The following is a 56,678-nucleotide window of genomic DNA, read 5'->3' on the forward strand; positions in this document are numbered from 1 at the left end:
CGTCCACGCTCGCCTGGATGCCGGCCACTGTGCCGTCGGGGTCGGCGGCGGTGCCCTGGTAGGCGGGCTGGGCGTTGGCGGTCAGGGCGGCAGGGGCGGTCCCGCCGCTCACCCCGAGGCCGGGCGCCACGTTGGCAGCTGCGGCGGTGACGGTCCGGTCACCGGTGAGGGCATTGCCCGCCTCGTCCGACGGCCCGCCCGAGTAGGGGCTGAGCACGGTGACCGCCACCCGGTCGCCGCCCCGGGGCGGCAGAACCACGGTGAGCGACACGCCCTGGGCCGCCGTGCCGGCGCAGCCCACGGCGGTGACCGCCGAGAACCGGACCCCCACCACCGCCGAGAAGTCGCCCGGCTGGAGCGTGGAGCACAGCATCGGCTTGGAGAAGGTGAACCCCAGCGTGGTGCCGGCCCCCTGGGCGGCGACCGCCGCCGCCTTCGGCGCCACCGTGTCGACGGTGAGGTGCCGGGTCAGCACGGTCGAGTCCCGCCCGGCGATGTCCACGGCCTCGATCGTGAGGGTGTGTGCCCCGTCCGCCAGGGGAGCCGGCGGCTTGAAGCTCCAGGTGACGCTGCGCCCCCCGCATCCGGTGCAGGTGACGCCCGCCGGCGCGAAGGCCCCCCCGTCGATGCTGGCCTGCACCGCCACCACATTGCCGGTGTCGTCGGCTGCGGTCCCCTGGTACTGGGGTACCCGCTGGTTGGTCTTGACGCCGTCGGGCAGGCCCGCCTTGGCCCCACCGGCCAGGGCGATGGTGGGGGCCGACGTGTCGAGTGCGACCTGCATGTAGCGCGACCAGACCCGGGCCGGCAGGGTCCCGCCGCTCACCTGCGGCACACCCTCCACGTTGAGCAGGGGCTTGTTGGAATTCATGTAGCCCACCCACACGGCGGTCGCCAGGGTGGGTGTGTAGCCCACGAACCATGCATTGTCGAAGTTCTGGGCGGTGCCGGTCTTGCCGGCGGCCGGCTGGCCGATGCTGGCGGCGGTGCCGGTGCCCCGGACGATCACCTGCTGCAGGATCGAGGTCTCCTCGCTGGCAATCGAGGGCGGGAGGGCCTGGACGCCGCCGGCGGGCCCGTTGGCCAGCACGGAGGCACCCCTGGTCACCGAAGTCACCAGGGTGGGCGCGTGGTACACGCCATTGTCCGCCAGCGTGGCATAGGCGGAGGCCATCTCCAGGGGGGTCACCCCGGCGCTGCCCAGTGCGAGGGAGGGCACGGCGGGCAGGAAGGACTGGCATACCGGTGTCCCGGCCGGCCGGCACCCCACCTGGGGCGGCACCACGTCGGCCGGGGCCGGGATGCCCATCTTGTGGGCGATGTTGACCACGTTCTGCGCCCCGACCTGGAGGATCAGCTGCGCGTAGACGGTATTGACCGAGTTCACCGTGGCGTTGAGCAGGTTGATTGACCCAAAGGATTCGCCCCCAAAGTTACTCACGCACCCGGGATTCCAACCCTTCGGGCACAGCCTTGACGGTCCGTTGTAAACCGCCAGCGGTGATATCCCCTGCTCCAGTGCAGCCGCCAACACAAACGGTTTGAATGCCGATCCCGGCTGCCGGCGACCAAGCGTGGCGACGTTGAACTGGGACGCCGAGTAGTCCTTGCCCCCGACGATCGCCCGGACGTAGCCGGTGGCCGGATCGATGGCCACGAGCGAGGAATCGGGGTCGGAGGGGCTGGAGAGCACCGCCTGGATGGACGCCTGGGCGGCGGCCTGCATGGCCGGGTCCAGGGTGGTATGGATCTGCAGCCCGCCGCCGTAGACCCGCTGGGCGCCGTACTGGGCCAGCATGGAGGTCCGCAGGGCGTCCAGGAACCAGGCATAGTTGGCATTGGCCGGCACCGGGGTGGCCAGAACCGTGGCGCTCGCCCGGGCCTGGTCCGCCTCGGTGGCGCTGACCTGGTGCAGTTTCTGCATGCGGCCCAGCACCCGGAGGCGGTCGGTGTTGGCCGCTGCGGCGTTGGTGGTCGGGGCGTCGGCGTCGGGCGAGTGGATGATGCCCGCCAGTAGGGCGGCCTGCGAGAGCGTGAGCTGGGACGCCTGCTCGCCGAAGTAGGTCTCGGCCGCCGCCTGGGCGCCGTAAGCACCGTCGCCGAAGTAGGCGGTGTTCAGGTAGTCGTCCATGATCTGGTTCTTCGTGAGCTTGCGGGTGAGCTCGATGGCCACCCGGGCCTCCAGCAGCTTGCGGGTCAGCGTTGGCTTGTCGCCCACGTAGGCGTCCTTGACGTACTGCTGGGTGATCGTCGAGCCGCCCTCGACGATCCGCCCCTGCTTGAGATCGGTGACTGCGGCGCGCAGGATCGACCGCAGGTCCACCCCGGGCTCGGAGTAGAAGCGGGCGTCCTCTTCGGCCACCACCGCTTTGGGCAGATAGGGAGAGATCCGGTCGAGTGGGACCGGTTCCCGGTTGATGGCGCCGTGCCAGGTGGCGACGAGGCTGCCGTCGGCGGCGAAGACCTTGCTGGACGCCACCGAGGCGGAGGGGAGCTGCTTGGGGACCGGCACCGGGCCGAGCAGCACGTAGAGCACGATCCCGGCGGCGATGATCCCACCCAGCACCAGGAGCACCAGCAGGGCGAGGATCGTGCCCAGCAGCGGGAGGTTGGCGAGGAACGCCAGCACACTCCAGAACCAGCCGCCCGCTTCGATCCCCTGGTGCGGCAGGGGGAGCGAGCTCCACGTAGTTTCTTTTCGATACGACCAGGCCACGGAGCCTCCGGGGGAACGGTGGACCCGAGGGGTGTGCCCCTTCAGGTTGGTGCGGAGGGCGACTACCTCGGCGAGTAGCGGTCAAGCAGTTCGCTGCTCAGCCTTTTCGTTGTCCCCTGCGTTCCCCCACCTGCACGTGCGCCCGCGCGGCGCACGGTGTCCCCTTCCCGGCCAGCGGCTGGACCGGTTGACCCGGCCCGCTTCCCGAGCCCGCCCGAGCCGGTGTCTCGGCAGCAAGCGCCAGCGCCCCACAGATCATCCCAAGCGGGACCAAAGCTGTTACCCAAACCAAAGCGAGCATCTGGCGCATTGTGGGACTAAATATACCCGTCCTGGGGCGAGCCCACACCTTCGTGTGGGCGGGCGAGGGCGCGGAGAAGAGTCCTTGACCATGCCCTAACGCGCATAATATCTGCTCCGACACCACATCTCAAATATTTTCTTTTTGTGGCATCATTTATGTGCCGATAGGCAGCCCGATAAGCCCGGCTCCAACACCTAGGAATGGCGCTCCGGCTAAGGCACGACCGACCCCGGTCGCCCCGCCGGCAACCAAACCGCCGCCAGGGCCAGCACGGCGACCCGCCAGAGGTGGGTGAGCTCCAGCCCCAGGGGGAGGGGCGGCCCCCGCAGTGGCCCCGAGCGTCGCCGGCCCCGCACCGGACAGGGAGCTCTAGGCAGGGGGCTGGAGCGCAGGGCCGGGAAGTGCCGCGCCCCGCCCGCAACCATGCCACGGTCAGCACCCGGGTCCGGGGGTCAGCTGGTCCAGCGCCACGGCCCCGAGGACCTGCGTCCCGGTCATCCAGTGGTAGGTGTGCACCGCGTCGTACTGCACCAGGGGACGATGACAAAGCCTCCCCCCTGGGAGAGGGCGCCCATCTTGAAGGCCACCCACACCAGGGCCGCCAGCCAGCACTACCAACGAATTCGGCCCCGGGCACCGACCTCCACCAGGCCGAACCCCACCAGGACCAGCGCCAGCCAGGCCGGCGAGGGCGGCGGCCAATGCCCCGGCGGCGGCGTAGGTCACCCACCGGGGGCGCCCCGACCGCGGCACGGACCCTACCCGGGCCCAGCCCAAGGGACAGGACCGCAGCGGCCCGCAGGGAAACTGCCGGAATGGCGCCGCCTGCGCCCGTGGCCGCAGCGAGAAGCAGATGCGGCGAGTGGCGGGCCAGGAAGGCTGCCGACCGCGCAAGGATGACCACCGGGGCCGGGCATCGATGAAGCAGGCCCCGCCCACCACCGCGCCCGCCAGCCCCGCGAGGCGCCCGGCGCAGAAGATAGCCAGCTGGGTGGAGGCGGGACCGGGCCGCAGCCCGGCCGCGGCGACGGCGTCCTCGAATCCCGGGGCCGAGATCCAGTGGCGGCCTTCGACGCACAGGGTGCCCAGCACTGCGACGGGCGCCGGTGGCCCCCCGAAGCCGGTGATCCCGATCCGCCCCCATTCCCGGGCGATGGTGGCGAGGGGGACCTGCGGCGACGTCGGCTCGGCGGGGGGGCTCGTGGGCACGCCAGCCCAGGAGGCGTGGGCGCCGATCTCGCCGCATCCCGCTCGATCCCGATGAACCATGGCTCGATCCCCCCCCGAACAGGCCACGCGGACATGGCCGCTGCGGCTATGAAAAACCACCCGTCCGGGCTATGGCTCCGCCGGGTCTGGCGCGGGAAAATCGTCCTGCACGCGTCCGATACCCGGACACGCCGCGGAGGCGCGGCGCCAAGACGGGAGTCATATGGCATGGTGATGGTCATGGGGACCGCAGAGGTAGTACGTCCCATTCGCGTGGTGGTCGCTGACGACCACCCGATGCTCGCCCGGGCGATCCACCTCCTGCTCGACGCCCACAGTGACATCGAGGTCCTCGCCGAGGTGGGCGACGGCCAGGCGCTCCTGGATGTGGTGGATGACCTGCTGCCCGACGTCGCCCTCGTAGACCTGGAGATGCCCCTCGTGGACGGCCCTGAGGCCATCCGGCGCATCCGTGAGGCGCACCCCCACGTGCACTGCCTCGTACTGACGGTCCATGAGGAGGAGTCCTACCTGCACCAGGCCGCCCTCGCCGGGGCTGCCGGGTACCTCCTGAAGGGCGCCTCCCCCGACGAGCTCGCCGAGGGGATCCGGGCGGTGGCGCACGGCAAGGCTGCCCTCCACCCCCTGGTCACCCAGTACCTGGTCCGCCAGGTGGCGGGCGTCAGCGAGGTGAGCGACTGGGAGCACGAGCCGCTCTCGCACCGGGAGATCGATGTGCTGAGCGCGCTGGCCGACGGCCTGACCAACCGGGCAATCGCCGCGCATCTCGGCATTGGCGCTGAGACAGTAAAGACCCATCTCGCCCACATCTACACCAAGATGGGGGTGAGCGACCGGACGCAGGTGGTCGCCGTCGCCCGGCGCCGTGGCCTGCTGCCACCGCCTGGCTGAAGCCCCTCCCCCCCGCCCAGTTGCGCCTTGCTCACTTAAGCTTCAGAATGTTCTGAAACTTTGTAAGGAGGTGAGGTGTGGCCGGGACCACCGCTCCTGCCATCCGGACCGAGGGCCTCTCGAAGCGATTCGGGTCCGTCCAGGCGCTCTCCGACCTGAACCTGGAGCTGGCGCCGGGCGAGGTCCTGGGGTACCTCGGTCCGAACGGGGCGGGCAAGACCACCACGATCCGCCTCCTTCTCGGCATGATCCGGCCGACCGCGGGTTCGGCGAGCATCTTCGGTCTCGACAGCCACCGGGACACCGTGGCGGCCCACCGCCGGCTGGCCTACGTGCCGGGCGAGGCCACCCTGTGGCCGTCCCTGACCGGCGAGGAGACGCTGCACCTGCTGGGCCGGGTGCAGGGCCAGGTGGACCCCGCCTACCGGGACGCCCTCATCGCCCGGTTCGCCCTGGACCCGGCGAAGAAGGTGCGGGCCTACTCGAAGGGCAACCGCCAGAAGGTGGTGCTGATCGCCGCCCTCATGGGGCGGCCCGACCTGCTGATCCTCGACGAGCCCACCAGCGGGCTGGACCCGTTGATGGAGCAGGTGTTCCGGGAGACCGTCCGGGAGGCTAAGGAGCGGGGCCAGAGCGTGTTCTTGTCCTCCCACATCCTGAGCGAGGTGGAGGCGCTGTGCGACCGGGTCGCCATCCTGCGGGCCGGGAGGCTGGTGGAGATGGGGTCGCTGGCCGAGATGCGCCATCTCTCGGCCCGCACCATCGAGGCCGAGTTCCCCGGCCCGCCCCCGGACGTGGCTTCGGTCGCCGGCGTCTCCGGGGTGGCAGTGGAGGGCTCCCGCCTGCGCTGCCAGGTGCAGGGTGACATGGGTCCCCTGCTGTCCAGGCTCGTCGACGCCGGCGTCCGGGGCCTCACCAGCCGGGAGCCGTCGCTGGAGGAGCTGTTCCTCTCCTTCTACGGCGCGGTGGGGGCCGGTGGCTAGACCCATCGCACGCCTGGTCGGCCGCCAGGCCATCCGGGGCGTGTGGGCCTGGGCAGCCGGCTTTGCCTTCTACATCGCCGGATCGCTCTCCGGATTCGCAGCCACCTACAAGACGGCCGCCGCTCGGGAGGGCCTGGCCCGCTCGTTCGGCGCCAACGCCGGCCTGCAGGCCCTGCTCGGACCCGCCCGCCACATCGATACCGCCGCCGGCTTCACCGCCTGGCGCTCGCTCGGCATCCTCGGGGTGGCGGGGGCGGTGTGGGGGCTGCTCACGGCCACCCGGCTGCTGCGGGGCGCCGAGGAGTCGGGCCGCTGGGAGATGGTGCTGGCGGGGCCCGTGACCCGCCGGCGAGCGACCGCCCAGGCCCTCGCCGGGCTGGCTGCCGCCTGGGGCGTGCTGTTGGCGGTCACCGCGCTGCTCACCGTGGGTGACGGGCAGAGCGTCCACCCGGCCGTGGCCGTGACCGCGGGCCTGTACTTCTCGCTGGCGGTGACCACCTCGGCGGCGATGTTCCTGGCCGTCGGGGCGCTCACCAGCCAGCTGGCCCGGACCCGGCGCCGGGCAGCGGGCATCGCCGGGGCGGTCCTGGCGGCCTGCTACGGCATCCGGCTGGTGGCCGACGGCGGCAACCACCCGTGGCTGCTGTGGGCGAGCCCGCTGGGCTGGGTGGAGAAGCTGCGCCCCCTCACCGGCAGCTCGCCCTGGGCGTTCCTCCCGGTCGCGGCCCTCACCCTGGCCGCCGCCCTCGCCACGGTGCACCTGGCGGGCGCCCGCGACCTGGGCGGCGCCACCCTGGCCGAGGCGGACACCGCCCCGCCCCGCACCGGCCTGCTCGGCAATCCGGCCGGGCTCGGCGTGCGGCTGCTGCGGCCCCTTGCTCTCGGCTGGCTGGGCGCCGTGGCCGGCCTGGGCTTCATCGAGGGGGTCGTGGCCAAGGGGGCCGGCAGCCAGACGGCGGTGCTGGAGAAGGCGCTCGGGCGGTTGGGCGCACACAACAGCGGGACGCTCGACTTCCTGGCGATCTCCTTCCTCACGATCGCCACCGTGATCGCCCTGGTGGCGGCGGGCCAGGCGGTGGCCAACCGGGACGAGGAGGCCTCCGGGCGGCTCGACAACCTGCTGGCCCGCCCCCTCAGCCGGGTGTCGTGGTTGTGGCAGCGCCTCGGTCCCCAGGCCGGCCTGCTCGTGGCTCTGGGAGTGGCCAGCGGGGTGGCGACGTGGGTGGCGGCGGCCACCCAGCACAGTGGCATCGGCTTCGGGGCGCTCCTCCAGGCGGGCCTGAACACCGTGGCTCCCGCCCTGTTCCTGCTCGGTGCCGGTGCCTTCGTCCAGGCGGCCGCCCCCCGCTACGTGGCGCCCATCACCTACGGGCTCGTGGCCTACGCCTTCGTGATCGAGTTCGTCGGCGCGGTGGTGCAGCTGGGCCACTGGGCGCTGGACACCTCGATCCTGTACCACCTGGCCCCGGCGCCCGCGGCGAGCCCGGACTGGACCAGCGCCGGGGCGCTCGCCGCCCTGGGCCTCCTGGCGGCCGCAGCCGGGGCCGCCGTCCTGCACCGGCGGGACCTGGTGGGCGGGTGAAGGGGGTGGCGGTCGAAGACTGGCAGGAACGCTTCATCGAGGGCGTCGTCACCTCGGCCGACATCGGTCTGGCTCCCAGCCTGGTGCGGGTCCTGGCGTGGCTGATCGTGTGTGAGCCGCCCCACCAGAGCGCCGAGGACCTGGCGGCCACGCTCGGGCTGTCCGCCGGGGCGGTGAGCTCGGCGACCTCGATCCTGGTCCGGGGGGGCCTTGTCTCCCGCCGGCGCTTCCCCGCCGACCGCAAGTTCCACTACGAGCTGCATCCCGACGGCTGGCAGCGCCTGCTGCAGAGCCGGCTGCAGGTGCTGGCCGAGGTGCGGCAGGTCGCCGAGGCAGCGCTGGCGGGCTCGCCGGCGCCCGGCCCCCGGCTGGCAGCGATGCGGGATTTCTATGCCGGCTGTGAGGCGGCGCTGGCGCCGTTATTGGGGGGCAACGGTGGCCGGGCGGGGAAGCCTGCCGGGAGGAAGAAGCCAGCCAAGGGCAAGCGGTAAGGCCTTGCCCAGCGGCGCCGGGCCGCAAGAACTCGACTACCCCACCCTTCGGCTGCCAGCCCCATCAGTGGAAGATATGGCCGATGATATCGGCGCCGATGCCGAAGCCGGCTCCCGACACCATTGCCCGGCCAAACCCGCTGTTCATGAAGCGGCCCATGCCGCCTCCCATGCCCCCTCCCATGCCGAGGCCGCCCATCATGCCGCCCATGCCCATCCCGCCAGGCGGGTACTGCGGCGGCTCCTGGTACTGGACCGGAGGTTGCTGGTACTGGACGGGCTGCGGTTGCGGGGGCGGGGGCGGGGCAGGCTGGGCCGCTTGCATCTCCTTGAGCACGAACTCGTGGATCGACTGCAGGAGAACGGTGGCCTGGTTCTCCTCCTCCTGGACGCTGAGGGCGATCTGCTTCAGGTCGAGGATCCATTCCTTGGCGTTCTGGTCGCCGGCGTCCACCGCCGTCTGAAGCTTCTGAGCGAGGGCCTTGAGGGCATCGATGGTGTCCTCGCTTTCTTTCTGGAGCTGCTGGAAGTTCTGGTCGATGGTGTCGGGGTCCATGTTGCCTCCTCGCTTCCCGCCCGCCTCATCGTAGACATACCATGGCGGGGATGGCGGACATCAATGCCTGGAACCAGCAGCTGATGGCCACCTTCCGGGCGACCGGGGGCAAGGTGGGCGGGAACTTCGAGGACGTCCCGCTGCTGATCCTGCACACCATCGGGGCCAAGACCGGCGAGCCCCGGGAGAACCCCCTCGTCTACCAGGCTAAGGGAACCGGGTTCGTGGTGTTCGCCTCGGGCGGCGGGGCGCCCAGGGATCCCGACTGGTTCCACAACCTCCTGGCGTTCCCCGAGGCGGTGGTCGAGGTGGGCACCGAGGCGATCGACGTCGTGGCCCGGGTGGCCGAGGGTGACGAGCGGGACTACCTCTGGGACCTGCAGCGGCGCATCATCCCGGCCTTCGCCGACCAGCAGGCGGCCACCAGCCGCACCATCCCGGTGGTGGTGCTGGAGCGAGCGGCAGCCCCCTGACGGCGGTGATCCCCCGGGCGCCGTCAGCTGAACGGGGTATGCGGGCGCTCGACCGGCACGCCGTCCAGGGTCAGGTCCACCCGCTCGTTGAAGAAACAGGCCAGGCCGGCGATCTTCTGCGACTCGGGCAGGGGGGCGCGGTACATCCAGACCAGGTCGGGATGCACCTGCTCACCCACCACCACCGAGAAGTAGCTCGCCGCCCCCTTGTACGGGCAGTGGGTGACTTTGTCCGATGGCCGGAGCAGGTCCATGCGCACGTCGGTGAGCGGCAGGTAGTAGCGGGGCGGGAGGCCGGTCTCGAACAGGATCCGGGGCTGGCGGGAGTCCGCCAGGATGACCCCGTCGCGTGCGACCTGTACGTGGCGACTGCTGGCCAGGATGTCCACCCGGGAGTAGGGATCCCGGGGGTGGGTGTACACCGGCTCATCCTCCTCCAGCCACTCGTCCATGGCTCCCCAGGCCAGGCGCACGGCGCCGGAGACCTCGGGGGTGGCGAGGTAGCGCCGGGCGGCCCCGGGGGCCGTCGCCGTGGCGGTGGCGACGTCGTAGACGGTGGCATCGCCCAGCCGGGGTGACTGCTCCACCGCTCCGGTGGGCGTCAGGGTGGCCTGCACATCCCCGGCGGGCAGGTAGTAGGCCGGATAGTGGGGGTTCTCCCACACCAGCAGCGGGTGCAGCGTATCGGCCACGACCTGGCCGCCCAGGTACACCCGGACCCGCTTGAGCCCGGTCTCCACGCGCACGTGATCGGTCATCGCCCCTCCTTCGCTGACGGCCCCGCCTGTACGAGACCGACGACCTCGTCGTCGGGAACCTGTTCGAAGTCGTGATACCAGAACCCGATGGCGAGGAACCGGGCGGGGCGGTGCAGGACGACGATGGCGTCGGCCAGACCGGCGAGGCCGGCGACCACCTCGGTAGGTGCGACTGGGGCGGCGACCACCACCCGACCCGCACCTTGCGCCCGCAGAACATCGATGGCCGCCCTGACCGTGGCCCCGGTGGCGATGCCGTCGTCCACCAGGACCACGGTGCACCCGGCCACGCCGGGGGCCGGCCGGTCGCCCCGGTAGCGGCGCACCCGGCGGTCCAGTTCGGCCTGCTCCCGAGCGGTGATGGCATCCACCTCATCCGGGGTCAGCCCCAGCTCGGCCACCAGGGCATGGTTCAGCACCCGGGTCGGCCCTTCGGCGAGGGCCCCGAAGCCGAGCTCGGGCTGGCGGGGGGCGCCCAGCTTGCGAACCACCAGGACCCCGAGCTGGGCACCCAGCGCCCGGGCGACCGGGGCCGCCACCACCACCCCGCCCCGGGGCAGGCCGAGCACGATCGGATCGGTGAGGTGCAGCGCCGCCACCGCCCCCGCCAGCTGGCGGCCGGCGTCGGTGCGGTCCCGGAACGGCGCCTCAGGCAAGCGGCATCGTGCGCACCCGCCGGCCCGTCGCCCGGAACAGGGCGTTGGCGATGGCGGGTGCCACAGCCAGGATGGGGGTCTCGCCCCCACCGGCTGGGGGCACGTCCCGGCGGTCGATGAGGATGGCCTCGACGTCGCCCACGTCCGAGAACCGGGGCACCCGGTACTGGCGCAGGCTCGGGTTGCAGATCTCGCCGTCCTCGAAGGTGACCGCCTCGAACAGGGCGCCGCCCAGCCCCATGATGGCGGCCCCCTCCACCTGGCGGGCGAGGTTCTCCGGGCTGACCACCGCCCCGGCATCGAAGGCGGTGACCAGGCGGGGCACGGTAATCGCACCCTCGCCGGTGACGGCGATCTGCACCGCCGTGGCCACGTAGGCACCCTTCTCCACACCGCAGGCGATCCCCACGGGACCGTCCGGCCAGCCGATGGCCTCGGCGGCGGCGGAGAGGACGGCGGTGAGCCGGGGATCGGGCAGGTGGCGCAGGCGCAGCTCGACGGGGTCGGCGCCCAGGCGGTGGGCCAGCTCGTCGATGTGCGACTCGCGGGCGAAATGGTTGGCGGTGGCGGCCAGCGCCCGGTACGACCCCTGAGCCAGCGGCGACTGGGCGGGCTGGGAGACCAGGCGCTGGTTCGGGATGGCGTACGGGCACCCGATCCCGGGCGACCCGGCGTTGATGGTGGTGACCTCCCAGGCGGTGAGCGCGCCACCGGCGGCTGCAGTGCGGATGTCGATGACCGCCGCCGGCCGGAAATAGGACGAGGTGAACTCCTCCCGGCTGCTCCAGCGCACCTTGACCGGTCGCCCGGCAGCCCGGGCCAGGCGGGCCGCCTCGAGCGCGACGTCCGGGCGGTGCTTGCCGCCGAAGCCGGTCCCGGTGTCGGGCACGATCACCCGCACCGCCGTCTGGGGAACGCCCATCGCCTCAGCCAGGGCTTCCCGGACCGCGAAGGGGCGCTGGGTGCCCACCCAGACGGTGAGCCGGCCCCCCTCCCAGGCCGCGAGCGCCGCCCGGGTCTCCATGGGGACGTGGGCCAGGTAGGCCGTGCTGTAGGTCGCCGCCAGGGTGACGTCGGCGGTTGCCCGGGCGGCGTCCACGTCGCCGTCCTCGTGTGTGAATCCCCGGTCCCAGCCCTCGCCGGCGCTCAGGTGGGTGCGCAGGTACTCGGTGAGAGACTCGCTGACCCCACGGCCGGAGACCGAGGGCTGCCGGTCCCAGCTGGCCCGCAGCCCGTCCAGCGCCCGCCGCGCGGCCAGCCGGTCGGGGGCCGCCACCGCCACGAAGCCGTCCTCGTGCACGGCGACGACGCCGTTCATGGCATCCACGGCCGCCAGATCGACCGACGCCAGCGTCGCCCCCGCCGCCGGCGCCCGGAGCACCGCCCCGTGCAGCATCCCGGGCAGGTGCACGTCGGTGGCGAAGCGCTTCGCGCCGGTCACCACATCGACCGCCCCCACCGGGCCGGCGGCGCGGCCGGCCACCCGCCAGCTGTCCGGAGGCGTCACCCGGGGCTGGCGGGCGTGCACCACCAACCGGAGGCCCCGGACGAGGTCGCCGTAGGGCGCCTCCTCCCGCCCGGCCGCCAGGGTGCGCAGCTCCTCCCGCGCGGCTGCCGCCACCGCCTGGATGGCCGGTCCGGCCTGGGGCATCGAGAGGGACCCGAAGGTGCCCTCGTCGTAGGGGCAGAGATCGGTATCGCCCATGACCAGGCTGACGCTGGAGGGGGCGACGGCGAGTTCCTCAGCCGCCAGCAGCGTGAGGGCCGTACGCGTGCCCTGCCCCACCTCGACCTTGCCGATGAAGGCCGTGACGTGCCCGTCGCCGCCCACGTGCAGCCAGGCCCCCGGGCTCGGCGCCCACTGGCCGGGGCCGGGCGGCCGCGGGTCCAGCACCACGACGAGGCCCTCGGGGAGGACCGAGAACCACTCCCGCTCCTCACCGGCGGCAAGATCCCAGGGTGAGGCGGGACGGGGGAGGTACGGCGCGGGTGGCGCCGCGGCGGGCGTCGCCGCCTGGCCGGCCCGCTGCACCGCCTCGAGGATCCTCGGGTAGCTGCCGCACCGGCAGATGTGGCCGTTGAGGGCCTCCCGGATGGCCGCGGGGTCCGGCTGGGGCATGCGTTCGAGTAGCGCAGCCGCCTCGACCACCATGCCCGGCGTGCAGTAGCCGCACTGGAAGGCCCCGGCCTCGGCGAAGGCGCCGGCCACCGGATGCAGCGTGCCCGGCGGGCTCAGCCCCTCGGCGGTCACCACCGCCCGGCCGTCGACTTCGGCGGCGGGCGTCACGCACGAGCGGACCGGCCGGCTGTCGACCAGGACGGTGCACGCCCCGCACACCCCCTCGCCGCAGCTGTACTTGGCGCCGGTGAGGCCGAGGTGCTCGCGCAGCAGTCCCAGGAGGGACTCGTCGGGATCGACATCCAGGGTGCGCCGGACGTCATTGACGGTGAGGCGGAGCTGCCTCAGGACGTGCCTTTCTTAAAGTACCGGCCCGGATGGGTCAGCCAGTAGAAGTTCATGTCATAGCCCCAGCCGTAGGACCTCGGCGTGAACAAGCGGGGATCGGCCGGATTCCACATCCGGCTCTTCACCCGGGCCGCCGTGGGCTTGCGCCAGTCGTAGGGCATGCCGAGGAACTTGCCTTGAGGATCGGGAATAGGATCGGGAATGGGATCGGGACTGGGATCGGGAACCGGGCCATCCGCCATCGTGCTTCCAGTGTGCCACGCAAGCTGCCGGATCTGGCTGCTACTTGGCCATCCGGATCGACAGCTTGCCGAAAGCCAGGCCGACCCGGCTCAGCTCCTCGAGGTGCTGGGCCGCCAGGGAGGCGAGGGCGCGCTCCCCGGCCTCGGTGACCGACAGGCGCACCCGGCGGTGATCCTCGTCGTCCCGGTCGCGCCGGACCAGCCCGGCCCGCTCCGCCCGGTCCACCAGCTGCACGGCGCTGTGGTGGCGCAGCAGGAGGTGGTCGGCGACCTCCCCCACGGTGGGCGCGTTCCCCGCCGGGTGGCCTCGGACGGCCAGCAGCAGCTGGTGCTGGGCGGCGGTCAGCCCTCCGGCCCGGGCCCGCTCCTCGCTCCAGCGCAGGAACCGGCGCAACCCGTCCCGGAGTTCCAGCAGCTGGCGATAATCCTCGTCGGTGACGTCCCGGTGACGTTGCATACCTCGAGTGAGTATATCCTAACAAGATATGTTGAAAACCCCCTTCCGCTGGGCCGCGGGCCGCGCGGGCACGACCGAGGAAGCGGCGCGCTTCTGGCTGCTGGTCCTGGTGGTCGGCCTCATGTCGGGGCTGGCCGGCGGCCTGTACGTCGAGGCCCTGCGCGCCTTGACCCGGGTGCTCGGCCCGCAGCACTGGGCGCGCGCGACGCATCTCGTCCTGTTCGGTGTCGTGGGCGGCGCGATCGGCGTGCTGACGCTGCTGCTCGGCAACCCCGGCGACGTCGAGTTGCTGGTGGACAACATCCACATCCAAGGAGGCGCCGCCGACCTACGCAAGCTGCCGTCGCTGATCCCCATCTCCCTGCTGGGCATCGCCACCGGCAGCGCCATCGGGCCGGAGGCGCCGCTGGTGCAGACCACCGGGTCGCTGGGCAGCTGGATCGCCCGGCGGGGCAAGGTCTCGGTGATCGAGGCCCGCTCGCTCACGATCACCGGCATGGCGGCGGGGTTCACCGTGCTGTTCGGCACGCCGCTCGGCTCGGCGATCTTCGCCCTGGAGATCCTCCACCGCCGGGGCCTGCAGTACTACGAGGCCCTCGTGCCCGCCGCCCTGGGCTCCCTGTCGGGCTACGCCGTCTACGTCCTCACGACCCATCTCGGCCTCACCCCGATCTGGCACTTCCCCGAGGTGCGGGCGCTGCATGCCAGCGCCCTCGGCATCGCTGTCCTTGCCGGGGTCGCCGGGGCGGCGATCGCCTACGCCTTCAGCTACCTGACCACCTGGCTCCGCCACGGCTTCCGGCTGCTCCCGGTGGCCCTGCGCCCGGTGGCCGGGGGGCTCGCCCTGGGCGGGCTGGCGTGGATGAGCCCCTACGCCCTCACCTTCGGGGAGGGCCAGATCCAGACCCTGGTCAACGGCCGGCTCCTGGTGAGCACCCTGCTGGTGGCCACGCTGGCGAAGCTCCTGGGCTCGTCCACCATCGTGTCGTCCGGGTGGCGGGGCGGGTTCATCATCCCGCTGTTCTTCATGGGGGCGGCGCTCGGCAAGGCGGGCGCCTCCGTGCTCCATGTCGATGCCACGGTCGCCATGCTGTCCCTGATGGTGGCCGCCAACGTCGGGGTCACCAAGACCCCCTTCGGCTCGGCCCTCATCGTGGTCGAGATGGCGGGCGTGCGGATGTTCCCGCCGGTGCTGGCCGCCTCGCTCATTGCCTTCTTCCTCACCAGCCAGGTGTCGTTGATCCACACCCAGCGCGCCCGGGAGGGGGCCTTCGCCCCTGAGATCCACAGCCGCGACCCGAACCCGGGGGGCGGCGCCGACCGCTACGCCGGGCCGCCGGCTTGACCCCGTTCCGGAGGTTCACACCAGTGCCCAGGCACCGGCCGAACCGCTGAGCGGCGTGCGCACCGAGCCGGAGGGCCCGGGGAGAAGCTGAGAGGCCGGGCGCCCGGTAGGGTCAGCCCTCGATGGACAGCCCCTCGGTTCCGGCCCTGCGCCTGGAGGGCATCGCCAAGGCGTACGGCGGTCTCGAGGTGCTCCGGGAGGTGGACCTCGACCTGCCCTCCGGCACCCTGGTGCACCTCCAGGGCTCCAACGGGAGCGGCAAGAGCACCCTGCTGCGCATCGTCGCCGGCGTGACCGCGCCCAGCGCCGGGAGGGTCGCCCGCCGCCCGCCCGGGGTGGGGTACGTGCCTGAGCGCTTCCCGCCCGCACTGCGCTTCACGCCCCGCGAGTACCTGCGCCACCTGGCCCGGATCCGGGGGCGGGCCGGGGAAGGAGCCCCCGACCACCTCGTGGATCGCCTCGGTCTCAGCGGGTTCCTCGACGTCCCGATGGCCCACCTGTCCAAAGGGACGGCGCAGAAGGTCGCCGTGCTCCAGGCGCTGGCCGCCCAGCCCGGCATGCTGGTATTGGACGAGGCGTGGACCGGCCTCGAGGCCAGTGCCCGGGAGGCGCTGTCCGAGGCCGCCGTGGCCCGCCGGGACGCCGGTGGCGTGGTGGTCTTCACCGACCACCGGCACCGGGCCGCCACGCTCGTCCCCGACGCCGCCTACCTGGTGGCGGACGGCGTCCTGCACGCCGGTGCCGTCGAGGCGCCCGCGCAGGGAGACGGAGCGGGCGGCGTGCTGGTAGAGCTGGCCGGGGCGGTCGACGAGCTCTCGCCAGCGGAGCTGGGCGCCGATGTCCTCGAGCGGCACGCCACCTCCGTGGTGCTCCGGGTCGATGCCGCCCGCAGCGATGCCCTCCTGGGGGCGGCCCTCGGCCTCGGCCTGCACGTGGTGCGGGTGGAGCGGGCACCGTGATCGCGCTGTGCCGCTACCAGGTGCACGATCTCACCCGGTCGCACCGCTGGGTGGCTCCCCTGCTGGTCTACATCCTGGTGCTGGCCATGGTCTACGCCCAGCCCGCCGGCCCTGCTCCCCTGGCCTTCGGGGTGACCGCCGGGGCCCTCATACCGATCGGCGCCTGGTTGACCCGGGCGCTGCTCGGCACCGAGGACCCCATCGCCCAGCAGGTGACCGTGACCGCGGCAGGCAGCCGCGCCCGGGTGCAGGCCGCCCTGCTCGCCTCGGCCCTGGCGCTCACCGGCGTCCTCGCCGTCCTGGCGGTGCTGTGGGCGGCGGTGGCCAACCCGTCGTACACGGCCCACGGGGCGGCGGTCCTCGGCGGGCTCGGCATCCACGCCCTCTTCGGGCTGGCGGGCGTGGGCCTGGGCGCCCTGCTCAGCCCGCCCCTGGTGGTGGAGCCGGGGCCGGCGGTGCTGGGCATCGTGGGGGCCACGACCGTGAGCGTCATCCTCCGGGTGAGCCCGGCGGCCTGGGCGCTACGGGTCCTGGAGCACAACCGTCGGCATGGCTTCGCCGCCGCCATGGCGGGGCCGGTGGTCGCGCTGGGTGCCGCGGGCCTGGCCTGCGTCCTGATCGCGTTCTGGTTGGGTTCCCGGCGGCGCTGACCCGACCCCGGAAGGCATTACCCGTGCGCCACGGGGTGGTGCCAGTGGAACCGGTGGTGCTTGGACGATTCCCGCTCCGGGCGCGCCACCTGCTCCACGCCGCCCAGAGTGCCCAGTTCCTTGGCCAGCACCACGGCGCAGCCGATGAAGGTGCCGCCGATCAGGGAACCCCAGAAGGCGATGAAAACCGCCCCTGCCCCCCGGACGCCCACGCCGAACATGATGATCAGGGTGACGATGAACACCGACGGGATCCCGATCAGGGTCCCCCGGCCCAAAATGTGGGCCATCTGGACTGCGTCGTCGTCGTTGAAGCCGGAGTCCATACGGACCTCCCTCCCCGCAGACCGCCGCCCACGTTCTCAGGGGCCAATAACCACGATACGCCTCCCGGCGGCGATGTGTGCCGGCCGGCACCTCCCGCCCGGGGACTACCCGGTGAAGTCGCGCAGCTGGTTCCCGGCGCAGGGGTGGCGCAGCTTGCACATCGCCCGGCGCTCCACGTGGCGCACCCGCTCCCGGCTGAGGCCCACCAGGCTCCCCACCTGGTCCAGCGTCCGGGGTACGCCGTCGGCGATGCCGTAGCGCAGCCCGACGATCTCGCGTTCGCGGTCCGACATCCCGGCCAGGGCAGAGGCCACCCGCTCCCGGAGCATGGCCACCGCCACCACGTCGGTGGCCTCGGGGGCCTCGGTGTCCTCGATGAAATCTCCCAGCCGGGCGCTGGTCTGGTCGCCGATCGGCACGTCGAGGGAGACCGGCTCCCGGGCGGCAGCCTGCAGGCGGCGCACCTCGTCGGCCGGGATCGCCATCCAGGCGGCGACATCCTCTACGGTCGGCTGCCGGCCGAGCTGCTGCACCAGGTCGCTCTGCACCCGGCGCAGGGCGTGCACCGCGTCCACCACGTGCACCGGGAGGCGCACGGTGCGGTCCCGGTCGGCGATGGCCCGGGCGATGGCCTGGCGGATCCACCAGGTGGCATACGTCGAGAGCTTGAAGCCCCGGGTGACATCAAACTTCTCCACGCCCCGGATCAGGCCCAGGTTGCCCTCCTGCACCAGGTCGATCAGGTGCATGCCGTGGCCCCGGTAGCGCTTGGCGATCGAGACGACCAGCCGGAGGTTGGCCTCAATCATGTGGTCCTTGGCCGCCTGGCCATCGGCCCGCAGCCGGCGGCAGAGCGTGTAGGCCTCGCCCGGCCCCAGCGGCCGCTCCCCCGCCACCCCGGCCCGGCGCGCCAAAGCGCCGACCGCGGCCAGGTCGAGCCCCGCCGGGTCGGCCAGCAGTTTCTCCGCCTCGTGCCCGACGCTCATCCGGGTGGCGAGGGCGACCTCCTGCTCGGCGGTGAGCAGGGCCACCCGGCCGATCTCCCGGAGGTAGGCCTCCAGCGTGTCCTGCGACCCCGACCGCAGCGGCCCGTCCTCGGATCGGGGGTTGAGCGGGGTCCGCACGGGGCGCTCGGGCGCGTGGGCCTCGGGCTCACCCCAGCCCAGCACGTTCGAATCCTGTGGTGCAGCTCGCGACATTCCGGCCACCGAGTCCTTCCGCACTCCTCAGGCGCTCCGCCTGCGGGCAATGCTGGTTCTTTTCTCCGGCGCCCGGCAGGCCTGAACGGGGCGGGACGGGCACGAAAAAAGCCGCGGCCAGGTGGGCCTGCGGCTTCGTGGCGTCACGCCACCGGTCGTCGTGGACCGGAGCGCGCCGAGCACTGACGATGATAGCTCAGGCTGCGGCTTGTCTGCTCGATGCCGTTACGCCCGGTGCTTGGGGGCGCCGGTCTGCAGCGTCTCGGTGAGCACTTCGACCGCCCGGATGACCTCCGCCGAGACGTCGGCCATGGTCCGTCCGGAGCGCCTCGCCCGCTGCTGGATCGAGGCGAACGCATCGCCCTCGGACATCTTGCCTTTGTCCATGAGGATCCCCTTGGCCCGCTCCACCAGCTTGCGGGTCTGCAAGGCCTCCCGCAGGTCGGCGTTCTCGGCCTGGAGCGCCTCGAACTCCCGCTGGCGGGAGACCGCCAATTCCAGGGCGGAGCGCAGCTGTGCCCGGCTGACCGGCTTCATCAGGTAGGCCGCCACCCCGAGGGCAATGGCCTGGTCCACCAGCTGGGGATCCTCGTGGGCGGTGATCGCCACCACGGGGACGTGCACGCCGGCCGCCGAGATGCGCCGGGCGGCCTCGAGGCCGTCGATCTCGGGGATGACGAGGTCCAGCAGGATGGCGTCGGGGCGCAGCTCCAGCGCCCGCTCGACGGCCTGGGTCCCGGTGCTGGCCCGGCCCGCAACGCCGTAGCCCAGCTCGGCGAGCTTCTGCTCCAGGCCGAGGGCGATCACGGGGTCGTCCTCGACGATGAGGACCTTCATGGCCTACCGGGCGCCGTGCTGGTGGGGACCGGGACGGGCGCCGGGGCCGGGAAGCGGATCCCCACCGCCGTCCCCCCGTCCCCCGAGTCGATCGTCAGCTCCCCGCGCAGGCCGTCCTGCACCAGGCGCCGTACCAGCCCGAGGCCCAGGCCCTCGACCAGGCCGGTGCAGCCCTCGCCGTCGTCGGTGACCACCACCCGCCACTCGGGGCCCTCCTCGAGCGTGAGCACCAAGCGCCCACCCCTCGACCGGAATCCGTGCACCAGGGCATTGGTCACCAGCTCGTTGACGGCGACGCTGAGCCAAGTGGCCCGCTGGGGGTCGAGGTCCGGGATCGTGCCCTCGACCACCGCCTCGATCGCCCCGCCCGGCGCCATCCGTTCGGTCAGGGTGTGCAGCACGCGCTCGCACACCACCCGGGTCTGGACCTGGCCGTTGTCACTGGAGGACAGCAGGGCGTGCACCGCCGCCACCGCCTGGACCCTGCCCAGGGTGACCTCGACCACGTCCGGCAGCGATGCCTGGGGCCGGGAGGCCTCGAAGGAGAGGAGGTCGCCGACCAGCTGGAGGTTGTTCTTGATCCGGTGGTTGGCTTCGATGGCCAACACGTTCTTCAGGTCGGACTCCGCCTGCAGCCGGGCGCGGCGGGCGGACTCGGCCCGCAGGGAAGCGGCGAGGTAGCCGGCCAGGACCATGGCGCCGGCGAGGGTCCCCACCCGCAGCAGCAGGTTGCCCGGGTAGGTGTGCACCGGGGCCGCCCAGACCGCGCCGCTGTAGCCGGCCACCAGCAGGGCGAACAGCATCGCCTGTACCCGCGGGCGCTGGGTGGCGGCCACGAACGAGATCGCCAGGAAGGACAGCAGGTAGTAGTCCGAGCTATAGCCCCCGCCGTAGTAGGTGAGCGCGGCGACCAGCCCGATGAGGGCCACACCCCACACCACCAGCAGCGGCTCCTCACCCCGGCGCTCCGACCAGCGCAGCGCCAGCAGGCCGAAGACGGCGTTGGCGCCGGCGGCGACCGCGGTCAGCCCGTAGATGGCGGCGTCGTTCGTCGCCCGGTTCTGGTGGTGCGGCAGGGCGGTGGCCACCGCCACCGCGAGGGTCGAGGCGAAGCCGATCCAAATGGCCAGGCGGACCATGGTGCGGCGGGCGACCCCGAGACCGCCGTCGGCCACCGCCCGGGCGCGGACTGCGGGGCGCGCACCCGCAGGGGCTGCGCTCCGGCCCCAGCTCCCTGGCTTCGAGACTTCGGCCTGTGCGCCGCTCGCCACCTGTGCCTCCCTACTTGAGCAACTGCTTCAATCCTACGCCGGGGGCCGGGCCATCCCGGACTCGGGGACGGATCCCCACGAGCATGCCGCCCGCCACCGGGATGTTATATTGAACCAATCGGTTGACCATCTGGAGGCACAGCATCGGCGTCGACGTCGTCACCGAGATCGAGATCCAGCGCCCACGTGCAGTGGTGGCCGCCTATGCCGCCGACCCGGACACCGCCACCGCCTGGTACGAGAACATCAAAGCGGTGGAGTGGCAGACCCCCAAGCCACTCGCTGTGGGGTCCCGGATCACCTTCGTGGCCCAGTTCCTCGGCCGGAGGATCGCCTACACCTACGAGATCGCCGAGCTGGTCCCCGGCGAGCGGCTGGTCATGGCCACGAGCGAGGGCCCGTTCGCCATGGAAACCACCTACACCTGGGACGAGGCGGGCGAGGCCACCACGGTCATGACGCTGCGCAACCGGGGCGAGCCCTCCGGCTTCGCCAAGGTGACCGCCCCGATGATGGCCCGGGCGATGCGCACCGCCAACCGCAAGGACCTCGCCCGCTTGAAGGGGATCCTCGAAGCCGCCGGATGACCATGCTGGCAGCCCCGGTCGTCCCCGCAGTGGCAGAATCCGGGGATGCGTGCTCCCGGCCGGGCAGCGGCCCCTGCGGCCTGGGCCGGCCTCCTGGTTATCAGCACCCTCCTCGCCGGCCTGCTCGCCGCGTGCGGCACCAATACCGCTGACCTCCCCCACGCCGGTGGCGTCCTGCAGCGGGCCGCCCAGGCCATGGCCGGGGTCTCCAGCACGGCGTTCTCCCTCTCGGTGAGCGGGGACACCTCGGCCCTCCCCATCACCTCGGCCGACGGGCGCATCCAGAAGGATGGCCAAGCGGACGGCGATCTGGTGATCGGCGGCCAGAACTACCCCTTCCGCCTGCTCGGGGGGACCTTCTACCTGCAGAACCCGGACAACTCGTGGGTCAGCTCGCCGCCCGCCTACGACCCGACCACGTTGCTCGACCCCACCATCGGCCTCGCCTCGCTGCTGTCCGGGACCACCGGCGGGAAGACGGTGGGCCAGACGTCGATGCAGGGGCAGACCACCGACGAGGTACAGGCCCGGGTGCCGAACACCCTCATCAAGCAGCTCACCGACCTGACGAAGGGCCAGAACACGCTGGCGGCCACGATGTGGATCGGGGACACCACGGGGCTGCTCTACAAGTTCGCCATCCCGTTCCGGGCCCCCGACACCGACGGACCGACGACGGTCACGGTCACGTTGAAGGACTACAACAAGCCCATCCACATCGTGGCGCCCAAGACCTGACCCCGAAACCTACCCCAGGAGGAGCGATGGCCAAGCTGCGGGTGCACAACCTCGCGATGTCGATCGACGGCTACGTCGCCGGGCCCGACCAGAGCCGGGATGACCCCCTCGGGGTGGGCGGCCTCCGCCTGCACGAATGGGTCTTCGAGACCCGGAGCGGGCGGGCGATGATCGGCCAGGAGGGGGGCAGCGAGGAGCTGGACGACGAGTACCTGCGGACGGCGAACGACGGGGTCGGCGCCACCGTCATGGGGCGCAACATGTTCGGTCCCATCCGGGGCCCCTGGGGCGACGACCCGTGGTCGGGTTGGTGGGGGGACGACCCGCCCTACCACCACCCGGTCTTCGTGCTCACCCACCACGCCCGCCCGCCGATCGTGAAGGAGGGCGGGACGACCTTCCACTTCGTCACCGGCGGCATCGAGGCAGCCCTGGAGGCGGCAGTGGAGGCCGCCGCCGGGGCCGATGTGCGGCTGGGCGGCGGGGCCTCCACCGTGGCGCAGTACCTGCGGGCCGGGCTGGTGGACGTGCTCGGCCTGGCCCTGGTCCCCGTCCTCCTGGAGGCCGGCGAGCGGATCTTCGACGACATGCAGGGAGCTCTGGAGGGCTTTGCCTGCACCGGGTTCGCCGCCGGCGACTCAGTCCTGCATGCCACCTTCACCAAACCCAGGGCCGGGGCCTGACTACATCGTGGCCGAGGCGTCGACGGCGAAGATGCCAATCGAGTTGCCCTCGGTGTCCTCGGCGACGGCGAAGTAGCCCATCCCGGGGATCGGGGTCTTGCCCATGGTGATCTTGCCGCCCGCCGCGGTGATCTTCTCGGCGCCCTCCTCGATGGTGGGCACGCTCATCGTGATCCGGGTGGCCTCGTTGCCCGGCCCCCGCTGCATCAGGGCGCCGTCGATGCCCGGGTTGGAGTCGCCGGTGCTGGCCATCCCGTAGTACGACGGCGCGCCCGGGAAGGCGTTGATGGTCCAACCGAACACGCGGCTGTAGAACGCCGCCGCCCGGTCGGGGTCGTCGACGGGGATCTCGAAGTGGTTGGGACGCAAACCCATGGCCATCCTCCTTCTGCTCGGATGAGACAACCCTATCCCGGGAAATGCCCCCCGGCGAGGGGGCACTGTGGACGGAGCAAGGCGGAAATTTCCAGCAGATTTCCGGCCACCGGTCTGGACCCAGGCGGGCCTCGGCGCCCCACCGCATGACTTTGCCGGCCAAGCCCGCGATAATCCCGCCCCATGTCCACCCCACACGCCGCTGACGCTGCCGGCGCGCGGCCCGGGAGTACCTACCGGGCCGGGCGCCACTTCCTGTTCGTGCCCGGGCCCACCAACGTGCCCGACCGGGTGCTGCGGGCGATGCACCGGCCGATGGAGGACCACCGGTCCTCGGCCTTCCCGGAGCTCACCCGCTCGCTGCTGGCCGACCTGCCGAAGATCGTCGCCACCGAGTCCGGCCAGCCGTTCATCTTCGCCGCCACCGGCACCGGCGGCTGGGAGGCCGCCCTGGTGAACACCTGCTCGCCGGGGGCCAAGCTGCTGGGGGTGCGCAACGGGCAGTTCAGCCACCTGTTCATCGAGACCGCCCGCAAGTTCGGCTTGGACGTCCAGGTCATCGAGGTCCCCTGGGGCGAAGCGGTGCCCGCCGATCAGGTCGAGGAGGCGCTCCGGGCCGACGCCGGCCACGAGATCACCGGCGTCCTCGTCGTGCACAACGAGACCGCCACCGGCGTCACCAGCGACATGGCGGCGGTCCGGGCGGCCATCGACGCCGCCGGCCACCCGGCCCTGCTCTACGTCGACGGGGTCAGCTCGATCGGCAGCCTGCCGTTCCAGATGGACGAGTGGGGCGTCGACCTGGCCATCTGCGGCTCCCAGAAGGGCCTCATGCTGCCGGGCGGGCTCGGGATGGTCTTCGCCAGCCCGAAGGCGATCGCGGCCGGGGAGACGGCCACCTGCCCCCGCAGCTTCTTCGACTTCGGCTGGATGGCGTCGGCCAACGCAACCGGCTACTTCCCGTACACCCCGGCCCTCGGCCTGCTGTTCGGGCTCCGGGAGGCGCTCGACATGCTCTTCGAAGAGGGGCTCGACAACGTCTTCGCCCGCCACGTCCGGCTCGCCGGCGGCGTGCGGGCGGCGGTGGATGCCTGGGGCCTCGCGCAGTGCTGCACGCAGCCCGACCGGGCCTCCAACAGCGTGACCGCGGTCATGACCGGCGCCAGCCCGGCGGTGATCGACATCGCCTTCAAGACCTACAACCTGTCGCTCGGCGGCGGCCTCGGCCAGATGGCCGGCAAGCTGTTCCGCATCGGCCACCTGGGCGACCTCAACGAGCTCATGCTCCTGGGGGCGATCGCCGGGGCCGAGATGGCACTGGCCGACGCCGGCGTGGCGGTCGAGCCCGGATCGGGCGTGGCGGCCGCCCAGGGCCACTACCGCGGGAGCGCCCGATGAGCTTCACCCATCACCACCCCGCCCGCACCCGGCTGCAGCGCAGCGAGCTGTGCGTCCCGGGATCCCGCCCGGAGTTCTTCCCCAAGGCGCTCGGCGGTGCTGCCGACACGATCATGCTCGACCTCGAGGACGCCGTCGCCCCCGACGACAAGGAGGCCGCCCGGCGTTATGTCATCACCGGCCTGCAGACCCTGGACTGGCGGGGCAGGGGCAAGACGGTGTCGTTGCGTATCAACGGGATCGACACCCACTACATGTACCGGGACGTCATTGACGTCGTCGAGCAGGCGGGCAACCACCTGGACACCATCCTGATCCCGAAGGTGGGGGTCCCGGCCGACGTCTACCTGGTGGACGCCCTGCTCAGCCAGATCGAGGACGCCATGCGGATGAGCCACCGGGTGGGCATCGAGGTGCTGATCGAGACCGCCCTCGGGGTGGCCAACGTCGAAGCAATCGCCCAGTCCAGCCGGCGGTTGGAGGCCATGCACTTCGGCCCGGCCGACCTGGCCGCCAGCCTCCGGGCGCGCACCACGAGCATCGGCGGGCTGAACCCGAACTACCCGGGCGACCAGTGGCACGCGTCGCTCAGCCGCATGGTGGTGGCCTGCCGGGCCTATGGCCTGCGCCCGATCGACGGCCCGTTCGGCGACTTCAGCGATCCCGCCGGCTTCGAGGCCGCCGCCCGCCGGGTGGCCGCCCTGGGCTACGAGGGCAAGTGGGCGATCCACCCCTCGCAGGTCGCCCTGGCCAACGGCGTGTTCACCCCGTCCACCGAGGAGATCGACCGGGCGGCGCGCATCCTGGTTGCCCTGGAGGAGGCCGCCGCCGCGGGCAAGGGTGCCGCCGTGCTCGATGGCAAGATGATCGACGCCGCATCGGCGCGCATGGCCGAGAACGTCGTGGCGCTGGCGGAGTTGCTCCCCAAAGTCGACGCGTAGTACACGACCGATGGACCTGCACGAATACCAGGCCAAGGAGCTGCTGGCCCGCTTCGGCGTCCCGGTGCCCCTGGGCCAGGTCGCCAGCACCGAGGAGGAGGCCCGCCAGGCCGCCGAGCAGCTGGGCGGCGAACGCTGGGTGGTCAAGGCCCAGATCCACGCCGGCGGGCGGGGCAAGGCCGGGGGCATCCTCACCGCGTCCACCCACGACGAGGTCGCCCAGGCCGCCGGGCGCCTGCTGGGCAACCGGCTGGTCACGCTGCAGACCGGGCCGGGCGGCAAGGTGGTGAGCCGGGTGTACATCGAGCCGGCGGTCGCCGTCGCCCGGGAGCTCTACGCCGCCTTCGTGCTGGACCGGGCCGCCGAGCGGGTGTGCGTCATGGCGTCGTCCTCGGGCGGCACCGAGGTGGAGGACCGGGCGCACGACGACCCCGGGGCGCTGCGCAAGGAGGTTGTCGAGCCCGCCGTCGGCCTGCAGGCCTTCCAGGCCCGGGAGCTCGCCTTCGGCCTCGGGCTGCGGGGGGCGCAGATCCGGACGGCGACCCAGACCCTGCTGGGCGCCTACCGGGCGTTCCGGGACCTCGACGCCACCCTCATCGAGTTCAACCCGCTGGCGGTGACCGAGGCGGGCGACGTCGTCGTGCTCGATGCCAAGATGTCGATCGACGACAACGCGCTCTTCCGCCAGCCCGCCCTCCGGGAGCTGCGGGACGCCACCCAGGAGGACGCCCGGGAGACCGAGGCGGTGCGCCACGGCCTGAGCTACATCGGGCTCGACGGGTCGATCGGCTGCATCGTCAACGGCGCCGGGCTGGCGATGGCCACCATGGACCTCATCAAGCACGCCGGCGGGGAACCGGCCAACTTCCTCGACATCGGGGGCGGGGCGTCGCCCGAACGGGTGGCCACCGCCTTTACCCTGGTGGTCTCCGACCCGCAGGTCAAAGCGGTGCTGGTGAACATCTTCGCCGGGATCAACCGGTGCGACTGGGTGGCCACCGGCATCGTGGAAGCCGCCCGCAAGGTGGGGCTGAACGTGCCCCTGGTGGTGCGGCTGGCCGGCACCCACGTCGAGGAGGGCCGCCGGATCCTCAAGGAGAGCGGGATCGCGGTCGAGGTGGCCGCCGAACTGGCCGAGGCCGCGTCGCTGGTGGTCACCGCAGCCGGGGCGGCGGTGGCGGGGTGAGCATCCTCATCGACTCCACCACCAAGCTCATCCTGCAGGGCTTCACCGGGGACAAGGGGACCTTCCACGCCCAGGAGGCGATGGACTACGGGACCGATGTCGTCGGGGGCGTGACGCCCGGCAAGGGGGGCTACGTCCACCTCGGGCTGCCGGTGTTCGACACCGTCAAGCAGGCGGTGCACGCCACCGGGGCGACGGTGTCGCTGAACTTCGTCCCCGCCCCGTTCTGCGCCGACGCCATCATGGAAGCGGCCGACGCCGGGGTCCGCCTGGCGGTGGTGATCACCGAGGGGATCCCGCTGCAGGACATGATGCGGGTGAAGAACTACCTGCTGCGCTACCCGCCCGGCGACCGCATGATGCTGGTGGGCCCCAACTGCGCCGGGGTGATCAGCGTGGGCCAGGCGATGGTCGGCATCATGGCCGGACACATCTACCAGCCCGGCCCGGTGGGCATCGTCGCCCGGTCCGGCACGCTGGGCTACGAGGCGGCCGCCCAGATGGCCGCCCTCGGGATCGGGGTGACCACCAGCGTGGGCATCGGCGGCGACCCGATTGGCGGGTGCTCCTTCGTGGATGTCCTGCGCCTCTTCGAGAACGACCCCGAGACCAAGGCGGTCATGCTGATCGGCGAGATCGGCGGCGCCTCCGAGGTGGCGGCCGCGGTGTACGCCAAGGACGAGATGACCAAGCCGGTGGCGGGCTTCATCGCCGGGCGGACCGCTCCCCCGGGCCGGCGGATGGGCCACGCCGGGGCGATCATCGCCCACCGGGGCGACTCGGCGGCCGAGAAGTCGGCGGCGATGGCGGCGCTCGGGATGGAGATGGCGCCCAGCGCCTCGGAGCTGGGCTCGGTCATGGCCCGGGTGCTGGGGACCGCCGGGTAGTTGCGCTACACGAAGTGGTAGGCGTCATACGGCGAACCGTCGTTGGAGGGGTCGTAAGCCACCTGGGTGTAGCCGCCATCGGGTGTGGCTGCCATGCCGACGATGAACCGGGTCCGGCGCACGTCGGGTGGCAACGCATTGAAGCCACCGTGGTACTGGGCATCACCGAAGGAGTAGATCGCTCCGTCAGCAGCCGTCAGCCAGTAGCCGTTCCCGCTCATGGTCCAGGCACCCCCGACGATGTTGGAGCCGAGGGCGGCCGGCAGGTTGAGGTCGGGGATTGACCCCAGCGACGGCGCCCCGTCGTAGGCGGTGATGCTGCCATCGTTGCCGACCGCGATGAAGCCGCCGTGCAGGCGCTGGATGACCGCTCCCATCTCTGCCTCCTCATCGGAAAGGTGGACCGCCGCGGGCGCATCTACCGCTTCGTAGTCGGGAATCCCGTAGCCGACGATGTGGGCGGGGTTCCGCTCCCGTGCGTAGAACCCGCCGCCGTTGTCCTGCGACCCACCGTCGCCGCTCGACGTGTTGCCCTCGTAGGTCTGCACGCGGGGCTGCACCTGGTCCGTCCGCACGATCCCGACGTGCTGGATGCCCATTTGCCGGTCCGGGAAGTCAAAGAACGCCACCCGCCCGGCGGCGGGGGTGTCGGTCCAGCGACCTGCCCGCTTGAAACCATCGGCCATCGTCGGCGTATAGGCCGACTCGGAGGGAAGTTTGATGCCGACCTGGCGCATGAGCCAGACGACCGCGTCGGCACACCAGGCTTGACAGGGTCTGCCGACCTTCTTGGAGAACTTCTGGCAGTTGCTGTCCCGCGGTGACTCCGTGATCCCGATCTGCTGCTCGGCAAGCTTCAGGACGTCGTCAGCGGTTGCCATGAGTTGCCCCCACCTTGCCCCCGGTCATTCGGTCAGCCCCGGGACCGCCGGTGCCTTGCGGGTCAACTCGACCGCCCGCCAGCAGTACCAGGCGGCGACGCTGCGGTAGGGCCGGAACACCTCGCCCTCGGGCAGGAGTGCCTTGGGGGTCGGGATCGCCGGCAGGCCGTGCATGATCGACCACCCGTTGCGGACGCCGTAGTCGAGGATGGGCCACACGTCGAGGCGGTGGAGGTCGAAGAGGAGGAACATCTCGGCGGTCCACGGGCCGATGCCCCGCACCACGGTGAGGCGCCGGACCACCTCCTCGTCGCTGGCCCGGCTGATGCCCCGCAACGGGACCGTGCCGTCCAGCACCTTGGCGGCCAGGTCCTTGATCGACTTCGCCTTGTTGGCCGACAGCCCCGCCGCCCGCAGCACCTCGTCGGGGGTGGCGGCAACCGCCTCCGGGATCATCCCGTCCGGGAAGGCCGCGACCACCCGAGCCCAGATCGCGCTGGCCGCCGCCCCGGCCAGCTGCTGGAAGACGATGGCCTCGGCGAGGGAGAGGAACGGGTCGGGCTGGCGGGCTTTCGGCAGGTGCATCGGCCCGGCCCGCTCGATGACGGCGGCGAGAGCCGGGTCCCGCCGGGCCACCTCGGCGGTGGCCGCTGCGAGTCCCACCCGTCCTCCCATGGCCGCGAATGGTAGCCGCGCAACGGTATCGGGGTAGAACCTTTCCATGCCGGTGATCATCGGCACCTCCGGCTGGCAGTACCGCCACTGGCGGGGCCTCTTCTACCCCCAGGAGTTGGCAGCCGCGCACTGGCTGCCCTACTACGCCGAGCGCTTCGCCGCCGTCGAGGTGAACAACACCTTCTACCACCTGCCCGAGAAGTCGACCTTCGCCGGGTGGGCGGAGCGGACCCCGGCCGGCTTCCGGGTGGCGGCCAAGATGAGCCGCTACCTCACCCACCTGAAGCGCCTGCACGAACCGCAGGAGCCCGCCGCCCGGTTCCTGGAGCGGGCTGCCGGCCTCGGGGACAAGCTGGCGGTGGTGCTGCTGCAGCTGCCCCCCCGGATGCGGGCGGACCCGGGCGCCCTGGACGAGACCCTGTCGGCGCTGCAGGCGGGCCCGCCGGTGGCGGTCGAGTTCCGGGACGACTCCTGGGACACCGAGGAGGTGCACGGGGTGCTGGAGCGGCACCAGGCCGCCTGGTGCCTGGCGGACAGCCAGCGGCGAGGGGTGGCGTTCCGGCGGACCGCCGGGTGGACCTACATCCGCTTCCACGACGGGGAGGGCTCACCGGAGGGCTGCTACCAGCCCCACCAGCTCAAGGCCTGGGCGGGCCGCCTCGCCGAGACCTGGGGGCCGCGGGCCACGATCTACGCCTTCTTCAACAACGACGGCAACGGGTGCGCCCCCCGGGACGCCGGGGTCTTCGCCGACGCCTGCCGGGATGCGGGCCTGGACCCGACCCGGACGCCCGAGGCGGGAGCCCCTCTCGTGTGAATCCTGCGCCGCATCTTCAACGTTGGAGCGGCGAAAGGAGCGAGTCCTAGGCCGGCCCAGCGGCCCAACGGGTTGGCGACCGGAGCTACCCTGGGCGGCATGGATGCCGACGACGCCCGTTTCCCGACTCTCGACGAGCACGAGATGGCAGCCCTGGATGCCCTGGGGACCCGCCGCCTGGTCGCCGCCGGCGAGTACCTCTACCGCTCGGGCGACGCCACCTACGACTTCTACGCCGTGGTGTCGGGGACCGTCGAGATCACGGTTCCCGACGACGCCGGTGGCCAGTACGTCCTCACCCAGCACACCCCCGGCCGATTCCTGGGCGAGCTCAACCTGGTGACCGGCCTGCGGGTCTTCGCCACCGCCCGGGCGGTGGAGGCGGGCGAGGTCATCCAGGTGCCGAGAGCGGTGCTCCGCCACCTGATCGCCACCAGCCCCACGCTGGGGGACAAGGTCCTGGGCGCCTTCCTCGCCCGCCGGGAGGGCCTGCTGACCCAGGCGCGAGCGGCCATCCAGGTGGTCGGCAGCCGGTTCTCGCCCGGCACCCCGGAGCTCCTGGAGTTCCTCAACCGGCTGCAGGTGCCCTACGCCTGGCGGGACCCGGACCGGGAGGACGAGGTGGAGCAGGCGCTTCCGGCATTCAACATCGAGCCGGGCGACCTCCCGGCGGTCATCGTCTCCGGGAAGGTGCTGAAGCGGCCGACCCCGGGAGAGCTGTCGGAGTACCTCGGGCTCACCCTGGCCAGCCTGCCGGGCCGGTGCTTCGACCTGGTGGTGGTCGGCAGCGGCCCAGCCGGGCTGGCTGCCGTGGTGTACGGCGCCTCGGAGGGCCTGCGGACCCTCGGCTTGGAGATGGCCGGGGTGGGCGGCCAGGCCGGGTCCAGCTCCCGCATCGAGAACTACCTGGGCTTCCCCCGGGGCGTGTCGGGCACCGAGCTGACCACACGTGCCGTGGTGCAGGCGGAGAAGTTCGGGGCCAACCTGTCGGTCCCGTGCACCGCCGTGTCGCTCGACGAGCGGGCCGGCCACCTGGTCGTCACGCTGTCCGACGGGACCGAGGTGGGCGCCCGGGCGGTCATCGCCGCCACCGGTGCCCGCTACCGTCGGCTGGAGGCGGAGGGCCTCGCCGACTTCGAGGGCAACGGGGTGCACTACTCGGCGACGAAACTGGAGGCCGCCATGTGTGCCGGCTCCCCGGTGGTGGTGGTCGGGGGCGGCAACTCCGCCGGCCAGGCGGCGGTCTTCCTGGCGGAGAACGGCAGCCCCACGACGGTCGCGATCCGGGGGTCCGACCTGGGTGCCAGCATGTCCCGGTACCTGGTGGACCGCATCGAGGACGACCACCGCATCCAGGTCCTGACCGGGACGACGGTGACCGCCCTGCAGGGTGAGCGGGCGCTGGCCTCGATCCGGGTCTCCGGGGGGGACGGGGAACGGGTCCTGCCGTGCCTCGGCCTGTTCTCGTTCATCGGGGCCGAGCCGTCGTCCGGCTGGCTGTCGGGCTGTGCCGCCCTCGATGACCGGGGCTTCGTCCTCACCGACCGGTCGCTGACCGCCGACCAGCTCGACGGGCGGTGGATCACCGGCCGGGACCCGCTGCCCTTCGAGACCAGCTTCCCGGGACTGTTCGCGGTCGGCGACCTGCGGGCCGGCTCGATGAAGCGGGTGGCGGCCGCCGTGGGTGAGGGCTCCTCAGCGGTCCGGTCGGTGCACGAGTACCTGGCGTTCGACCACTCGACCCCCTAAGTGGACGAGCCGCCCTACGGGTGGGAGGGCGCCGGCGGGGCACCCTCGAGCTCGAAGGCGAAATCCTCGATGTAGCAGTAGTACCAGTCCTCGCCCGGCTCGTACGAACGGATGATGGGATGGTGCGCCGAGTGGTAGTGCCCGGTGGCATGGCGCCCCGGTGAGTTGTCGCAGCACCCCACGTGGCCACACTCCTGGCAGACCCGCAGGTGGACCCAGTTGCGTTTGCCGGCCGCGAGGCAGTCCTCGCAGCCCGGGGACGAGGGCGTGACGTCGTGGATCGTGTCCAGGTGGGCGCAGTTCTCGGCCATGGGAGGACCTCCGTTGGTGGCAAGCGGCACAGTCGTGCCACGGTAGCTCGGGCCGCCGCCCAGCGCCGGGCTCAGATGCATCGCGGGCGGGTGCGCCGTGGAAGAGAGCGCTCCTGCCATTCTTGTGAGCATGAACCACCATATATAGGTGGCTCAGCGTCACAGGAAACTCCGGAAGTGGCGCTGGCCCTGCTCACCCACCCGCGCCGCGTCGGCAAGCCCCTGAACCCGCCGTTGAGGTCACTGGCATTCGGCACCGGAGCGACGCTTGCCGCGACTAGATTCGGCTGCCGCCGCCTCAGCCCGCCCGCCAGGCCCGGTAGAGGTCGGTCAGCTCCTCCTGGGCCTCGGGCGCCAGGTCGTCGGGCGTGATCCGACCCGCCAGCTCGATGGTGGTCCGGATCTGGTCCAGGTACGCCGAGCAGTTCCCGCACGCCTTCAGGTGAGCCTCCAACCGGCGCCGATCGCGGCGCGAGAGCCCGCCGTCGAGGTAGGCGGCCATCAGCTCCACGGCCTGCTGGCAGGCGATCTTCCGCAGCGACAGCATCGTCAGCCCTCCCCCATGGCAGCACCGACCACGTCGCGTAGCTGGTGGCGGCCCCGGTGCAGCAGGATGCGCTGGTTGCCCGGGGTGATCCCCAGCACGGCGCACACCTCCTCGCCCGACAGGCCCTCGACGTCGCGCAGCAGCACCACCTGGCGCTGGCGGGGCGGCAGCCCGTCCAGGGCGGCCTTGAGGACGCCGGCCCAGGCGGCGGCGTCCAGGCGGTCCTCCACGTCGTCCCAGGCGTCGATGGGCGTCGCCCACGATCCGCTGGCGTCGAAGGCGGCGGGGTCCACCGAGCGGGACTCGGGCGGGGCCTGGCGGTGCTCCTGCTCGCCGGCCGAGCGCGCCCGGTTGGCGAGGATCCGGAAGAGCCAGGTCTTCAGCGCCGCCCGGCCCTCGAACCGGTCCAGCCCGCGCACGACCCCCATCCAGGTGTCCTGGACCGCCTCCTCGGCGACCGCCTGGCTGGGCACCAGCGAGCGGGCGAAGCGCAGCATGGGCTGCTGGTAGCGGGACACCAGCAGCACGAAGGCCCGCTCGTCCCCGTCCCGCAGGCGACCGAGCAGCTCCATGTCGGTCTCCACCTCCCGGAGTGTAGGCCGGGGCCTGCCTCCACCGGTCGCGGGCGCGCTGAACACGCACAACAGTCCGGCCCGGCCCCGCTTGCGTTACATGTAACGCGCTCATGGGGCGCCCGGACTTCCCTACGCAAGCAACGGGCATCCGGACAAAAGGAGGCAGCGATGGGCAACATGACCCGCCTCGCCGTCGGGGCGAGTGCGGCACTGGGCTTTCTGGCATGGGTTCTCCCGCTCCCGGCGAGCGCAGCACCGGTGGCAGCGGGGGCTGACCGCGCGGTCTTCGTCCAGACCGACAACCCGGCCGGCAACCAGCTCGTCGCATACGACCGGTCCAGCGACGGGACCCTGGCCTGGGAAGCCACCTACGACACCGGCGGGCTGGGCGGCGTGCTGAGCGGGTCGGTGGTGGACCACCTGGCGTCGCAGGGCTCGCTGGCCTACGACGCCGGCCCCGGTCTGGTCCTGGCGGTCAACGCCGGGAGCAATACCGTGTCGGTGTTCTCGGTCAACGGGGACGACCTGGCGTTGCGCCAGGTGGTCGGCTCGGGCGGCACCTTCCCGGCCAGCATCGCGGTCTCGGGTGGCCTGGTCTACGTGCTGAACGCCGAGGACGGCGGCAGCGTCAGCGGCTTCCGGGTGGCGGGGGGCCGGCTGCACGCCATCCCCGGATCGACCCGGGCGCTCGGGCTCACCACACCCACCGACACCAGCCAGTTCACCCACACCCCGGGCCAGGTCGCCTTCTCCCCCGACGGGTCGCAGCTGGTGGTGACCACCAAGGCGGCCAGCAACGCCATCGACGTCTTCGCCGTGGCCCCCAGCGGGCGCCTCTCCGCCGACCCGGTGGTGAACAGCGAGCCGGGGGCCGTCCCCTTCGCGGTGAGCTGGGATGCGGCGGGCCACCTGGTCGTGGCCGAGGCCGGCACCAACGCGGTCGCCACATTCGCCCTGGATGACGAGGGCACCCTCGCCCCGATCGACTCGGTGGCGACGGGCCAGGCCGCCACCTGCTGGGTGGCCCGGGCGCGGGGCTACTTCTTCGCCTCCAACGCCGGGAGCCCGTCGGTCAGCGGCGTCTCGGCGGACGGCGCCGGCCAGCTGACCCTGCTGGGCGCCACCACCACCGACCCCGGAGCGGTGGACGCCGCCGCTGCCGCCGGCGGGCACTACCTGTACGTGCAGTCCGGTGGGCCGGGAGCGGTGGACGAGTTCGCCGTCCACAGCGACGGGTCGCTGACCACGGTCGGCTCGGTGACCGTCCCCGGGGCCGCGGGCGGGGAGGGGATCCTCGCCTTCTGAGCCTTCTGAGGGCACCAGCGGCAGGGAGGGGGCGGCGGCCGGCTCAGCCGAGCAGATCGTGCTGCACGGCGAAGAGCGCCGCCGCCCCCCGGGCCCCCCCGGGTGGAGCACCCGATCTTGGTGGAGATGTGCTGGATGTGGCTGCCGGCGGTCTTCGGCGACACCACCTGCGTCTCGGTCACCGCCTTGGTGGTCTTGCCGAGGGCGATCAGCGCCACCACCTCGACCTGCCGGGCGGTGAGCCCGGCGGCCGCCAGGAGGCGGGCCGGGAGCCGCGGCGACTTTCGCCGGCGGCTCCGGTCTGTGAGTGTTTGGGGGTGCCCTAGGGACCTCACCACTCACAGACTTCAAATTCCGACAAATTGAGGGGCAGCTACCGGTCACAGGCGTGTGGGGGGGCCGTCCCGCGAGCTTCCAGCTGGTCGGACCGGCGCACGGCGAGGAGCTGCTCCGCGCCACCGCCGGGCGGATCGAGGTGGCAACCCGCCGACCCGCCGAGGGCGCCCCGCTGAAAAGAGTCGTGCTAGCACCCCTTACACGCGCCGACTCTGTCGTTAAAGTCGCCTGTGCATGTGGCGCCGGGCACCGGGTGGTGGGCCCGTGCCCGGCGCCGTGCACCAATGCTTGGGCGGGTCGTGACGACTGCGGAAGGGGGAGGCATGCGACGTTTCTTGGCCGCGCGCGCACTGCTGGCGCTCGTGCTCACCTGTGGACTGTTCGGCGGGATAGGCCTGGTGGTGGCACCGCCGGTGTCGGCGGCGCCGTACAGCGACACCGTGCGGGTGACCATCCAGCAGGTGGACGCCATCACCTGCTTCGACCCGGCGGTTGTCACCTGCAACGCGGCCGACTTCTACCCCGTCGTGCACATCGACGGGCAGGACTTCGGCGGCGACAGCCTGCAGATCGACGACCAGGACCACATCCAGCCCAACTGGCAGTTCTCCAAGTCGGTCGACCTGAGCCGGGGCCGGATCCCGGTGTCCATCGAGATCTGGGACAGCGACGGCGGCCTGCGCTTCGACGACGACCAGGCCGACCTCGTCCCGGGCGCGGGCATGAACGTCGACCTGCAGGTGAACCTGGCGCCGTGCGGGCTCACCGGCTCGGTGACCACCGACTGCACCGCCAACAACACGCTGACCGATTCCGGCTCGCAGACCCTGCAGGGCGACAACGGCGACATCGCCCGGATCAAGTTCACAGTCGAGGTGCTGGACACCGACACCGACGGCGACGGCCTGCTCGACGGCTGGGAGACCCACGGCCTCGACGTCAACGGCGACGGCATCGTCGATGTCGACCTCGCCTCGATGGGGGCCGATCCCCGGCGCAAGGACATCTTCATCGAGATCGACTGCCTGGTGGCGGCCGACCACAGCCACTGCCCCCAGTCCGGTGCCTTGAGCGACGTGGTCCAGGCCTTCGCCAATGCCCCGATCCCCAACCCCGACGGGACCACCGGCATCCAGCTCCATCTCGATACCGGGACGTTGTTCAGCACCGCGGTGACCAGCGTCAACGGGACCGCAGGCGTCGTGGGCAACTACGGGAACATGGGCGGGGGCGGGGACAAGATCCCGGAGGCGGGCAACACCGTCGTGGACTGGGACGGCGCCACGGGGAACCCCGGCACCAGCTTCTACACGCTGAAGAGCACCTACTTCAATGCGAACCGGCGCTTCGCCTTCCGCTACGCCCTCTTTGTCCACCAGACCAACCTGCGGGCGGCATCGAACGACTGCACCAGCGGGTGGACCGAGGGGATCCCGGCCAACGACTTCATGATTAGCCTGGGCGGGACCAACGGCAGCGGCAACCCGTGCTGGACCACGGATGCCAACGGCTTCTCGGTGGGCAGCCGGGCGGAGCAGGCGGGGACCTTCATGCACGAGATGGGCCACGCCCTCGGGCTCCAGCACGGCGGTACCGACGGCATCAACAACAAACCCAACTATCTGAGCGTCATGAACTACAGCTTCCAGATGTGCTCGGTGCCGGTCAGCGGGACCGCACTGCCGGGCGGGTGCGACTACTCCCGGCGGGCCCTCCCTAATCTCGAGGAACGCCTCAACCCATCCGCCAGCCCGCCGCTCGCCGGACTCGACGAATGCGCCGGGTTCGACGGCGGCGTCTACGGCTTTGGCCCGGTGGACTGGAACAAGAACGGCGCGATCACCGGCGCCTCGTGTACACCGGGAAGTGCCAACGTCTCCGCCGACATCAACGGCGACAACGGATGTGTCGGTGCGGGAGCCAACGGGAAGCTCGACACCGCGGCGTCGGGCGACGACCAGGTGGTGGGCTCCGAAATCGTCGACGGTCCCGATCTCACCTGCCAGACCACGGCGACCGGCGACGATTCGCAGGACAACAGCGTGGGCTACGTCGAACCGTCGCCGCTCACGAGTGCCTTCGACTGGGCCAACATCGTGTACCAGTTCCAGACCAATCCCGACTTCGCCAGCGGGGTTTCCAGCCCGCCCGACGACGAGGCCAACCCGGAGATCATCGCGGCGGCGCATGCCGTCTTGGAAGCCGACTTCGCCACCGACTTGTCCATCGACGTCTCCGGCCCGGCGAACGCCGCCCCCGGGGACACCGTGACTTACACGGTGACGGTCAGGAACGCCGGGCCGGGGGAGGCAGAGAACGTCTCCGTGGCCAACACCGCCCCCGACGGGAGCCCGACCACCATCCCCCTCGGGACCCTGCAGGTCAACGACGTGGCCACCCGCACCGTCTCGTACCTGGTGCCCTGCACCGCCGCCGATGCCTCGGTGCTGACCGACACGGCCACCGTGACCGGCAACGACATCCTGGGGGACCCGGACACCAACAGCGCCAACGACACCGACAGCCAGTCGACGACGGTGCACGCCCCGGTGCTGTCGGTGACGAAGACCGCCACGCCGGCCGTGAACGCCGGGGAGGCGATCACCTACCGCATCACCTACGCCAACACCGGCTCCGCGCCGGCCACCGGGACCGTCATCACCGACGTCCTGCCGGCCGACGTGTACTACAGCACCGCCCTCGACCAAGGCGCCGGGCCCCGGCCGACCACGGTCACCCGCAACGCCAATGGCACTACGACGCTGACGTGGGCGGTCGGAGCCGTGCCGGCGACGTCCGGGCCGATCACCATCGCCTACACCGCCCGTCCCAGCCTGCTGTTCCTGGGCGGGGCGTCGGTGACCAACAACGTGACGCTCACCTTCGGCAACGCCAACGGGTGCACGTACGCCCCGGTGACGGCGTCGGCGCCGAGCTCGATCACGGTGGTCGCCCCCACCCGCAACCCGCTGTCCTTGGGTTACTTCAAGACCCACCCGGCGGAGTGGACCGCCGAGTTCCTCGCCCGCATCCAGGCCACCGACCAGCGTTTCGACGGGGCCGACGGATCCACCCCGGACGGCATGCTGAGCGCTGCCGAGGTGATGGCGGTGCTCAACGGCACCGGCCAGCCGGGCACCTTGAAGGCGCAGCTGCTGGCCACCGACTTCAACCTCGCCGAGCGCCGGATCAACGCCGGGACGCTGATCGTGTCGCCCACCGATACGGTGCTCGGCCTCACCAACGTCCGGGACGCCGACCGCTACGCGATGGCAACCCTGGGGCTGGCCTTCAGTTCCAACACCACTCGCTACAGCAACATCACGAAGTCGCTGGACGAGATCAACAACAACCGCAGCGAGCACTACTGATCACCCCGCCGGCCCCGCTCCGGACTGTAAGGCATCCTGCACCCCAAGCTGCACCATCGGGTGGACGATTCCTCACAGAACGGGCGGGGCCGGCCGGCACTCCCTGGGCTTGGGTCGCCGCCGGGGAGCCGGAGGCAGCTCATTCCTGCCGCCGGGGTAGGGTGCCCCAGGTGCGCCAAGATCGCTCGAGCGCCCGCCCGGTCGCCCCCGGGCAGTCCCCTGGGGCGTCGCAGGCCCCCGCGCTGGGGCTGGCGGCCCTGTTCACCGCCACCGGCATCACCCACCTCGTGGTCCCGAGCTTCTACGACGCGATCGTCCCGCCCTGGCTGCCGGGATCACCCGGGATGTGGACCCTGGTCAGTGGCCTCGCCGAGCTGGCCTGCGCCCTGGCGCTCTGCGTGCCTGCCACACGCCGGGCGGGAGCCACGGCCGCCGCCCTCCTGCTCGTGGCGGTCTTCCCGGCCAACATCCAGATGGCCGTTGACTGGCGGCACCGGGGCCTGGCGGAGCAGCTCGTCGCCTACGGGCGGCTCCCGCTGCAGGTCCCCCTCGTCGCCTGGGCCCTGTGGGCGCGCCGGTGGGCAGGGCGTTGAGCGCCGGACAGGCGGGGCGCCTCGCCCGCCCGGTGGCATCCTGTTCCGGTGACGAGTCAGGGAAGGGGCGGGACCGGCCGTGGCCTCCTGGGCTGAGTTCGCTGCCCGGGAGCCGGCTCTGGCGGGCGTCGTGCGCCGGGCCTTCGCGGTGCGCAAGCACGCCACCATGGCCACCGTCCGAGCGAGTGGGGCACCCCGCATCAGCGGCACCGAGGTGGAGTTCGCCGACGACGGCGAGATCTATCTCGGCATGATGAAGGGCGCCCGGCGGGTCCAGGACCTGCGCCGGGATCCCCGGATGGCGCTGCACTCCCCCACCAACGACGCCCCCGACGGCGACCCGGCCGGCTGGCTGGGCGAAGCGAAGATCAATGCCCGGGCCGTTGAAGTGGCATCGGCGGACTCCCACTGCTTCCGGCTGGACATCGAGGACGTCGTGCACACCAAGGTGGCCGCCGACGCCCAGGCACTCGAGATCACCACCTGGCGCCCGGGCTCGGGCGCCACGGTCGTCCGCCGGGCGGACTGACGTAGGGTGGCCTCCGACAGAGGAGGTGCACCCATGCAGGTCACCAGGAACTCCCGTGCCACCACGCCGGGCCCAGCCGACTGGTTCACCGGCGCGGTCTACCTCGACCCCATCACCACGCCCACCGGGGCCTCCCGGCTGTCGGCCACCAGCGTCCGCTTCACCCCGGGCGCCCGGACGGCGTGGCACACGCACCCCAACGGGCAGACGATCTACGTCACCGAGGGGATCGGCCGGGCCCAGCGCCGGGGCGGCTCGGTCGAGGAGATCCGACCCGGGGACCGGGTCTTCTTCGAGCCGGGCGAGGAGCACTGGCACGGGGCGGCGCCGGACCGGTTCATGACCCACCTGGCGATGCAGGAAGTGGGCGACGACGGCACTGCCGCGGTCTGGGGCGACCACGTCACCGACGAGGAGTACGGGGCGGCCCCGGCGGCCGGGTAGGGCCCGGCTCGGCTACCTGCCGACGGCCTTCTGCAACCGTGCCAGCCGGGCGAGGTGGCCGTCGAGGTCGGCGGAGTGCATGTCGGAGAACAGGACCTGAGTCACCCCGAGGTCCTCGATGCCGGCGAGGTCACCAGCGATCTGCTCCGGGGATCCACCGAGGAACTGGCGGCCGTCGGCGACCGGGGCGTCGGTGAGCTGGGCGTTGACCCGGACGTAGACGGGCAGGGCAGCCGGGTCCCGCCCGGCCGCCGTCGCCGCCGCCCGGAACTGGCCCACAAGGCCCCGCAGCAGCTCCGGCGAGGCGCCGATGGGGTTGAGGCCGTCCGCCGTCCGGCCGGCCCGCTCCAGTGCGGCGGGGGCGAACACGCCCATGACGATGGGGATGCCGCCGGCCCGGGCCGGCTTGGGGTTGATGTTGGACTCCGGGATGGTGAAGAAGCGGCCTTCAAAGTGGACCGGGTCGGGCCCCCACACGCCTCGGAGGGCAGCGAAGAACTCCGTGGTCCGGCTGACGAGGTGCTCCTTGGTGGCGCCGACGGTGGCGAACTCTTGGTCCATCCACCCGTGGCCGAAGCCCGCCACCACCCGGCCGCCGCTGAGCTGGTCCAGGGTGGCCAGGCGCTTGCCCAGCTGGACGGGGTTGTGGAAGGGGGCATCAAGCACGCTGGTGCCGAGGATCGCCGAGGACGTGTGCCCGGCCACGAACGCCAGCGTCTCGATGGGCTCGTAGGTCTGGCGGTAGGCGTCGGGCAGCGGCCGGGGCGGGCCGCCCGGCTGCGGGATGTCGCCCAGGGCGTAGAGCAGGCGCTCGTAGGTCCACAGCCCGCGGTATCCCAGCTGCTCGGCCTCCTGGGCAACCCGGAGGATGGCTGCGGGTGAGGCGAGCGGCCCCGAGGTGGGGAGAGAGACGCCGAGATCCATGGGGAAGTCCTTTCTTCAGGGGGGTTCGCCCACGCTACCGGAGGCCTGCCGGGCTCGCCGATCCTTCGGTGACCGCGCCCGGTCCCCCGACCTCCCCTACCCGCACGCCCTATCGTTGGTCCCCACATGCGGATCTCTCGCACAGCTGCGGTGTCCCTGGCGGTTGCTGCTGCCGTGCTGCTCGGCGTGTGGGCCGCACTACCCATGCTCACCTCGGTCCCGGGCGCGGGCCCCGCTCCCGTGGTGACGCCCAGCCTGAGGCCGAGCCCGATGCATGCCCCCCCAGGCCCATCGCCCACCGCCCACTTGCCCACCGCCCACTTGCCCACCGCCCAAGGCAAGACCGGCGGCAAAGCGCATCATGCCGCCCGAACCGTGGCCTCGAAGCCGAAACCGAGCCCGTCGGCGACCGTTCCTCTCCAACCGGTGAGCACTGTGCCCGAGGTTCCCGGCAGCGGGGCGCAGCCTGGCCAGCGGGTGATTGCCCTGACGTTTGACGATGGGCCGGACCCCGTCTACACGCCCCAGGTGCTGCAGGTTCTTACGCAATCGGGCGTCACCGCCACCTTCTTCATGATCGGCTGGGAGGCGGCGGCGGACCCTGACCTGGTGCACCAGGTGGCGGGGGCCAGCAATGGCGTCGGCAACCACACCTGGAACCACGTCGATCTCACCAGGCTGAACCCGGCGGACTTCGCCGCCCAGGTCGACCGCACCGCGCAGCTCCTGGACTCGCTCACCGGCCGGAAGGTCACCTGCGTCCGCCCTCCCCAGGGGCACATCAACGGGACCGTGGAAGCGGAGTTGGCTCCCCGGGGCCTGACCGCCGTGCTCTGGAACGATGACCCCCGGGACTGGACGCGCCCGGGGACCGGGGCGATCGTGCGCCGGGCGCTGAGCGAGGCCAGCCCCGGCGGCATCGTCGAGCTGCACGACGGCGGGGGGGACCGAAGCGAGACGGTCCAGGCGCTCCCGGCGATCATCGCCGGCCTGCGGGCACAGGGTTACACCTTCGTGCCGCTCTGCCGCTAAATGGCGGCTGCCCGCTAAGAAACCGTCGGGATTTGCCCGCCAGGCACCAAGAATTCGTCAACACCACTTTTCGAGCTGCCGCGGTGGCGTACCCCGTTGGGGTGGGCGTTCGAGAGTTCTCCCAGCGCGGGGTCGGCGCAGTGCCCGAAGCGCTCAATGGGTGGGCGCACGAGAGTCGGTGGTGCCTGCCGGGTGGCGGCCGGGACCTCCAGGAGCCGCCCTGCTTTTTCCGGAGCGTCATCGTTCTTCGGGCTGGGGAGACCATCGATCGCTCTGAGCTGGCGGCCTGCATCTCCCGTGAGGCCGAGGTGATCGTGCTCAGCGTTGGCTTCCCGCAGACAGACGTCCAGATCGGTGAAGTCGAGGCCGCGCTGACGCTGGCGATTGAACGACTGTCCCCCTTGGAAGCTCTGCTGGTGGGAACCGTGGACGAGGCCCTCGACCTGTTGTTGCCCGGCGACTACGTGGTTGCCGCCAGAGCGCCCAGGGCCCTAGTGCCAGAGCGGCTCAGGGCCGACACGGTCGGTCCCCAGTTCGCCGGCGATGGGAAGCCCGAAGATCGCCAGCGTCATGCCGCCTCCACAAGCGAGGAGAAGGGTTGTTTACTGTCTACGGCGCCTGCGCGTTGACGTTCATGATGGCGATGTACGCCCTAGAGCGGCGGGGCTCGGCGTTCATCCTCGGATTCGCGCTCGGCTGCGCCCTTTCCAGCTCCTACGGCTTCCTGAGTGGGGCCTGGCCGTTCGGGGTCATCGAGGCCGTCTGGGCGGTGCTGGCCGTACGCCGGTTCCTGCATGCCCGACCCTGAGCGTTGAGCTGCACGTTCGCGGGTGGGGACCGCAGCGAGACGGTCCAGGCACGTTTCGTGCGAGCTTCGCCGCCATTTTGGCGGTCAAACTCGCAGGAAACGCTCCCTCCCGGCGATACTCGCCGGCCTGCGGGCACACGGCTACACCTTCGTCCCGCTCTGCCGCTGAGGGCTGACCCGTTCGCGGGTGGCGCCCGGGCCTCGCTACCCTGGAGGGAAAGGAGGTGGCATGGCAGCGGAGATCGTCGCGTGCCCGGCGTGCGGGGCCAAGAACCGGGTTCCGGCCGCGGCTAAGGGCGTGCCGCATTGCGGCCGCTGCGGGTCGGGAGTGCCGTGGGTCGCCGAGGCGGGCGACGACACCTTCGCCGCCGTCGTCGAGCAGTCAAAGTTGCCCGTTCTGGTGGACCTCTGGGCGCCGTGGTGCGGGCCGTGCCGGAGCGTGAGCCCGGTACTGGAGCGCCTGGCCGAGACCCACGCCGGCAAGCTGAAACTGGCGAAGATCAACGTGGATGAGTCCCCCCGGCTCTCGCAGCGGTTCGGCGTGCAGAGCATCCCGATGCTGCTCCTCATGCGGGGCGGAGAGTTGGTCGCCCGCAGGGTGGGGGCAGCGCCCGAGCACGTGTTGGCGGCCTGGCTCGAAGAGACCTTTGCGTCGTAGGACACTGCGGAGCTGATCAAGCAGCGCTAGGCGCCCCCGGGTGGCGCCAACGCACCCCGGCGAATCGGCCAAAGTCTCGGTCGTAGCTGATCACCGTCCCCCGGTGTTCGATCGCCAGTGCAGCCAGGTGCGCATCGTTCACCAGGTTCCCGCCGGTGCCCACTGAGGCGATGAGGTCGACGAAGACGTCGAGGTGACGGGCCGTGGGTTGGATGATGACAGCCGCCGGGGCGCCGATCCACGCCCGCACTTGGCCGATGGCCTGCTCGACCGTGAGGGGGTTGGGAAACAGACCGACTTTGGTGGAGAGCCGAACAAATGCAGTGAGCACGAGCCAGGCGAACCCAACCGACTCGGCCCCGACAAGGGCGGCGTCAAGCCACTCGCGGGTGCCTTCACTCCTCGGCTCGGCCTCGTTGACCGCGTAGAGGAGGACGTTGGCGTCGACCAGGTTCACCGCGAACCGGTCACTTCCGGAGACGCATCTTCCTAATCAGTTCCTCGTCCTCAAGCTCGCCTGCGAGTTGCAGTGCCTGGTCAAGGTTGACCGCAGGGATTCCGAGGTTGGCGGTTTTGGTCCGGAAGGGCACCGCGGGCGACGTGACCCGGAGGCCCTCTCGGATGGCATCGTTCAGGGTGCGCTTGAACGAGGTGCCCCGCTCCTGCATCCGCTGCCGGATGAGGGCCTCCGTATCGGCGTCGAGAGTTACCGTCGTCCTCATGGTGTGCATCATAGCATCATGTGGATTGACAGCATGACTTCACTGATCGGCACCTTCCAGCCAGCGCCACCACATGGGAGGCGACTGCCGATGCCGGGGGGCCGGCAGAGTTCGAAGGTGGAGACGAACGCCTACGCCAGGTGCGCTCCCTCGACGGTCGGCACGTGCGGCAGGTCAGCGCCACCGTACGGGGCCGGAGACGCGCGACGTCGGCCGCCCGGAGGGGATCCGGATGTACTTCGTCGTCGCCCGTGCTTTACGGCAGCCGTCGCCAGCTTCTCCCTCCAAGCCTACGGAGCCGGTGTAGCCCGCCGCCTTCGCCTGCGGCAGCAGCCGCTTGGCGCTGATCCGCCCGTTGGTGGCGTCGCTCCTGGCCGCCACCAGCTCTGCCACCTCGTTGTAGTTGTGGCCCCGGGCCGGGCGTTGGCGGGCGGCGGCCCCGGCCCGGTGGCGGGCGACGGCCCGCCGGACGGTCTTGTGGTCGCAACCGCACATGACGGCCGCTCCCCGGTACGTGCCCACCTCCTGGTAGGCGGCGATCAGGTCCATGTCTTCCTCCGCTGACTTCACAATGAGGCTCCCTCCGGTCGGTGTGGTGCTGGCGGACACCGACACTTTCACCGGCCGGAGAGGCCAGGACTTGGATTTCAGGCGGAGGTGGGGGCTTCCTTGCGGCCACCCGTGGGGCGTTCTAAGTGGCCACCACTGGGGACTTTCTCATGGGCCACGGACACCCCGGCTCTTGCAGCGGTTCGGGGTGCAGAGCATCCCGATGCTGCTCCTCATGCGGGGCGGAGAGTTGGTTGCCCGCAGGGTGGGGGCAGCGCCCGAGCACGTGTTGGCGGCGTGGCTTGAAGAGTCCCTTGCTCAGCCACTGGCTGAAGAACCGGGGGCCCGCCCTGAATCTCCTAGCGGGCCGCCGTGCGATCGAGGGCGGCGAGTTGCGCCATGAGGTGGCTCATGCCGCACTCCGTCGCGATTGCCCGGGCCCGGCCCGCCAGCTCCGCCGCCAGCTCGAGGTCCCCCGGATCGGCGCGCCGCTCGAGAAGCTCGGCGTAGCGGTGGCAGGTGTGGGCCACCCACGGCGTGGCCCCCATGGCTTCGTTGCGAGCGAGGGCGTGGCGGTAGTGCTCCTCGGCTCGGGCGTCCTGGCCGAGGGTCGCGGCCAGCATGCCGAGGTACAGCGGTGCCGCCCCCCAGCTGTTCCGGTCGGCGGCGAGTACGCTGTGATCGGCGAATGGGGCGAGCAACGCGTAGAGGTCCCGGCACCGGGCGGTGTCCCCGAGGTGGGTGGCGACCTCGGTGAGCATGACGACCCCCGAGAGCCAGGCGAAGTTGCGCGGCTGGTCGGCGAAGCCGTTGACCATGAGCCGGTCGAAGAGCTCCCGGGCCTCGTCATCGTTGCCGGACCGGGCCGCCAGGAAGCTGAGGGCCGCGCTCCACGTGGGGGTGTCGGGGAACTCTGCCGCCAGACCCCGGAGCGCCGGGATGATCTCCTCGGGATGGCCCTGCTCGAGCCGTACCGTGCCGTACTGCGTTCCGAAGACGCCGAGGGCGTCGGGTTCCTCCGCCCGCTGGCCGATCTCGAGGGCCTCGAACGCCAGGCGCTCGGCATCGGCGAAGCGGCCGGTGAACAGTGCCTGGAGGGCACGGAAGCGCCTCGCCTCCCACAGGTAGAGCGGCTGGCGCAGCCGCTCGGCCGCCGCCTCGAAGCGGTCCAAGGTGGCATCGGCCCGGACGATGTCGCCCGCCTCCATCTCGGCGACGAAGAGGTGCTGGCGACCGAAGATCTCGAGCTCGTGGTCGCCGAGCTGCCCGGCCAGCTCCAGGATCTCGGCGGTCACCGCCAGGCGCTCCCCGAGGTGGTCCGGGTCCCAGATCGCCAGGCACCGGCTGCAGAGCGCCAGCGCAAGGGTTCGGGGGTCCCCCAGGTCCCGGGCCAGGGCCACGGCCTCGCCGCTCAACGAGATGCGCCGCTCCGAGTGCAGGTAGTACATCTCCTCGGCGAGCCGGCCGAGGAGGCGTACCCGCAGGTCTCCGGCCTCGTCGCCCAGGCCCGCCAGTGCCTCCTCCAGCAGCTCGACCATGCGGTCACGCAGGTGCATGTCCCGGGTGGCGTGCCAGGCCCGCAGGAGCCCGCCCCCATAGCCGAGGACGGCTCGGGCAAGCAGTTCGGTTTCCCCGACCTCGCGGGCGAGCTCGGCCGCTCGGAGGAACACACCCCGTGCCTTGCCGACCTCGCCCGCCCGCCAGTGCGCCTCTCCGAGCCGCAGCAGGAGAGGTCCGGCGCCAGACCTTTCGGCGGCGGCGGTGCGGCGCCCGGCGAGCTCCACCGCCCGCTGGAGGTGGGCGACGGCGTCCTCATAGGCGAGGGCGGCGGTGGCCTGGTCGGCGGCCTCGACGGCGTACCGGACGGCGGCCTCGACCGGGCCTCCACCCTCGGCGGCCAGGTGGAAGTGGTGGGCGAGCTCGGCGACGGCGCCGTGCGGGGCTCCGGGAAGCGCCCGCCGCGACTCCAGGGCCTCGGCGATGCGGCGGTGCATGCGTCTGCGGCGGATCGTCCGTAGCTCGTTGTAGACGGTCTCGCGGACGATGTCGTGGGCGAAGCGGTAGGTCCCGGCCCCCGCCGGCCCCTCCCGCAGCAGGCCGGCGTCCAGCGCCACCTCCGTCGAGGTGACCACCGTGTCCTCGTCGAGAGCGGAGACCTCGCTGACCAGATCGAGATCGAAGTCCCGCCCCACGACGGCGCCGATATCCAGCACCTGTCGGACGGCGTCGCCGAGGAGTGCCAGCCGCCCACGGACGACGTCGCGCACCCCGCACGGGATGGCGTTGACCGCACCGTCCCCGGTGGTGCCGACCCCGTCGGCCGGCTGGTCGGCGGCGATCAGGCGCACGACCTCGCGTACGAAGAAGGGGTTCCCCGCCGTCCGCCGGTGCACCACCCCCGGGACCTCGGTCCCCACACTGGGGGCGGTGGCGTCCAGAAAGGCGGCGACGTCGTCCACGGCCAGCCCTCCGAGGGGGATCCGGCGCGTGCTGCGCAGTGGGGCCAGCCGTGCCAGGGCGCCGACGAGTGGGTGGCGGGCATCGATGCCCACGTCGCGGTGGGTGCCGATCACCAGAAGAGGAGCCCCCGTGACGTGGGAGGCGAGGAACTGCAGGAACAGCAACGACGCCGTGTCGGCCCACTGCAGGTCGTCCAGGACGATGGCGAGGGGCCGGCGCCAGGCGGCCTCGGCAAGGGCATCGGCCAGCCGGGTGAACATCTGGAGGCGGGCGGCTTCCGGGATGGTCTCCGCCTCGATGCCTCCGAGGGCCGGTTCGGTGGCGAGGGCGGCGAGGTTGGGGTCGTCGCCGCCAGCCGCCAGGGCCGAGAGCACCTGGGACCACGGCCACAGCGGGGGGGCGGCGCCCGCCTCGTAGCACCGGCCCCAGACGACGACGGCACCTTGCGGGGTCGCCCGGCTCGAGAGTTCCTCGGCGAGGCGGGTCTTGCCGATGCCCGGCTCTCCGGAAATCACGACGACCCGGCTGTCGCCCCCGAGGGCATCGCGCAGGGCCCCCTCGAGCATCGCCAGCTCAACAGCGCGGCCGACGAACGGGACCGACTCCGGCGCGGGGCCAGCTGGCGCCGGGAGTTCTGCAGACGACCGAGCCTCATCCCGCCCGGAGGCCCGGCCGAGGGCGGTCCCCGTCCGGCCCTGCCAGTCCAGCTCGGGGCTCTGGCGCAGGATCGCCGCCTCAAGCTGCTGGAGGTCGGGGCCGGGGCTGATGCCCAGCTCCTCGGCGAGCTCGTGACGGAGACGCTGGTAGGCGGCCAGCGCCTCGGCCTGGCGGCCACTTCGGTACAGGGCCAGCATCAGCAGGCTCCACCGGCGCTCCCGCAGCGGCTCCGCCTCAGCGAGGGCCGCGGCCTGACCCGCAACCTCGGCATGCAGCCCGAGGGCCAGCCGTGCCTCGAGCAGGTCCTCGGCGGCGATCCGGCGCAGCTCCTCGGCGGCGCTCGCTGCCGCCTGGCAAAACGCCTCCTCGGCGAAGCTGCCGAACGCCGGGCCCCGCCAGAGCGACAGCGCCCGCTCGAGGTGCTCGGTCGCCTCGCCCGCCCTGCCCGCCAGAAGGTGCGCCCGGCCCTCGCGGACCATGCGTTCGAACCGGTGCAGGTCGATGCTCTCCGGCGGGGTCGCCAGAACGTAGCCAGGGGCCCGGGTGACAAGCAGGCCGGGCTCGAGTGCCCGGCGCAGGCGGCTGACTCGTGCATGCAGGGCCGTCGTGGCCCCCGGTGGAGGGTCGTCGCCCCAGAGGGTGTCGGCGATCCGGCCGGCATCGACCACCTCGCCGGCGTGGAGGACCAGCAGGGCGAGGAGACGGCCCTGGCCGGGGCCGCCCAGGTCCACCTCACGTCCCGCCCGGACGGCTCCGACGTTGCCCAGCAACAGGAATTCCACCAGCACCCCTCCGCCCGCCTGCCGCCGGAGAGCGAGCGGGCCAATGATAAGGCCGCGGTCAGGATCCGGTCAGGGGCCCCCGGGAAGATCGCCATATCGCCGCGGGGAGGCCGCGGGGCGGGTGGAACGAAGGGGGAGACGACGATGACGGAGACACAGAGGGGCACCGGATCCCGGGCCGGCCGGGTTCGGCGCCGGCGGGCGACAGGTGGGCTTCTGACCGCACTGGCGATCGCGGGAACGGTGCTTCCGGCCCTGGCCGGCTTCAGCGCCGGGTCGGCCTACGCCGACGGTCCCGGGGCCGGGTCCCCGTGGGTCGTGAGCGTCGGGGATTCCTACATCTCCGGCGAGTCCGGGCGCTGGGCGGGCAATACCAATGGCACGTCGACAAACATCGATGCGCTGGGCTACCAGGCCTACTTCGACAACGCCGACCACAGCGCCGAGACCTTCCCGGGCTGCCACCGCTCGGCGAAGCCGGAGATCTACAACACCTTCGGCAACGGGGCCAACTGGGCGAACCTCGCCTGCTCGGGCGCCGAGATCGACAGCACATTCGTCAACGGCGTCATCACCAAGCCGGGCATCGACTGGGCGGCGGACTCCCAGGGCCACCAGGGCCAGGCCGCCATGCTCCAGAGCTTCGCCGCGTCCCACAACGTCAAGCTCGTCACGATGTCCATCGGCGGCAACAACTTCCACTTCGCCGACATGGTCTCGACCTGCGTGCAGGACTACCTCTTGACCCCGGTGTGGTGGCAGGCGCACTGCAGCAGCGACTCGTCGGTGACCAGCAACTTCACGCCCTCCTACGCGGCCGCCCAGGCATATGCGATCCGGGGCGCCATCCTCAACGTCCATCAGGCGATGCGCAATGCCGGCTATGCCGAGGGGTCCTACACCATCCTCGTGCAGGACTACCCGTCGCCCCTGGCCTCGAGCACCTCGTTCCGCTACCCGGAGTCTGCTTCCTGGGCCACCGACGTCCGCCAGCAGATCGGTGGGTGCGGGTTCTGGAATGCCGATGCCGACTTCGTGAACGGCACCGCCGTGCCCGTCATCGACGGAGCGGTCCAAAGCGGTGTGGCCCAGGCCGCCCAGTTCTTCCAGGGAACCTACGGCACTTCGAACGTCCAGTTCCTGGAGCTGTCCTCGGCGCTCAACGGCCACCGGCTGTGCGAGAACACCGTCGGCCTGCTGGAGGAGAAGGGCATTGCCAACTGGACCAGCCCCGGGGCAGCCGACGCCAGCGAGTGGGTCAACCAGATCCGCACCCTCTCGGCCGGCGGCAGCGGTCCCTACCAGCAGCAGGAGTCCCTGCATCCGGACTACTGGGCGCAGCGGGCGATCAGCAACTGCCTGCGGCAGGCCTACAGCGCCGGGTCGCCGAGCGGCCGGTGCACCATCGCCGGGCCCGGCCTCAACGGGGCTGGAGAGCCGAACATGGTCTTCGCCCGCAAGCTGACCGTGCCGAGCGTCGTGGGGATGTCCACGGCCCAGGGAAGCACTGTCATCTCGAATGCCGGCTTCAGCCCGCACGTCTACCAGCTGCCGACGTGTGACTCCTTCACGCCTGGCCTCGTGATCGACCAGAGCCCGGCGGCCGGTTCCTCGGCGTACGCCGGCGACCTCGTTGCCATGACCGTGAACGTCGCGAAGTCGCTGAGGCTGTGTGCACTGTACGGATAGGGGGCAGAGTCCCTCACGAAGCACGGGAGGGCCGGACCTGTGCAGGCCGGCCCTCCCGACTCCGCCTACCGGAAGGGAACACGCCAGTGCCATCCCGCAACGCTGAAGGGGGACCATGGCGGCCGACCCGCGACCAGCTCGAGGCCGCTCAGGGCAAGGCGATCGACGACGTCATCGCACCCGGCCTCGATGTGCTGTTCAGTGGGATCAACCCCGGCCTCTACTCGGGCGCGGTCGGCCATCACTTCGCCCGTCCAGGCAATCGCTTCTGGAAGGCGCTGCACCTCGCTGGCTTCACCCCCGAGGTGCTCTCCCCGTTTGACGACCGGCGCCTCCTCGACCTCGGCCTGGGGATCACCAACCTGGTCGGAAGGACGACGCGCTCAGCCAACGAGCTCACCACCGAAGAGCTGCGGGAGGGGGCAGGACACCTCGAGCGCACGGTGCGGCGCTGCGGGCCGCGCTTTCTGGCCTTCCTCGGGATGAGCACCTACCGCACTGCGTTCCAGCGGCCGAAGGCGGCGCTCGGCCGTCAGCAGGAAAGCATCGGCGCCACCCCGATCTGGCTGCTGCCCAACCCGAGCGGCGCCCAGGCCCGCTACCAGCTTCCCGACCTCGTGGCGGCCTTCGCCCAACTGCGCGAGGCGTCAAGAACGAGCTCGCGCACTGCCGATACCGGGTCTAAGGGTTATTGACAAATGGGCCACATGCTTCTGCTACATCGAAACTATGGAAACTGCGGACCAGAATGCGTTCCCCCGTCTTCAACGTAATCTCAAGGGCATTGCCGGGCTTAATCCTCTGTCCCCTGAGGAACAGGTTCCCCGGGAATGGAAGCCCTGTCCCTGCGCCGACTTCTCGCAAAACAGCAGATCCTGGGCAAGCGCGCGCAGCGCCCGCTTCTCGACCTTGCCGATGCCAGTTCGCGGCATCGCTTCAAGGAAGAAGACCCGGCGCGGATGCTTGTAGGCGGCGAGGCGGCCCGCGAAGAGGCCCAGGGCCTCCTCCTCGTCGAGCGACGCGCCCGGCGCTCGGACCACGAACGCAACCGGAACTTCCCCGAGCTCGTCGTCGGTCACCCCGATTGCGGCGGCATCGGCAACGCTCGGCGACGAAGCCAGCACGGCCTCGAGGTCGGCCGGGTACACGTTCGACACACCCACGATGATGATGTCCTTGATGCGGCCGATGAGGTGCAGGTAGCCCTCGTCGTCGAGAAAGCCCAGGTCGCCGGTGCGCAACCAACCGTCGGGGATCGCCTCCCGGGTGGCCTCCGGGTTCTGCCAGTAGCCCGTCGTCACGCTCGGGCCTCGGATCACAACCTCGCCGGATCGCCCCGCGGGCACGTCGTGCCCGAACCGATCGATGATGCGCAGCCGCGTGTGCAGGGTCGGCTTTCCGGCCGTGAGGCTCTTCCGCGGCACATCATGGAGTGGCACCAGGGTCGCGGCCGGGCCGGCCTCGGTCATGCCGTAGCCCTGGACGACCGGCACACCCCGCTCGCGCCAGGGATCGATCGCTTCCTCCGTCACGATGGTTCCGCCAACCAGCTGAGCCCGGAGGCTCGCCAGATCGGCTGCTGCCCACTCCTCGACGGCGGTCATGCTCTTCGTCATCGGCGGCGTTGCCATGAACAGGGTGATCTTGTACCGCTGGATGTCGTGCAGGGCCGCCGACGGATCGAAGTGGCGGTGCACGGTGACCGTGGCCCCCGACCGCAGGGCGGGAAGCGTGAGGACGCCGGTGCCCGCGATGTGGAACATCGGCAGCGCCATCAGGATTTCGTCGGCAGCGGTGATTCCAAGCCCGGCGATGGCGTCGAGCGCGTTAGAGGCCACACCGGCGTTGGTGTGCACCGCTCCCTTTGGTGTCCCGGTCGTACCCGAGGTGAAGACGATGAGTATCGGGGCAGCCGGATCGGCCTCTGGGTTTGCTGGAATCGGCGACCTGGTTGCGCGGGCCACCAGGTCGCCCCGACCGACGAAAAACAGCTCGATCGCCTCGGATGAAAGGTGGGCGGCGCAGGCGGCGGCGGTCTCGGCGAGGTGTTCTTCAGCAACCAGGAGGCGGGGACCGCTCAGCCCGAGGAACACCCGAAGCTCGGCGGGCGGCATGCGCGCGTTGAGAGGGACAAAGATGGCGCCGATGCGTGCACAGGCGAAGAACACCTCGAGGAGCTCCGGGCAGTTCGACCCCAGATACGCAACGCGGTCGCCAGGAGTCACTCCCCTGTCCCTGAGTGTGGCAGCGGTTCGGGCGATCGCCTCTTCCAACTGGCGGTAGCCGATCGATCGTCCCTCGAAGCGCAGGGCGGTCTTCTCCGGCGTCCAGCCGGCCCAGTAGGCAATCCAGGTCGAGATGTCCATGCCTTCCGTCCTCCCTTGCGTGCTCCACCTCTTTTCGGACAGGCAGGAGCATGCGCTCGACGGTGGGCAGGCGACATCGGTAGACCTACCAATGTTTTTGGGGGCAAGGGTTCTCAGAGAAGATCGTGCTCAGACGCAAAGAGGGCCGCTCCGGCCCGGGATGCGACTCCGATCTTGACGTAGATGTCCTGGACGTGGTGCTCCGCGGTGCGGGGCGATACCACCAGCCGATCGGCGATCTGGCGGTTGGTCAGCCCGTGCGCGACGAGGCGGAGCACCTCGACCTGGCGCTCGCTCAAGTCAGCGGGCAGCGTGCGCCGGCGCCTGGGCGTGGAGCCTTGAGCGGCAGCGACCACCGATGCCACCGCGTCGGCGTCGAGGCCCGTGTCCCCGGTGAGCTGCGCGCACGCCTCGTCCAGGCTCAAGGCCGCTCGTTGCGGCCGTGGCTGGGTCATGGCGACCAGCGCATCGGCGGCGGCGATCAGGCGAGCCGCCATCGGGATCGCTGGCCCGCTCAGTCCTCGGTGGTAGCCGTTGCCGTCCTGACGTTCGTGGTGCATGCTGGCGAGCGTTGCTTCGCTGGCCAGGGCAGGAGCGCGGCGGAGCACCCGCTCGCTCTGGTAAGCGTGCAGCCGCACCTGCTCGCGATCGATCTCGGTCAGCGGCCCCGGCTTTTCGAGGACCGCATTATTGAGAGCGGCCTTGCCGATGTCCCGGAGTGCTGCGGCCCGGCGGGCCTGGACGACCACCGCCGCCTCCAGGCCGACGCCGGCGGCCGCCGCCCCGACGAGCTCAAAGGCCCGCCTGGCGGCCCCTTGGGTGTAGGGCGTTTTCAGATCGACGGCTTCCCCGAACGCGACGGCGATCTCGTCGACACCGTCCTCGCCGACGATGCTCTTGGGATCCGGCTCCTCGTCGGGGAGCGACTTCAGGACGTCGCCGTCGGCAAGCTCCTTCAGGAGGCCCCGCCCCTCGCGGATGAAGCAGTCGGCGACCTCGGGGTCGAGCATCTTGCCCGCGCGGGCGCGCGCCGTTTCCAGCGCGGCCTCGGGACCCACTAGCAGGTCGAAGATCGACACCGTGAACGCAGCCAGCACGACGCGGGCCGCGAGCGGGATCTCCTCGCCCTTGCGCCGCAAATAGCCGCCTTTGCCGTTGTACCACTCCGCCATGTGGCGAAGAGCAACCTGCACCTCGGAGGAAAGGCCGAGGCGCCGAGCCGTGGCCTCTCCCACCTCGCACGAGGTGCGCGCCACGACCTTGGCCATGCGAGCCGCGGGCATGAGCAACCGGAGACGGGTAAGAAGGCCGGCGCCGTTGCTGAGCTCAGCCAAGAACGTGGTCAGGATGTCGGCGGGCCGCGAGAAGTCCGTACGATCGGCGGCCACGTTCATTGGGATGGTGCGTCCCTCGTCGAGCTCGGCGGTCTCATGAGCATGGGCAATGCACCCGATGTGCTGCAGCAGGGCGGCGTAGAACACCGCCCGTACGGTGTCGTCTCCAGCCTCAAGGCCTCGGGCGAGCCGGCAGCCGATGAAGCACGTGCGGGCGGCGTGGCCGGGCTCCAGCCCCCTGCCGAGATCCCCGATGGCCGAGAGCCCGATAAGCGGATCCGCGATCCTGAGCTGCACAATGGAATTGTGGCAGGGCGCCGTCGTCGGGTCGAGTGCCGGCTGTGTCCGGCAGCCCGTGCGGGCGCTACCATCAGGGCCAATGAGCCAGCTGGTCTTTGACGAGAAGCTCTCGCGGCAACTCGAATCGAATTACGCGCGGCGCGACATCCAGCTGCGTCGTCTCCTGGTTCACAACGCGCTTGGCGCGAAGACCGGGGAGCGCATCCTCGACGTCGGATGTGGGCCGGGCTTCTACGTCGCCGAGTTGATCGAGCGGGTGGGACCGGCCGGCGCCGTCGTCGGGGTCGACCTCAGCGCCAACATGCTCGCCCTGGCCGCGAGGCGCTGCGAGGGCCGGCCCCATGTCGCCTTCTCGAGGGCCCCGGCCACCTCACTCCCGCTGGCGGACGCTTCGTTCGATGCAGCCCTGAGCGTCCAGGTCCTGGAGTTCGTCGAAGACGTCGGCGCCGCGCTCGAGGAGCTGCGCCGGGTCCTGCGACCCGGCGGGCGGCTGGTGGTATGGGACGTCGATTGGGCCACCATGTCCTGGCACTCCGCCGACTCCGACCGCATGGGGCGAGTCCTGCGAGCCTGGGATGCTCACCTGAGCCACCCATCGTTGCCGCGGACACTTGGTGCAGCGCTGCGGTCGGCGGGATTCACGAGCGTTGCCGCCGAGGGCCACGCCTTCACGGCCATCGAGTTCGACCCCGACAGCTACGGCGTGTCGATTCTGCCGGGCATCGCTCAGTACGTCGCCGGCCGCGACGGGATCACCCAAGAAGAGGCCCAGGCATGGGCCGACGAGCAACGTGAGCTCGGCGAGCTCGGACGCTTCTTTTTCGCGTGCCTCCAGTTCTGCTTCACCGCGACCCGGTAGCGACATTGCTCGGCTTCACCAGCGCTGCGGGCGGGACCAGGCACCGCGACAGGCAGCCCTCAAGTCCACTCGACTTCCGGATGTGGCCTACGTAGCTGTCCGGCGGCTGGCGCAGGCCCAGCCCGCCTTCAGGCCATACCGCCGGGCAAGTGGATCCGCGGGGTCGACGGAAAAGACGCTGAGCGCGTCCTCGTAGGAGGCAAGCCCTTGCAGCAGAGCGGGCAGGCTCGCAGGGGTCGAGCGGGCTTTCCGAGGCCCGTCCGCCGGCGACCAGGATCAGCTTCCAGCCGAGGTTCGCGGCGTCGCCGAGCCCGGTGTTCATTCCCTGGCCGACGGCAGGTCTATGGATGTGGTCGGCATCGCCCGCCAGAAGACCCGTCCCTGGCGGCATTGGGGGGCGGAGCGTCGTGACGCCCGGAAGATGCCCAGCCAGGCGGTTGGTCGATGTGCCTTGGGGCAGGACCTCGTTCGCCCACGATGGCTCGCATCTCCTCGAGGGTCAGTGGGGCGTGCTCCTCGGATCGATTCGCCGCAGGGACCCTCGTGGTATTTGAATTGTCGTCACGCCATGAGGGAGGGGCTTCGTGGAGCAGGTTTGGATCAGGTCGGCAGGAGGCCCAGAAGTCCTGGAGGTGCGTGAGGCTCCGGACCTCCATCCCCGGGCGGGGCAGATAAGGATCGCCGTCTCCGCCGCCGGTGTCTGCTTCGCCGACGTGCTGGCTCGAGCCGGGTTGTATCCGGATGCGCCCAAGCCGCCGACGGTCGTGGGCTACGAGGTCGCCGGGCACGTCGACGAGGTGGGCGCTGGGGTCGCCGGCCTCACGGAGGGCGAGCGGGTCATCGCGCTCACGCACTTTGGAGGGTACTCCAGCTCCGTCGTTGTCCCGGCCGACCGCGTTCAGGTCGTGCCGGCGGGGAAGGATCTCAAGAAAGCGGCGGGTCTACCGGTCAATTTCCTCTCCGCGTACCTGATGCTGCAGCGCCTCGGTTCCCTTCGCTCTGGGGAATGGGTCCTCATCCACGCCGCAGCCGGGGGCATTGGGCTGGCGGCCCTTCAACTCGCCAAGAACCGTGGCGCGGTGACGATCGGTACCGCCCGCGAGGAGAAGCACGAACGGCTGCGAGGGATGGGCCTCGACCATGCGATCGACTACCGGACGCAGGACTTCGAGACCCAAGTCAAGGAAATCACGGCCGGCCGCGGCGTCGACGTGGCGCTCGACTCCATCGGCGGTACCACGATGCGCAAGAGCTACCGCTGTCTGGCGCCTTTGGGAAGGCTCTTTTGTTTTGGATTCTCGGCGGGGGCCGCCCGTTCCCGACGGAGAGCGTGGCGAACCATGCCCCCTGCGCTGGCGACGACGCCGCTGTTCCATCCCCTCCAGCTGATGAACGCCAACAAGGGGGTGTTCGGATTCAACCTGGGTCACTTGTGGGATCTCACCGAAGAACTGCGCTCAAGCTTCGGTGAGCTGATTGAGATGTGGGCACTCGGACAGATCGACCCCGTGATCGACTCAATCTTCCCCTTCGAGCGAGCCGGGGAAGCCCACGCTCAACTCGAGGACGGACGTAACTTCGGCAAAGTGCTCCTGGTTCCAACCCCCTTGGCCGCTTCGGACGCAAGCCAGCCAGGCGGTTAGGACGGGGTGGCGCGACCGCCACCACCCGCAGGCGCTTCGGTAGTGTTGCGGCGTGTGGTGATGGAGCGCATGTGGCCAACCAGCTTCGTCGGCCGCCGGGAAGAGCTTGAGAACGCCCGACGGCTCCTACAGGCCGGCCGGGTCCTGACCCTGGTTGGTGCCGGCGGTGCGGGCAAGACTCGGCTGGCAACCGAGCTCGCCGAGGCGATCGCCCCCGAGTTCCGGGACGGGTCGACGTTCGTCAGCCTGGCGTCCATCACCGATCCCGGGCTCGTTCTGCCCACCATCGCTCAGAGCGTGGGTCTGCGGGCCCTCGCCGGGGAGGAGCTGGCTGAAGCTCTGGCCGGGCTCCTGGCAAAGCGGCGCTGCCTGCTGATCCTGGACAACTTCGAGCACCTCTTGCCGGCCGCGCCGGCGGTCGCGATGCTCGTGCAGCGAACAGCCTGGCTCCGGTTCCTCGTCACCAGCCGGGCTCCGCTGCGTATCCAGGGCGAGCGCCTGCTGACGGTGCGCCCGCTGCATGTCCCGCTCGCCGAGGATCTGGCCAGCGTCGCAGGCAGCGAGGCCGCGCAG

55 protein-coding genes and 2 pseudogenes (2 of these 57 running past the window's edge) are annotated in these 56,678 nt (G+C 71.3%); 31 read left to right on the forward strand and 26 right to left on the reverse strand.

Going from position 1 to position 56,678, the window contains the following annotated elements; all coding sequences use genetic code 11:
- Positions 1-2,716 carry the 5' portion of a transglycosylase domain-containing protein gene (locus tag VFW71_09915; protein ID HEU5003079.1) on the reverse strand. It extends 2,414 nt beyond the left edge of the window, so the window shows 2,716 of its 5,130 coding nt (coding positions 1-2,716); its start codon is at positions 2,714-2,716; its stop codon lies beyond the left edge, outside the window.
- Between the two features lie 1,234 nt (positions 2,717-3,950).
- Positions 3,951-4,289: pseudogene (locus tag VFW71_09920) on the reverse strand (chromate transporter).
- Positions 4,290-4,469: 180 nt separating this feature from the next.
- Here VFW71_09920 and VFW71_09925 point away from each other — a divergent pair.
- From VFW71_09925 to VFW71_09940, 4 genes are all read left to right on the forward strand, one after another.
- The gene (locus VFW71_09925; protein ID HEU5003080.1) at positions 4,470-5,141 is read left to right on the forward strand and encodes a response regulator transcription factor; all 672 of its coding nucleotides are present in this window, start codon (positions 4,470-4,472) and stop codon (positions 5,139-5,141) included.
- Positions 5,142-5,218: 77 nt separating this feature from the next.
- Complete coding sequence (locus tag VFW71_09930) at positions 5,219-6,124, forward strand: ABC transporter ATP-binding protein (GenBank protein HEU5003081.1); 906 nt, start codon at positions 5,219-5,221, stop codon at positions 6,122-6,124.
- Positions 6,117-7,706: an ABC transporter permease subunit gene (locus VFW71_09935; GenBank protein ID HEU5003082.1), complete on the forward strand. Its 1,590-nt coding sequence runs from the start codon at positions 6,117-6,119 to the stop codon at positions 7,704-7,706. Before VFW71_09930 ends, VFW71_09935 begins: the two co-directional genes overlap by 8 nt.
- A gap of 5 nt (positions 7,707-7,711) precedes the next feature.
- Complete coding sequence (locus tag VFW71_09940) at positions 7,712-8,197, forward strand: helix-turn-helix domain-containing protein (GenBank protein HEU5003083.1); 486 nt, start codon at positions 7,712-7,714, stop codon at positions 8,195-8,197.
- Between the two features lie 64 nt (positions 8,198-8,261).
- On the opposite strand, the gene VFW71_09945 is transcribed toward VFW71_09940, so the two are convergent.
- Positions 8,262-8,753, reverse strand: coding sequence for a hypothetical protein (locus VFW71_09945; GenBank protein HEU5003084.1), 492 nt, complete (start codon positions 8,751-8,753; stop codon positions 8,262-8,264).
- 59 nt (positions 8,754-8,812) lie between these two features.
- Between VFW71_09945 and VFW71_09950 the strand changes: the two genes are divergently transcribed.
- The gene (locus VFW71_09950; GenBank protein HEU5003085.1) at positions 8,813-9,226 is read left to right on the forward strand and encodes a nitroreductase family deazaflavin-dependent oxidoreductase; all 414 of its coding nucleotides are present in this window, start codon (positions 8,813-8,815) and stop codon (positions 9,224-9,226) included.
- Between the two features lie 23 nt (positions 9,227-9,249).
- Here VFW71_09950 and VFW71_09955 read toward each other — a convergent pair whose 3' ends face one another.
- From VFW71_09955 to VFW71_09975, 5 genes are read right to left on the reverse strand one after another with little or no spacing between them, the layout of a single operon-like run.
- Positions 9,250-9,984 (reverse strand): DUF427 domain-containing protein, encoded by a 735-nt coding sequence (locus VFW71_09955; protein ID HEU5003086.1) that lies wholly within the window; start codon positions 9,982-9,984, stop codon positions 9,250-9,252.
- The gene (locus VFW71_09960; protein HEU5003087.1) at positions 9,981-10,640 is read right to left on the reverse strand and encodes a phosphoribosyltransferase family protein; all 660 of its coding nucleotides are present in this window, start codon (positions 10,638-10,640) and stop codon (positions 9,981-9,983) included. Before VFW71_09960 ends, VFW71_09955 begins: the two co-directional genes overlap by 4 nt.
- Positions 10,633-13,107: a molybdopterin cofactor-binding domain-containing protein gene (locus VFW71_09965; GenBank protein HEU5003088.1), complete on the reverse strand. Its 2,475-nt coding sequence runs from the start codon at positions 13,105-13,107 to the stop codon at positions 10,633-10,635. Before VFW71_09965 ends, VFW71_09960 begins: the two co-directional genes overlap by 8 nt.
- Complete coding sequence (locus VFW71_09970) at positions 13,104-13,349, reverse strand: DUF5808 domain-containing protein (protein HEU5003089.1); 246 nt, start codon at positions 13,347-13,349, stop codon at positions 13,104-13,106. The genes VFW71_09965 and VFW71_09970 overlap by 4 nt, the downstream gene beginning before the upstream one ends.
- Positions 13,350-13,389: 40 nt before the next feature.
- A complete protein-coding gene (locus VFW71_09975) occupies positions 13,390-13,806 on the reverse strand; it encodes a helix-turn-helix domain-containing protein (GenBank protein HEU5003090.1) in 417 nt (138 codons plus the stop codon).
- Between the two features lie 28 nt (positions 13,807-13,834).
- Between VFW71_09975 and VFW71_09980 the strand changes: the two genes are divergently transcribed.
- The 3 genes from VFW71_09980 to VFW71_09990 all read left to right on the forward strand — a co-directional run bounded on the left by VFW71_09980 (position 13,835) and on the right by VFW71_09990 (position 16,760).
- Positions 13,835-15,151 (forward strand): chloride channel protein, encoded by a 1,317-nt coding sequence (locus tag VFW71_09980; GenBank protein ID HEU5003091.1) that lies wholly within the window; start codon positions 13,835-13,837, stop codon positions 15,149-15,151.
- A 122-nt stretch (positions 15,152-15,273) separates the two neighbouring features.
- Complete coding sequence (locus tag VFW71_09985) at positions 15,274-16,110, forward strand: ABC transporter ATP-binding protein (GenBank protein ID HEU5003092.1); 837 nt, start codon at positions 15,274-15,276, stop codon at positions 16,108-16,110.
- Positions 16,107-16,760 (forward strand): hypothetical protein, encoded by a 654-nt coding sequence (locus tag VFW71_09990; GenBank protein ID HEU5003093.1) that lies wholly within the window; start codon positions 16,107-16,109, stop codon positions 16,758-16,760. Before VFW71_09985 ends, VFW71_09990 begins: the two co-directional genes overlap by 4 nt.
- A 17-nt stretch (positions 16,761-16,777) precedes the next feature.
- Here the strand turns inward: VFW71_09990 and VFW71_09995 are convergent, their stop codons facing one another.
- The 4 genes from VFW71_09995 to VFW71_10010 all read right to left on the reverse strand — a co-directional run bounded on the left by VFW71_09995 (position 16,778) and on the right by VFW71_10010 (position 20,394).
- Positions 16,778-17,086: a hypothetical protein gene (locus VFW71_09995; protein HEU5003094.1), complete on the reverse strand. Its 309-nt coding sequence runs from the start codon at positions 17,084-17,086 to the stop codon at positions 16,778-16,780.
- A gap of 105 nt (positions 17,087-17,191) precedes the next feature.
- Positions 17,192-18,256, reverse strand: a complete 1,065-nt coding sequence (locus VFW71_10000) for a sigma-70 family RNA polymerase sigma factor (protein HEU5003095.1) — start codon at positions 18,254-18,256, stop codon at positions 17,192-17,194.
- 255 nt (positions 18,257-18,511) lie between these two features.
- Positions 18,512-19,123, reverse strand: a complete 612-nt coding sequence (locus tag VFW71_10005) for a response regulator (GenBank protein ID HEU5003096.1) — start codon at positions 19,121-19,123, stop codon at positions 18,512-18,514.
- The gene (locus VFW71_10010; GenBank protein ID HEU5003097.1) at positions 19,120-20,394 is read right to left on the reverse strand and encodes a sensor histidine kinase; all 1,275 of its coding nucleotides are present in this window, start codon (positions 20,392-20,394) and stop codon (positions 19,120-19,122) included. Before VFW71_10010 ends, VFW71_10005 begins: the two co-directional genes overlap by 4 nt.
- A 143-nt stretch (positions 20,395-20,537) precedes the next feature.
- Here VFW71_10010 and VFW71_10015 point away from each other — a divergent pair, with 143 nt between their 5' ends.
- From VFW71_10015 to VFW71_10025, 3 genes are read left to right on the forward strand one after another with little or no spacing between them, the layout of a single operon-like run.
- A complete protein-coding gene (locus VFW71_10015; GenBank protein HEU5003098.1) occupies positions 20,538-20,981 on the forward strand; it encodes an SRPBCC family protein in 444 nt (147 codons plus the stop codon).
- A gap of 45 nt (positions 20,982-21,026) precedes the next feature.
- Positions 21,027-21,719 carry an LppX_LprAFG lipoprotein gene (locus VFW71_10020; GenBank protein ID HEU5003099.1) on the forward strand — a complete coding sequence of 231 codons (693 nt, stop codon included), beginning with the start codon at positions 21,027-21,029 and terminating at the stop codon, positions 21,717-21,719.
- Between the two features lie 26 nt (positions 21,720-21,745).
- Positions 21,746-22,402 (forward strand): dihydrofolate reductase family protein, encoded by a 657-nt coding sequence (locus VFW71_10025; GenBank protein ID HEU5003100.1) that lies wholly within the window; start codon positions 21,746-21,748, stop codon positions 22,400-22,402.
- On the opposite strand, the gene VFW71_10030 is transcribed toward VFW71_10025, so the two are convergent.
- Entirely contained in the window at positions 22,403-22,777 is a 375-nt protein-coding gene (locus tag VFW71_10030) for a VOC family protein (protein HEU5003101.1), read from the reverse strand.
- Positions 22,778-22,960: 183 nt separating this feature from the next.
- Between VFW71_10030 and VFW71_10035 the strand changes: the two genes are divergently transcribed.
- Genes VFW71_10035 through sucD form a run of 4 tightly spaced genes read left to right on the forward strand, consistent with a single transcriptional unit; the run spans position 22,961 to position 27,189 of the window.
- Positions 22,961-24,175 (forward strand): aminotransferase class V-fold PLP-dependent enzyme, encoded by a 1,215-nt coding sequence (locus VFW71_10035; protein HEU5003102.1) that lies wholly within the window; start codon positions 22,961-22,963, stop codon positions 24,173-24,175.
- Positions 24,172-25,116, forward strand: coding sequence for a CoA ester lyase (locus VFW71_10040; GenBank protein HEU5003103.1), 945 nt, complete (start codon positions 24,172-24,174; stop codon positions 25,114-25,116). The genes VFW71_10035 and VFW71_10040 overlap by 4 nt, the downstream gene beginning before the upstream one ends.
- A 10-nt stretch (positions 25,117-25,126) precedes the next feature.
- Complete coding sequence (locus tag VFW71_10045; protein ID HEU5003104.1) at positions 25,127-26,302, forward strand: malate--CoA ligase subunit beta; 1,176 nt, start codon at positions 25,127-25,129, stop codon at positions 26,300-26,302.
- On the forward strand, positions 26,299-27,189 hold the full coding sequence (gene sucD / locus VFW71_10050) for a succinate--CoA ligase subunit alpha (GenBank protein HEU5003105.1): 891 nt from the start codon (positions 26,299-26,301) through the stop codon (positions 27,187-27,189). The genes VFW71_10045 and sucD overlap by 4 nt, the downstream gene beginning before the upstream one ends.
- A 5-nt stretch (positions 27,190-27,194) precedes the next feature.
- Here the strand turns inward: sucD and VFW71_10055 are convergent, their stop codons facing one another.
- Positions 27,195-28,070, reverse strand: a complete 876-nt coding sequence (locus tag VFW71_10055) for a CHAP domain-containing protein (GenBank protein HEU5003106.1) — start codon at positions 28,068-28,070, stop codon at positions 27,195-27,197.
- 24 nt (positions 28,071-28,094) lie between these two features.
- Positions 28,095-28,733 carry a DNA-3-methyladenine glycosylase 2 family protein gene (locus tag VFW71_10060; GenBank protein ID HEU5003107.1) on the reverse strand — a complete coding sequence of 213 codons (639 nt, stop codon included), beginning with the start codon at positions 28,731-28,733 and terminating at the stop codon, positions 28,095-28,097.
- Positions 28,734-28,791: 58 nt separating this feature from the next.
- Here VFW71_10060 and VFW71_10065 point away from each other — a divergent pair, with 58 nt between their 5' ends.
- Entirely contained in the window at positions 28,792-29,562 is a 771-nt protein-coding gene (locus tag VFW71_10065) for a DUF72 domain-containing protein (protein ID HEU5003108.1), read from the forward strand.
- Positions 29,563-29,661: 99 nt separating this feature from the next.
- Positions 29,662-31,311, forward strand: a complete 1,650-nt coding sequence (locus VFW71_10070) for an FAD-dependent oxidoreductase (protein HEU5003109.1) — start codon at positions 29,662-29,664, stop codon at positions 31,309-31,311.
- A 14-nt stretch (positions 31,312-31,325) separates the two neighbouring features.
- On the opposite strand, the gene VFW71_10075 is transcribed toward VFW71_10070, so the two are convergent.
- The 3 genes from VFW71_10075 to VFW71_10085 form a co-directional block, all read right to left on the reverse strand.
- Positions 31,326-31,622 carry a UBP-type zinc finger domain-containing protein gene (locus tag VFW71_10075; GenBank protein HEU5003110.1) on the reverse strand — a complete coding sequence of 99 codons (297 nt, stop codon included), beginning with the start codon at positions 31,620-31,622 and terminating at the stop codon, positions 31,326-31,328.
- A gap of 298 nt (positions 31,623-31,920) precedes the next feature.
- Positions 31,921-32,169 carry a zf-HC2 domain-containing protein gene (locus VFW71_10080; protein ID HEU5003111.1) on the reverse strand — a complete coding sequence of 83 codons (249 nt, stop codon included), beginning with the start codon at positions 32,167-32,169 and terminating at the stop codon, positions 31,921-31,923.
- A gap of 2 nt (positions 32,170-32,171) precedes the next feature.
- A complete protein-coding gene (locus tag VFW71_10085) occupies positions 32,172-32,753 on the reverse strand; it encodes a sigma-70 family RNA polymerase sigma factor (GenBank protein HEU5003112.1) in 582 nt (193 codons plus the stop codon).
- 159 nt (positions 32,754-32,912) lie between these two features.
- On the opposite strand from VFW71_10085, the gene VFW71_10090 reads away from it, so the two are divergent.
- The 5 genes from VFW71_10090 (at position 32,913) to VFW71_10110 (ending at position 39,322) form a co-directional block, all read left to right on the forward strand.
- Positions 32,913-34,049, forward strand: a complete 1,137-nt coding sequence (locus tag VFW71_10090; GenBank protein HEU5003113.1) for a beta-propeller fold lactonase family protein — start codon at positions 32,913-32,915, stop codon at positions 34,047-34,049.
- 659 nt (positions 34,050-34,708) lie between these two features.
- Entirely contained in the window at positions 34,709-37,756 is a 3,048-nt protein-coding gene (locus VFW71_10095) for a CARDB domain-containing protein (GenBank protein HEU5003114.1), read from the forward strand.
- Positions 37,757-37,926: 170 nt separating this feature from the next.
- Complete coding sequence (locus VFW71_10100) at positions 37,927-38,349, forward strand: hypothetical protein (GenBank protein ID HEU5003115.1); 423 nt, start codon at positions 37,927-37,929, stop codon at positions 38,347-38,349.
- 79 nt (positions 38,350-38,428) lie between these two features.
- Positions 38,429-38,878, forward strand: a complete 450-nt coding sequence (locus VFW71_10105) for a pyridoxamine 5'-phosphate oxidase family protein (protein ID HEU5003116.1) — start codon at positions 38,429-38,431, stop codon at positions 38,876-38,878.
- Between the two features lie 33 nt (positions 38,879-38,911).
- A complete protein-coding gene (locus tag VFW71_10110) occupies positions 38,912-39,322 on the forward strand; it encodes a cupin domain-containing protein (GenBank protein HEU5003117.1) in 411 nt (136 codons plus the stop codon).
- A 12-nt stretch (positions 39,323-39,334) separates the two neighbouring features.
- On the opposite strand, the gene VFW71_10115 is transcribed toward VFW71_10110, so the two are convergent.
- Positions 39,335-40,246, reverse strand: coding sequence for a TIGR03619 family F420-dependent LLM class oxidoreductase (locus tag VFW71_10115; GenBank protein ID HEU5003118.1), 912 nt, complete (start codon positions 40,244-40,246; stop codon positions 39,335-39,337).
- Positions 40,247-40,672: 426 nt separating this feature from the next.
- On the opposite strand from VFW71_10115, the gene VFW71_10120 reads away from it, so the two are divergent.
- The 4 genes from VFW71_10120 to trxA all read left to right on the forward strand — a co-directional run bounded on the left by VFW71_10120 (position 40,673) and on the right by trxA (position 42,744).
- Entirely contained in the window at positions 40,673-41,278 is a 606-nt protein-coding gene (locus VFW71_10120; GenBank protein ID HEU5003119.1) for a polysaccharide deacetylase family protein, read from the forward strand.
- 83 nt (positions 41,279-41,361) lie between these two features.
- Entirely contained in the window at positions 41,362-41,907 is a 546-nt protein-coding gene (locus tag VFW71_10125) for a hypothetical protein (protein ID HEU5003120.1), read from the forward strand.
- 14 nt (positions 41,908-41,921) lie between these two features.
- Complete coding sequence (locus VFW71_10130; protein ID HEU5003121.1) at positions 41,922-42,086, forward strand: hypothetical protein; 165 nt, start codon at positions 41,922-41,924, stop codon at positions 42,084-42,086.
- Between the two features lie 229 nt (positions 42,087-42,315).
- A complete protein-coding gene (trxA, locus tag VFW71_10135; GenBank protein HEU5003122.1) occupies positions 42,316-42,744 on the forward strand; it encodes a thioredoxin in 429 nt (142 codons plus the stop codon).
- 16 nt (positions 42,745-42,760) lie between these two features.
- Here the strand turns inward: trxA and VFW71_10140 are convergent, their stop codons facing one another.
- The 4 genes from VFW71_10140 to VFW71_10155 form a co-directional block, all read right to left on the reverse strand.
- Positions 42,761-43,201, reverse strand: coding sequence for a type II toxin-antitoxin system VapC family toxin (locus VFW71_10140; GenBank protein ID HEU5003123.1), 441 nt, complete (start codon positions 43,199-43,201; stop codon positions 42,761-42,763).
- Between the two features lie 10 nt (positions 43,202-43,211).
- The gene (locus tag VFW71_10145) at positions 43,212-43,466 is read right to left on the reverse strand and encodes an antitoxin (protein HEU5003124.1); all 255 of its coding nucleotides are present in this window, start codon (positions 43,464-43,466) and stop codon (positions 43,212-43,214) included.
- 174 nt (positions 43,467-43,640) lie between these two features.
- A complete protein-coding gene (locus VFW71_10150; GenBank protein HEU5003125.1) occupies positions 43,641-44,036 on the reverse strand; it encodes a hypothetical protein in 396 nt (131 codons plus the stop codon).
- 338 nt (positions 44,037-44,374) lie between these two features.
- A complete protein-coding gene (locus tag VFW71_10155) occupies positions 44,375-47,914 on the reverse strand; it encodes a BTAD domain-containing putative transcriptional regulator (GenBank protein ID HEU5003126.1) in 3,540 nt (1,179 codons plus the stop codon).
- A gap of 144 nt (positions 47,915-48,058) precedes the next feature.
- On the opposite strand from VFW71_10155, the gene VFW71_10160 reads away from it, so the two are divergent.
- Entirely contained in the window at positions 48,059-49,603 is a 1,545-nt protein-coding gene (locus VFW71_10160; protein HEU5003127.1) for a PASTA domain-containing protein, read from the forward strand.
- A gap of 86 nt (positions 49,604-49,689) precedes the next feature.
- Positions 49,690-50,298, forward strand: coding sequence for a G/U mismatch-specific DNA glycosylase (mug, locus tag VFW71_10165; GenBank protein ID HEU5003128.1), 609 nt, complete (start codon positions 49,690-49,692; stop codon positions 50,296-50,298).
- Between the two features lie 69 nt (positions 50,299-50,367).
- Here mug and VFW71_10170 read toward each other — a convergent pair whose 3' ends face one another.
- Both VFW71_10170 and VFW71_10175 read right to left on the reverse strand, forming a co-directional pair.
- Positions 50,368-51,969 (reverse strand): AMP-binding protein, encoded by a 1,602-nt coding sequence (locus VFW71_10170; protein ID HEU5003129.1) that lies wholly within the window; start codon positions 51,967-51,969, stop codon positions 50,368-50,370.
- Positions 51,970-52,082: 113 nt separating this feature from the next.
- Positions 52,083-53,600: an HD domain-containing phosphohydrolase gene (locus VFW71_10175; GenBank protein HEU5003130.1), complete on the reverse strand. Its 1,518-nt coding sequence runs from the start codon at positions 53,598-53,600 to the stop codon at positions 52,083-52,085.
- 82 nt (positions 53,601-53,682) lie between these two features.
- On the opposite strand from VFW71_10175, the gene VFW71_10180 reads away from it, so the two are divergent.
- Complete coding sequence (locus tag VFW71_10180) at positions 53,683-54,462, forward strand: methyltransferase domain-containing protein (protein ID HEU5003131.1); 780 nt, start codon at positions 53,683-53,685, stop codon at positions 54,460-54,462.
- Between the two features lie 235 nt (positions 54,463-54,697).
- On the opposite strand, the pseudogene VFW71_10185 reads toward VFW71_10180, so the two are convergent.
- Positions 54,698-54,849: pseudogene (locus VFW71_10185) on the reverse strand (FAD-dependent monooxygenase).
- A 197-nt stretch (positions 54,850-55,046) separates the two neighbouring features.
- Between VFW71_10185 and VFW71_10190 the strand changes: the two are divergent.
- Both VFW71_10190 and VFW71_10195 read left to right on the forward strand, forming a co-directional pair.
- Complete coding sequence (locus tag VFW71_10190) at positions 55,047-56,105, forward strand: zinc-binding dehydrogenase (protein ID HEU5003132.1); 1,059 nt, start codon at positions 55,047-55,049, stop codon at positions 56,103-56,105.
- Positions 56,106-56,165: 60 nt separating this feature from the next.
- A protein-coding gene (locus VFW71_10195) for a LuxR C-terminal-related transcriptional regulator (GenBank protein ID HEU5003133.1) crosses the window boundary here: on the forward strand, positions 56,166-56,678 show its beginning. Its footprint extends 1,776 nt past the window's final position; only the first 513 of its 2,289 coding nucleotides appear in the window; it begins with the start codon at positions 56,166-56,168; its stop codon lies beyond the right edge, outside the window.

The organism is Actinomycetota bacterium (assembly GCA_035765775.1).
Lineage (GTDB): Bacteria > Actinomycetota > CADDZG01 > JAHWKV01 > JAOPZY01 > DASTWV01.

Bases quoted from the DNA above. Each gene is read 5' to 3' on its own strand.
- VFW71_09925 (HEU5003080.1), top strand. From the start codon at position 4,470: ATGGGGACCGCAGAGGTAGTACGTCCCATTCGCGTGGTGGTCGCTGAC.
- VFW71_09945 (HEU5003084.1), bottom strand. From the start codon at position 8,753: ATGGACCCCGACACCATCGACCAGAACTTCCAGCAGCTCCAGAAAGAA.
- VFW71_09955 (HEU5003086.1), bottom strand. From the start codon at position 9,984: ATGACCGATCACGTGCGCGTGGAGACCGGGCTCAAGCGGGTCCGGGTG.
- VFW71_09970 (HEU5003089.1), bottom strand. From the start codon at position 13,349: ATGGCGGATGGCCCGGTTCCCGATCCCAGTCCCGATCCCATTCCCGAT.
- VFW71_09975 (HEU5003090.1), bottom strand. From the start codon at position 13,806: ATGCAACGTCACCGGGACGTCACCGACGAGGATTATCGCCAGCTGCTG.
- VFW71_09980 (HEU5003091.1), top strand. From the start codon at position 13,835: ATGTTGAAAACCCCCTTCCGCTGGGCCGCGGGCCGCGCGGGCACGACC.
- VFW71_09985 (HEU5003092.1), top strand. From the start codon at position 15,274: ATGGACAGCCCCTCGGTTCCGGCCCTGCGCCTGGAGGGCATCGCCAAG.
- VFW71_09995 (HEU5003094.1), bottom strand. From the start codon at position 17,086: ATGGACTCCGGCTTCAACGACGACGACGCAGTCCAGATGGCCCACATT.
- VFW71_10005 (HEU5003096.1), bottom strand. From the start codon at position 19,123: ATGAAGGTCCTCATCGTCGAGGACGACCCCGTGATCGCCCTCGGCCTG.
- VFW71_10020 (HEU5003099.1), top strand. From the start codon at position 21,027: ATGCGTGCTCCCGGCCGGGCAGCGGCCCCTGCGGCCTGGGCCGGCCTC.
- VFW71_10025 (HEU5003100.1), top strand. From the start codon at position 21,746: ATGGCCAAGCTGCGGGTGCACAACCTCGCGATGTCGATCGACGGCTAC.
- VFW71_10030 (HEU5003101.1), bottom strand. From the start codon at position 22,777: ATGGGTTTGCGTCCCAACCACTTCGAGATCCCCGTCGACGACCCCGAC.
- VFW71_10035 (HEU5003102.1), top strand. From the start codon at position 22,961: ATGTCCACCCCACACGCCGCTGACGCTGCCGGCGCGCGGCCCGGGAGT.
- VFW71_10040 (HEU5003103.1), top strand. From the start codon at position 24,172: ATGAGCTTCACCCATCACCACCCCGCCCGCACCCGGCTGCAGCGCAGC.
- VFW71_10045 (HEU5003104.1), top strand. From the start codon at position 25,127: ATGGACCTGCACGAATACCAGGCCAAGGAGCTGCTGGCCCGCTTCGGC.
- VFW71_10055 (HEU5003106.1), bottom strand. From the start codon at position 28,070: ATGGCAACCGCTGACGACGTCCTGAAGCTTGCCGAGCAGCAGATCGGG.
- VFW71_10065 (HEU5003108.1), top strand. From the start codon at position 28,792: ATGCCGGTGATCATCGGCACCTCCGGCTGGCAGTACCGCCACTGGCGG.
- VFW71_10070 (HEU5003109.1), top strand. From the start codon at position 29,662: ATGGATGCCGACGACGCCCGTTTCCCGACTCTCGACGAGCACGAGATG.
- VFW71_10075 (HEU5003110.1), bottom strand. From the start codon at position 31,622: ATGGCCGAGAACTGCGCCCACCTGGACACGATCCACGACGTCACGCCC.
- VFW71_10080 (HEU5003111.1), bottom strand. From the start codon at position 32,169: ATGCTGTCGCTGCGGAAGATCGCCTGCCAGCAGGCCGTGGAGCTGATG.
- VFW71_10090 (HEU5003113.1), top strand. From the start codon at position 32,913: ATGGGCAACATGACCCGCCTCGCCGTCGGGGCGAGTGCGGCACTGGGC.
- VFW71_10095 (HEU5003114.1), top strand. From the start codon at position 34,709: ATGCGACGTTTCTTGGCCGCGCGCGCACTGCTGGCGCTCGTGCTCACC.
- VFW71_10110 (HEU5003117.1), top strand. From the start codon at position 38,912: ATGCAGGTCACCAGGAACTCCCGTGCCACCACGCCGGGCCCAGCCGAC.
- VFW71_10115 (HEU5003118.1), bottom strand. From the start codon at position 40,246: ATGGATCTCGGCGTCTCTCTCCCCACCTCGGGGCCGCTCGCCTCACCC.
- VFW71_10130 (HEU5003121.1), top strand. From the start codon at position 41,922: ATGTACGCCCTAGAGCGGCGGGGCTCGGCGTTCATCCTCGGATTCGCG.
- trxA (HEU5003122.1), top strand. From the start codon at position 42,316: ATGGCAGCGGAGATCGTCGCGTGCCCGGCGTGCGGGGCCAAGAACCGG.
- VFW71_10145 (HEU5003124.1), bottom strand. From the start codon at position 43,466: ATGAGGACGACGGTAACTCTCGACGCCGATACGGAGGCCCTCATCCGG.
- VFW71_10160 (HEU5003127.1), top strand. From the start codon at position 48,059: ATGACGGAGACACAGAGGGGCACCGGATCCCGGGCCGGCCGGGTTCGG.
- VFW71_10170 (HEU5003129.1), bottom strand. From the start codon at position 51,969: ATGGACATCTCGACCTGGATTGCCTACTGGGCCGGCTGGACGCCGGAG.
- VFW71_10180 (HEU5003131.1), top strand. From the start codon at position 53,683: ATGAGCCAGCTGGTCTTTGACGAGAAGCTCTCGCGGCAACTCGAATCG.